This window comes from Micromonospora sp. NPDC049836 (assembly GCF_044465125.1).
Classification (GTDB): domain Bacteria; phylum Actinomycetota; class Actinomycetes; order Mycobacteriales; family Micromonosporaceae; genus Micromonospora.
Genome location: NZ_JBITLH010000001.1, coordinates 1 through 55554 on the forward strand (window position 1 = coordinate 1; position 55554 = coordinate 55554).

Here is a 55554-nt window from a genome sequence, read left to right on the forward strand (position 1 = left end):
GGGGGTGCGTTGCGGGGGCGGCGCCCGCCGGTGGGGGCCCCCTCCCGGGCCCACCCCCCCCCCCCCCCCGGGGGGGGGGGGGGCCGGGGCCGGGGGGGGGGGCCCCCCCCCCGGGGGCCCCCCCCACGGCCGGGTGGATCAGAGGTTGGGCTGTTCCTTGACGGTGAGGTTCAACCGCTGGAGCAGGTTCTTGTCGGCGACACCGCGGTAGACGCGGACGTCATCGACGGCACCCGAAAGGTGCTCCCGGAACTGGTCGCCGATGAAGGCTCGGCCCAGCTGAAGCCCCCCGGTGGCATTGAACGGCTCGGTGAGCTGCACCGCGCCGATCACCTCGGCGTTCACGTAGAGCAGGAACTCGTGCGTGTAGCCGTTGTAGACCAGGGCGACGAGGTCGCCCTTGGTGATGGTCTTCGGTGCCAGGTCCACGGGCGGCGTCAACTCGACCGCCGCGCCCACCGCGTCGGTGGCCGGCACCGCCAGCTCGTACCGGCCGTCGTTGTTGCACCGCACGATGACCGAGCTGTTGTGCACGCCCTTCTGGGAGAAGAACGTCATCGGGGTTCCCGCGCAGCTACTGGTGAGCTTGACCCGGGCGGTGAGGGTGAAGCTGCTCGCCATGTTGGCGTTGAGCGTGGTGCTCGCGTAACTGGTCGACTTGCCGATCACCTTGAGCTGGCCCGCGCCCAGCATCGGCGCGGTGGGCGGGAAGGTGCTCCGGTAGATCGACGCTTCCGGCCCGAGGACCATCGCCGCCTTGGCACCGAACTCCGGACTGTCCGTGCCGGTAACAGTGTTGAACTGCCAGTACGCCGCTCGGTCGAGAGCCGTCTCCTTCAGCCCATTGGCCTCGGAAGAGAGGATCGGCCGGTCGAAGAGCGCGACATCAGCCAGCTCACCGACCCAGCTGTCGGCGTAGCCACCCTTGACCATACGCCGCCCGAACTGCACGGCACCCCGGGACTTGGTCTGCGACCGCCGATCGGCGGTGTACAGGTTGGTCCCGTTCACCAGAAGCGAGATCTTCTTGATGGACTCGTCGTACGAGGCGGTCAGGTGGGTCCACGCGGTGGTGACCGGCGTCGGCGTGGTGCCGGTCGAAAAGACCCGCCACTCGCCCAACGAGATCACGTCGTTGGCCGGAATCCGGAACACCCAGGAGCCCCCCTCCGTGCCGAGGCTGAACCCGGGTTCGCCCGTGCCGTCCTGGCTCACGATGGTCTGCCGACGGGCGGGGTCCGAGGTACGGACCCACGCGCTCACCGTGAAGCTCCGCGAGGTGTCCACGACCTGGGTGTCGGTGGTCTTCAGGTAGCCGTTGCCGGTGCCGTCGAGCTTCACCGCCGTGTCGAATTGTCCACCAGGCCCGGGGACGCCGAAGGTCACCCCGCTGCCGGCCACGGCGTCGTGATCACCGAGCGAATCCTCTGCCTTCTTCGATCCGGCGACCTCGGAGTAGGACCACTGGGCCACGGGCGGCCGCTTGCCGACGCGGAAGGTGCAGGAGGCGAGGGAACTGCCCAGGCCGGCCTTGTCGACCGCCATGACGTTGAGCGTCCAGGGTCCTTCCTTGGTCGGCGTCCACTTGATGGTTGCCGGCCCACCGGCGGTCGCCGGCTTGGCGCTGTTGGCCGACGACGGGTTGGCGTTGAAGCCCCACCGGTACTCGACCACGTCGGGAGCTGCGGAGTCGAAGGTGAAGCTGGTCAGTACGCCGAGCTTCTCGTGCCACTCCTCGTCGGTCGCGCAGTCGGGCGAGCCGTTGTCGTCGGCGTCCTTCGGAAGGAAGTCCGGCGAGTCGACGTCCGGCGGGGCGGGAACGCTCGCGTCATAGATGAACTGACACGGTTCGCGGGTGCCGTCGGAACTCCACGGACCCCAGCTGGTGTTGTCCGAGGCGCGGACGTCCCAGGAGACGACGACATTCTGCGGGATGTCCGAGGGGGCGGTGAGCGTGAAGATAGACCCACTAGCCTTGAGTAACGTCGTCGGGTACGTCCGCACCGTGTCGCTCGTGGCGTCCTTGGCACGCCAGGTCAACCGCCACTCGGCCTTGAGCTGCTCGGTGTGGGCAGAGGAGTGGTCCGGGTCGCGGAGCACGGCGGAGAGCTTCGGGATCTTCCACACGTACGGGGCGCCGGAGCCGTTGACGCAGGCACCACCCGGGTCCGAGCTGAGTTCCGACTGGGCCGGGATCAGCGGAGCCCGGTTGTACTTCACCGACAGCACGGCGTTGTCGCAGAAGCGCTTGCTGTGCTGGTAGTTGCCCTCGTTTTCCGCCTTCAGGCCGAGGGTCACGCTGCTCCAGCCGTTCGCCGCCGCGAGCTGCACGGCCTCCTTGGCGTTCCAGCTGGCGTTCTGGTTGGTGGCGGTGCAGGTCGACTGCGTGCTGGTCGGCGCCTTGGTGTCCAGCCAGTTGGCACCGCTGCCCCAGCTCGACCCGCCCGGCTGGTTGCTCCAGTTCGTCGAGGAGCTGATCCCCTTCGGCAGCAGGTAGAGCTGCGCGTTGTGCGCGGTCGAGTTCCAGGCGTGCTGCATGGTCACTCGAAATTCGGCGCTGAGGATCGTCTTGCCCGAGTAGGGCGTGGACAGCGTGTAGATGACTCGCTTGACCTTGGAGCTGTTGCACAGCTCCGGGCAGAGCCCGATCCGCTCATGCCGCTTGCCGTCGAACTTCCAGTACTCCTCGTTCGGATAGCCACTGTCCACCATGGCCCACGAGCTGTTGGTCGTAGCCTGCCAAACCGGGTCCAGGTAGACCGGCCAGTTGGTGTCCGGATCGGCGAGCATCGCGGCGTCCGGAGTGAGGGTCAGCGAGCCGTTGGCGTAGCTCAGGTCCATCGTTGCGACCGTCGAGCTGTCCTCCGGGCCACGCGCCGTCTCCAGGTCGGTCTCGCCGGCGACTGTGGCATCGGTCGTCGACTCCGCCGCCAGCGTGCCGGAGGTCGTCTTCCGGGCGCTGGTCGTCGTGGTGGTGTTCCCGTCACCGGTCGGGGTGCCGTTGTCCCACATCGTCGGCTGGTCGGCCTCCAGCACCGGGTTCCCGGTGGCCGGGTCCAGCGCGACGACGCCACCCTCGGGCGTCTCCTGGATGGTCAGGTTCTCGCCGGTGACGCCCAGCTTGAGCCCCTGGAGTTCCGGCGTGTTCGCCGCCTCGGGGGTCTTCAGGACGATCACGTGGGAGAAGCCCTCGACAGTCATGTTGACCACGAGGTCGACGTCCGGAAAGACCTCCGCGTAGACGGCCTGGTCGCCGTTGAGTACCGGCGGCGGCAGGGTGTACGGCCAGGTGAGGGTCATCACCTGGTCGTCCTTCCGAACCACCAGCAGCGGGTCCGTCCCGCCGGTGGAGATCCGCATGTCGATGAGGGCGGCCTTGGGGGTGATCGTACCGTCGGCGTTCTGGACCAGCGTGGCGTCGGTGGGAACCCAGGCGTCACCCTGGACCACCCGCACCGGCTGGTTGTGCTCGTTCGCGATCAGGTTGCCGTCCGGCTGCGCGAAGACGTCCCGGTACTCGGTGCGGAAGGCGAGCACCTCGACCGGCTGGCCGAGCGACTCGGCGGCGAGCAGGGCTTCGGCCTCGGTCTCCCGGACCGGGCTCTCCTCCACCGCCGCCACCGGCGAGGTGGCCGGCGACGGGTCCGGGTTGTCGGCGTAGACCGTGCTGGAGAGCAGGCCGGCGAGGCCCACCATGAGGCCGAGCGTGACGAGCCGACCCCGCTTCCTGCTATGACGGGCCACCCTCAGGTCCTCCCCCGTTGAGCTGCGCCATTCGTTGTGTGCCATCAGTTGATCCCCGCCCCGAAGAGGCCCTTGGCGGTAGGGAGTCCGTTCTGGCCGGGTTGCCAGGTCTGGGCGGGCGTGGTCGACCCGCCGGCCAGACTCGACCAGGTGAAGGCATAGACCGCGTCGTCGCCGTACGGCGTGCCGACGAGAAGCTGCGTCGAGCTCGCGGCCAGCGAGGTGCCGACGAGTTCCTGGTCCCGGAAACTGCCGGGCAGGCTGGTGCCGTTGCGCTCCAACGTCACCGGCGTGCCGATCGGGTTGGCCAGGGCAGGGAACACGCGAACCCGGCCGGAGTCGACAGTTGAAGTGCCGGCATCCTCACCGGGCACGCCGATCGCGATGAACATGGTCGAGTTGGTGCCCTCGGCGGCCGGTGCCGCGTTGGCCACCACAACCTTTTCGCCGAGGTAGTCGCCGTCCTCAGAGGCGTAGGTGATCGGCGCGAGCTCGTTGAAGGTGTTGGACGCGGTGACGTGGAAGCGGTGCACCAGACCGGCGTCCGTCATGTTCGTCCCCGAGACCGAGATGTCCTCACCGGGAACACCGACGACCACCAGGGAGTCCTGCTGTCCCGCCGGCGCGCCCACCGGGCGGTACGGTGCGACGGAAATCGACTTGCCGAAGTTGTCGTTGGCCTGGGAAACGTTTGAGACCTCGACATTCGAGGCGTTCACCGCGTCCTGGGTGAGACCGGCGGCGAGCGTGGGCAACCCGTTCGAGAGATTGTTGCTGAAGACGTTCACCGCCCCGGCGAATGCCTCGGCGCCGATCGCCTCACCCGGCGAGCTGACCGCCCAGTGGTACTTCGACGCCGCCACCGCGTAGCCGGTGCGATCGTCGATCTCCGCGGCACCGGGGATGCCACCAGGGATGCCGGTGCCGCTGCCCTGGCTGAGCGCCACGTTCACGTTGCCGCGCAGATAGTGCACGATGCCGGTCAGGGCACCGCTCGAGAGGCTCTCCCAGGGGACCCCGATGACCAGGTAGGGCTCCCCGCTCGCGGTTCGGCTCCCAGCCACCGAGTAGCCGAAGAGGTCCCAGGCCTCGGCGGCGTCCGGAACGTTGGTGACGTCCTGGTGGTAGACGAGCGAAGCCGGGCCCTGTGCGAGCCCGGCCGGGGAGCCGAGCAGCACGTAGACGGCGCCGGCCGCGTCCTGGCCGCTGACGTCCTGATAGGGGACGCCGACCGCGAGGTCGGTGCAGCCGTCGTTGTTGGCGTCGTACGCGGAGATCGACGAGCCGAACCGGTCACTTGACTCCGGCACGCCGGGCACCTTCGCCACTCCCTCCTGCAGGGTGTGGACGGTGGTGCTGCCGCCGTAGGTGACGTGCACCTGGCCGGCACCCCAGAAGCCGTTGACGGTCACTTCCGGATCGGCGATGGCGACATCCGTGACGCCGTCGCCGTTGAAGTCGTTCTCAGCCGTGCCGGCACAGCCGGTGACCGGCGAGGCGGTGCTGTAGACCTGCATTTCGCAGAAGGACGACCAGCTCGCCGGTGCGACGCCATCGGACGTCCTGACCCGCCAGCGGTAGATCCCGCCGTCGACGAAGGCACCGGCCGGCACGGTGGCGCTCGCGGTGGCGCCGGACGCCACGTTGCTGAAGCTCGCGGAGCCGATCGCGGTCTCGGCGTCCATCGCCCACCACTCGAAGGTCACCGTCATGGTGTTGCCGTCGGCATCGGAGACGGTCGCCTTGAGCTGCGGGGTGACCGAGTTGACCTGGGGCCGGGACGGCCCGGTCGCGCAGGTGGAGGCGGGCACGGTGGAGCGGGCGGTCACCGTCGGGTAGGTGTTGTAGGTGACGCTGGCCTTCGGCAGCTTGGCGGTGTCGTCCTCGTTGCGGGACCGAAACTGCTTGAAGTAGCTGGAGTCGGTCTCGCTGGTCGCCCGGAGCCCCATGTCGGCCCGGGTGTCGGCGGCGTCGGCGGCCCGCTGGAAGAACTTGCTGCCGCTGATGCCGACCCAGCTGTCGTCACAGCTGGTGTCGTAGCCGGCGGTGGCCGTCGTCGACGATTCCTGGTATTTCCAGGTCGGCTGGTTGCTCCAGACCATCCCGTCGGCGATCGTCGACACGGTCCAGAGTTCCCACGACCTCGCGGAGCAGGTCGCCGACCACCAGTTCCAGAACGACACCGTGGCCGCGGTGATCTGCTTGCCGACGAGGGCGGTGGTGTCCCAGCGGGCCAGCGAGCGGGTGATCGGCCCGGTCGAGCCGAGTCGGCCGAGCTGAAGGTCGTTGGTGCCGCCGTTGTCGGTGGTGTCGCCCTCCTTGATGTACGTGTCGAAGGTGGTGGAGACCGGGTTGATCGTCGGGTCGATGGTGACCGGGTACTGCCGCGCCGGATCGGTGAGCCAGCGCATGTCCGGCGTCAAGGTCAGGTCGAGGCCGGCTTCGGCCCGGCTGATGGTGGACGCGACGCGGACCGGGGCGAACGCCGGGTCCAGCCGGTCTGCCCTGGCATCCCACATCTCCAGAGCCGGGGTACGGGCGAGGGTACGCCCCTGGGCGTCCTGGATCTCGGTGTTCCCGCCGGCGTCGCGGCGGAAGCCCGCCGCGTTGCGGCCGGTGATCGGCAGCGACAGCTTGGCCACCCGGACCGCCGCGGCGCGGGTTTTGACTACGAAGAGCGTCTCCATGCCGGAGCGGGTGGCGTCGACGACGAGGTCCACCCCCGGCAGAGCGTCCGCATAGGTGGCCCGTGCGCCGTTGAGCCGCGGCTCCGGCAGCGGCCCGGCCCAGCCGATGGCGAGCCGGTCATCGCCCCTGCCGACGGCGGCGAGCTCATGCGCCCCGCCTGGCTGACGGCCGGTGGCGACCATCTCGAAGGGGTGCGCGACGGGCGCGACCCCGCCTTCGGCGGTCCGCTTCATGGTCAAGTCGATCGGCACCCAGTCTGCCCCCCGCCGCATCCGCGCGGCGCCGAGGGAGAGCTCGGCACGGAACTGACCGTCGGGCAGGGCCCAGACCTCGGTCGTCTCCGTGGTGAGCGACTTGACCTGCACCGGTTTCCCGCTCTCGCGGGCGGCCCGCGAGGAGACCGCCTCGTCGGACCGACTTTCCACGCCACCCGTCACGCCGTCCGGACCTGCGGCGAGATACGCCGCCGGTTCCCCGGCCATGCCGAACAATGCGACTGCCGTCAGCACGGCAGTACCTGCCGCTAGGCATGAACGGACAGTGGCAGTCAGACGACTTGCCACAGAACCCTCCCCCGTGCGTCTTCACTTGATTGATCGGGGACTCTAAGGAGGAGGCAGCCACGAGCACAAGCACGATCACAAGCTGTGAGGATGGAAGCCTTTAAATGGACATTTCCCCCGCCCTCCGTCACGGCCGGAGGTCATCGCGGACCCGTCGCCGACGCCGTACGTCGATGCGTCGACCAAGAACGCGCCGCCCCGCACCCCCAGGAGAGCGCCCGTGGTGCCCCGGGACTTCGCAGGCCAGAGTGGCTAGCATGCGGGTAACATATCGATACATTGCCTGGTGTCGATGCAATTTCCGATGACGCGGTGGAGTGTTGGGCCCTTCTTCGCCGAATTTGACGCTCGCTCGCCAGGGGCGGCCGGGGTGACCCGAAATCCGGTCACCAATAGCTGCGGAGATGTACGCCCTGGGTAATCACCGGAGCACATCCGCCTCAATCCAGAGTGCCACCGGTCAGGCACTCTCCGGATGGTTAGCCGGCGCGTCGTAATCGATAGCGACTGGGCGGAGCCCCGCGGTCGGGCCGAACGAGGAGGCGACGGGCAACGGCGTCAATCAGCGAACACCCGGTCGCAACCGCCCGCTGGGCCCTCGCTCCGATAACGTTTGACACCCGACGCGACAACGGTCGGACGGCAGTTATGGCGCTGGCGTGGTGCCCCTACGTAGGCCGCCAGAATTACCACCGACGTCTCCGGGCGAGTCGGTACGGGCCGCGTCGCCGGGAAGGGCCGGCAGCGGAGAATCAGCCGCCGAGGGCGTCGATGTCGCGCATCTCCTCGGCGGTGAGCGAGAAACCGAAGACGTCGGCGTTGGCCCGGATCCGTTCCGGGGTGACCGACTTGGGGATCACCACGATCTCGTGGTCGATGTGCCAGCGGAGCACCACCTGCGCCGGGGATACGTCGTGCGCCTGGGCGATCCGGACCAGCACCGGATCCGACAGGTCGCTGGTCTTGAACGGGCTGTAGCCCTCCAGCACCACCCCCCGGTCCCGGTGCGCGGCGTGCACCTGGCGGTCGTACAGCGACGGGCTCCAGCGGATCTGGTTGACCGCCGGGGTCTCCTCGGTCGACTGGATCAACTCGTCGATCTGGGGGATCGAGTAGTTGCTCACCCCGACGGCCCGGGTCAGGTTCTCGTCGCGGGCGGCGAGCAGTTCCCGCCAGGCCGGGATGCTGTCCCCCGGCGCCGACGGCGGCCAGTGGATCAGCCACAGGTCGACGTAGTCGATGTCCAGGGCGGTCAGGCTGGCCTCGATGGTCTCCCGCTCCCGGCCCACCCGTTCGGGCGGCAGCTTGGTGGTGATGAAGACGTCCTCGCGGCGCAGGCCGCTCTCCTTGACCGCCCGGCCGACCTCCTTCTCGTTGCCGTACATGGTGGCGGTGTCGATGTGCCGGTAGCCGGCGTCCAGGGCGGCGAGCACGGCGTCGTACCCGGCCTCGCCGGTGGCCTGCCAGGTGCCGAAGCCGAGCAGCGGCATCCGGACGTCGCCGGTGAGCAGGACGGTGGGCTGGTCGAGGTCCATACCGACGCTTCTACCCCGGTTCGCGGCGGCCATGCCGGCCGCCCGCCCCGGCCCGAACGGGACAGAAAGGGCGGGAACCGGGCGATCCGGCGCGTCCTGCCGGAGAATACGGCCGTGGGCGACCGGCTGGAGGAGTACCGGCGGAAGCGGGACGCCGCGCGTACCCCGGAGCCGGTGCCGGCAGCGACGGCGGAGCGGAAGCGGGGCGCGCGGCGCCGGCCCCGGTTCGTGATCCAGCAGCACCACGCCCGGAGCCTGCACTGGGACCTGCGACTGGAGCACGACGGCGTGCTGGCCTCCTGGGCGGTGCCGCGCGGGCTGCCCCGCGACCCCGGGCGCAACCACCTCGCCGTGCACACCGAGGACCACCCGATGGAATACCTGACCTTCCACGGCGAGATCCCGGCCGGCGAGTACGGCGGCGGAAAGATGATCGTCCACGACACCGGGACGTACCGCGCGGAGAAGTGGCGCGACGACGAGGTGATCGTGGTGCTGGACGGGCAGCGGACGAAGGGCCGGTACGTGCTCTTCGCCACCGGCGGCCGGGGCCGGGACTGGATGGTCCGCCGCACCGACCCCGCGCCGGAGGGCTGGACGCCGATGCCGGAACTGGTCCGCCCGATGCACACCACCGCCGCGAAAAGGCTGCCGAAGGACGACGCCGCCTGGGGGTACGAGCTGCGCTGGGATGGCGTGCGGGCGATGGCGTACGTCTCCGGCGGGCGGCTGCGGCTGCTCGGCGACACCGACGAGGAGATCACCGGGGAGTACCCGTGGCTGCGCGCGATGGCCGAGGAACTGGCGCCGGTCGAGGCGGTGCTGGACGGCGTGCTGGTCCGGATCGACCCGGGTGGCCGGGTGAAGGCGCCCACCAAGCGGGACGGCCAGTTCCTCGCCGTGGACCTGCTCTGGCTGGAGGGCGCGACCAGCCTCGACCTGCCGTACGCGCAACGCCGGGAACTGCTCGACGGCCTGGCGTTGACCGGCCCGCACTGGCAGACTCCGCCGTGGTTCCCGGGCGTCGGCGGGGACGCCCTGCGAACCGCCCGTGACCAGGGACTTCCGGGGGTGGTGGCGAAGCGCCTCGACGCCCCGTACGAGCCGGGTCGGCGCAGCCGGCACTGGCTGAGCATCGACCAGAGCTGAGGAGCACCGTGCACCTGACGCACCTGGAATGCCCGCGTTGCGGTCGGGAGCATCCGGCGGACGAGCCGCAGAACCTCTGCGGGTGCGGCTCGCCGCTGCTGGCCCGCTACGACCTGGCGGCGGTGGCCGCGTCGGTGACCCCCGAGCAGTTCGGGCTGCGCCCGGCCGACCTGTGGCGCTACCGGGAGGTGCTGCCGGTGGCCGATCCACGCTTCGTCACCACGCTGGGCGAGGGCTGGACGCCGCTGCTGCGCGCCCCCGGCTACGGCCAGGAGATCGGCATCCCCGACCTGATCGTGAAGGACGAGGGGTTGACCCCGACCGGGTCGTTCAAGGCCCGCGGCGCGGCGGTGGGCGTGAGCCGCGCCCGGGAGCTGGGCGTCGAGCGGATCGCCATGCCGACCAACGGCAACGCCGGCGCGGCCTGGGCGACGTACGCGGCCCGGGCCGGGCTGGGCGCGACCATCGCCATGCCGCTGTCCGCGCCGACCATCTGCCGCCGGGAGTGCGTCGCGGCCGGGGCGGACCTGCGGCTGGTGGACGGGCTGATCAGCGACGCCGGCCGGTGGGTGGCCCGGCTGGTCGCCGAGTCGGCCGGGCGGGTCTTCGACGCCGGCACGCTGCGCGAGCCGTACCGCCTGGAGGGCAAGAAGACCATGGGGTACGAGATCGTCGAGCAGCTCGGCTGGCAGGTGCCCGAGGTGATCATCAATCCCACCGGGGGCGGGGTGGGGCTGATCGGCATCCACAAGGCGATCCACGAGCTGCGCGAGCTGGGCTGGGTGGAGGACCGGCTGCCCCGGCTCGTAGCGGTGCAGTCGACCGGCTGCGCGCCGATCGTGCGGGCGTTCGCGGCCGGCGAGCCGCGGGCCACGCCGTGGGCGGACGCCAGCACCGTGGCGTACGGCATCACGGTGCCGGCCCCGCTCGGCGACGAGCTGATCCTGGCGGCGCTGCGGGAGAGCGGCGGCACCGCGATCGCGGTGGATGATGCCGAGATCCTCGCCGACCTGCGGGACTTCGCCGCCCGGGAGGGGTTGCTGCTCTGCCCGGAGGGGGCGGCCTGCCTGACCGCCGCCCGGCACCTGCGCGCGGGCGGCTGGATCCGGGCCGGCGAGCGGGTCGTGGTGTTGAACACCGGCGCCGGCCTCAAGTACCCGGAGACGGTGGACGTGACCGGGGTGCCGATGGCGTGACGCGGGCCCCCGGCAGTCGGCGGCCCGCGTCGGAGCGGCCTATCGCCAGGTGATGTCGGACGCGGAGTAGATGCAGTTCACCCCGTCGGCGCCCTCGCCGATCTCGGTGGGTTCGCTGCCCTTCGGCACTCCCTTGTACTTCACGCAGATCCGGGTGCTGTGGCTCGGGTCGTTGAGGATGGTGATCCGGGTGAGCCGGGCGGTGTCCCCCCAGTTGGTGTTGATGCCGGCCAGCACCTTCGTGCCGGTGGCGGTGACGTTGTCCAGCACCACGTGCCGCTGGTAGGAGGAGGAGCAGTTGCCGCAGGCCCGGTAGAGCTTGCCGGCGCTCTCCACCCGGAAGTTGCGGATGTAGACGGTGCCCGGCCCGTTGTGCTGGAACACCTTGTCGCTGGCGGAGCGGGCCCCGCCACCGTCCACCGTGTACGTGGTGCCGCCGAGGAAGGTGGCCGCGTCCTCGCCGACGTCCTCCCACCAGACGTTGACCAGGGTGCAGTTGCCGAGGCAGTGCACGCCGTCACCGGCCGGCGCGCCGATGATGACGTTACGCAGGGTGGCGCCGGCGGCCAGTTCGAACATCGGGTCCTGGCTCTCCGACTGCCCGCCGTCGCCGATGCCGTAGTAGCGCCGCAGGCCGCCGTCGAAGCCGCTGGCCGGGACGGCGATGGTGGCGTCCACCTTGACGCTGCCGGTGGGTGTGGGCCAGGACGTCGACGGCGGGGTGCTGGCGGTCGCCGTCGGGGTGGGGCTGGCCGGCGGGGTGCCGGTCGACGGCGGCGTGGTCGGCGTGCTGACCGACGAGTCCACGGTCACGTCGTCGAAGCTGCCGCTGGCGTACGCGGTGACCAGGGCGATCCGGCCGGCGCTCACCATGGTGCTGGTGCCGGCGGCGATCTGGGTGCCGTTGACGTAGCCCCGGATGGTGCTGCCGCTGGCCTCGATCCGCAGGGTGTACCAGGTGCCGGTGCTCGCCCCGATCGAGGCGGAGCCGAGCGAGGCGATCTGGCTGCCGTTGACCGCCTGGAGTTCGGCCCGCCCGGAGCCCAACAGGGCCAGCCGGTACATCTTGGTGCTGCTGCTGGCCCGGGCCGCGAGGCCGACCAGCGCCGTGGCGGAGCCGAATCCGGTGGGCCGGACCCGGGCCTGCACCTGGTAGTCGGTCCAGCTCGTCTGGCCGGCGAACTGGCGGGCGAGTTCACTGCTCGTGCTGGACTGGTTGAGGGCGCCGTCGGTGACCGCCCAGGTGCCGCCGGACTTCGACCAGCCGGCGGCGTCGCCGTCGGAGAAGGTGTCGGAGAAGACGGTGGCGGCGAAGGCCGAGGTCCCCATCCCGGCGGCGAGCGCCGCCACGGTGGCGCCGGCGCCCACCGCGAGCAGCAGTGACCGTCGCCGTCTGGCACGTGTGATCTGCACGGTTGTCCTCCTTGAAGCGCGTGGTGGTGGACCGCCGCGGCGGCGGGTCGACGCCTGGCCACGGGTCGCGACGGTCGGTGCGCCCCGGCCGGAGGCCCGGTCTCCGGGAGCGGGGGTGGTGTGGGCGGGAGCCGCAGGAAAGGGCTTTCCCAACCCGACACCAGCAGGCTAGGCCGGCCGAGAGATCGAGGTCAATGGTTGCGATGTGCAGGAATGTTGCAGGTCAGCCGCTGGCCGGGTCGGTCAACCGCCAGGCCGCGTTGATCAGGCCGATGTGCGACAGCGCCTGCGGCAGGTTGCCCAGCTGGGCCCCACTGGTCAGGTCGATCTGCTCGGCGAACAGGCCCACGTCGTTGGCCCGCCCGAGGGCCTGCTCGAACAGTGTTCGGGCCCGCTCCGGCTCCCCCGCCATCACCAGGCACTCCACCAGCCAGAACGAGCAGAGCAGGAAGCCGGCCGGGTCGGTGTCCCAGCGGCGGACCAGGCCGTCGTCGGTGCCCAGGTCGCGTTCCACCATCGCGATGGTGGAACGCATCCGCGGGTGGGTGGCCGGCAGGAAGCCCACCACCGGCAGGAACAGCACCGACGCGTCCAGCTCCGCCGAGCCGAACGCGCCGGTGTACGCGCCCAGCCGCTCGTGCCACCCGTCGCGCAGCACGGTCGCCCGGATCTCGTCCCGGACGGCCGCCCACCGGCGCGGGTCGGCCCGCTCCCCGAGCCGCGGCGCCAGCCGCACCGCCTTGTCCAGCGCCACCCAGCAGAGCACCTTGGACGAGACGTAGCGCCGCTCGGCATCCCGGGTCTCCCACATGCCACAGTCCGGCAGCCGCCAGGTCGACGCGACCTGTCCGGCCAGCCCGACGACCATCTCCCGCACCTCCTCGGCGAAGGTCTCGCCGAGCTGGTCGTGCAGCCGCCACACCGCCGCGATCACCTCGCCGGGCACGTCGAGCTGCCGCTGCCGCCAGGCGTCGTTGCCGATCCGCACCGGCCGGCTGCCGGCGAAGCCGGACAGGTGCCCGGCGTCGTGCTCGGCGAGATCCCGCTCCCCCTCCAACCCGAAGAGCACCGGCACCGGCTCGTCGCCGATCCGGCCGATCGAGCGCGCCGCCCAGGCGAACAGCCGGGACGCCTCGGTCGGGCAGGCCGCCACCCAGAGGGCCCGCATGGTCATCGAGAAGTCGCGCAGCCAGGAGAAGCGGTAGTCGTAGTTCCGGTCGCCGCCGATCAGCTCCGGCAGGGAGGTGGTCGCCGCGGCGGCCACCGCGCCGCTGCGGGCGTACGTGAGGCCGGTGAGCACCGTGGCGCTCGCCCGGACCTGCGGGGTGTAGTTCCCCCGGTACCGGTGCGACTCGCGGAACGCCTCCCACGCCTGGACCGTCTCGGCCAGCGCCCGGAGCGGGTCGAGCCGGGCCGGCGGGTCCCGGTGCACCGCCGCGTACGCCAGGTCGAAGCCGACCGTCTGGCCGGCGGTCACCTCGAAGGTGTGGCTGACCCGGTCCCCGTCGTGGCGCAGCTCCTGACCCGTGCCGCGCAGCACCAGCGCCACCGGCCCGGCGGTGGCCAGCACCCCGCCGCCCGGCTGCCGGTGCAGGTACGGGGTGAGCATCCCGTACTCCGGCCGGGGCACGAAGTCGAGCCGCATCGGGACCCGCCCGGAGAGCCCCTCGACCACCCGGACCAGCACGGCGGGCGAGTTCTGCCCCAGCTCGTGTCCCCGGGCGCCCGGCTCGGCGGCGAGCGCGTCGGTGACCGCGACGCTCCCCTCCGGCGTGTGGTGGACCGTCCGCAGCACCAGGGTGTCCGGCCGGTACGCCCGCTCGACCCGGCTCGCCGCGAGCGGGGCGATCCGCCAGTGCCCGCCGGCCGGGTCGAGCAGGCGGGCGAAGACCGAGGGCGCGTCGAACCGGTCCGGGCACCACCAGTCGACCGACCCGTCCCGCCCGACCAGGGCCCCGGAGCGGCAGTCGGAGAGAAATCCGTAGTCGGAGATCGCCGGCTGGTGCACCCGCCCCGGGTACCCGGACCGGTCGCGTTCAGGCGGGTGTGCTCAGGCGGTGGGCGGCTCGTCCTCCCCGGCCTCCTCGGCCGCGTCGGCCTCCTCCTTGGTCTTGTGCACCGCCCCGTCGGCGTGCTCGGGGGGACCGTAGACGGTGTAGAGGACCAGCGGGTTGGGGCCGGTGTTGACGAAGTTGTGCTTCGTCCCGGCGGGCACCACCACCAGGTCGCCGGCGACGACCTCCTGCTTCTCCCCGGCCACCCGGGCCTCGCCGGTGCCGCTGACGAAGGTGAGGATCTGGTCGATGTCCTCGTGGACCTCCTCGCCGATCTCGCCACCCGGCGGGATGGTCATGATCACCAGCTGGGTGTGCTGCCCGGTCCACAGCACCCGGCGGAAGTCCGGGCTCTTCTCGGCGACGGTCGCGATCGTGAAATGCTCCATGACGCGCACATACCCGGTGCGCCGTCGGCTCACGCCGGGACTCGCAAATGGTGGAATTCGCCACGCACTCGGGGTTTGGATCCCGTCTGGACGGGCATCCGGTGGCCCAGGACCGGTGTACGCCTGTGCCGGTCGAGCCAAGTCCCCGCTGGCGTACCGCCGTACGGCTGCGACGGTGGGAGACGGCCAGAGCGCGGCGACGTTACGGCCTCGGCCGGACGGCGCCGTGCGCTCGTGTGCGCGTCCGCCCGCCCCGCCGGTCAGGTGAGGACGGCCAGGTGGAACGGGCGGTCCAGATGCCCCCCGCTGGCGTACGTCTCGACGAAGACCGCGTTGGGGATGCCGCTGCGCGGCGCCACCGTGATGGCGCCCTGGGGCGTGAGCCCGCCGCCGGCCGCGATGCCGACGGTGCCGACGTAGCCGGCCGCCGTGACGTCCTGGTCGAAGGCGACCTGGTACATGCCGGCGGCCAGCCGGGTGGCCGAGGTGACGCCGAGCCCGCGGACCAGGGTGCCGTTCGCGTCTACCACGGCGAAGAGCACCCGGGCGCTGGGCGGCAGCCCGACCGGGGGGCAACTGGCGATCTCGGCGTCCGCGCGGGCGAGCTCCGCCGACCTGGGCGCGGGCTGATCGCCGGATCCCCGTCTGGATCTCGTGCTGGACATGAGGTCTCCCGAGCACCGGCTCCCGCCGGCGCCAAAGCGCAGATGTCGTGACAAGGGGGATCGGCGGTGATCGCCCCGTTGTCATCGAAGTTATGCGGTCCCGTACCCCCGCAGCCACCCGCAGAGCCGTCAGATCATGGACTCACGCACTTCTTCACACCCCACCTGACCTGCGGATATGTCAGTCATGCCGGGTCGCGGCCGGCCGCCCGTCGACGCATCGCAGGCGCAGCTCGTACTCACCCTCCGCGCCGACGAAGCGGACCTCGACGTGCTCGTCCGGCCCCCGGTCGGCGTCCTTGGCCCGGTAGCCGGGCGCGGGCGACCAGGAGATCAGGCGGATCCCGGCCGGGCCGCACTCGGCCACCGCCGTACCGCCCGCGGTGGCGAAACTCCGCCGGCCGGCGGCGGGCGGCCCGCCGCTCGGCGTGCGGGTGGGGCTCGCCGCAACGGTTGTCGGCGTGGCCGCCCCGGTCGCGCCGCCGGTCGGTGCGGCCGCCAGCGCCCGCTCGACGTCGCCCTGGTCGAGTACGCCGCCCGGCGTGCCGGTGATGCCGTCGCCGACCAGCTGGATCGCGCCCAGCCCGACGAGGGTGGCGAGCACCGTGGCGGCCAGCCAACCGGTGGCGGCGACGAGGATCGGACGACGGCCCATGCGTCGAGTCTGACCGAGGCGAGGTTGGGCCCGGCACCGGGGAACGCTAAGCGAGGGTTAACGGGGGAAGCCACCGGCGGTTGCCGGGGCTAACCTGCCAACCGTGGCCCGGCTGCTGCTCATCGAGGACGACCTGACGATCCGTACCCCCCTGCTCCGGGCACTGCGCGAGCGCGGCCACGCGGTCGCCGCGGCCTCGACCGCGCTGGCCGGGCTGCGCGACGCGCTGGACGACCGGCCCGATCTGGTCGTGCTCGACCTCGGACTGCCCGATCTGGACGGCCGGGAGCTGCTGCGGATGCTGCGGGCGGTCAGCTCGGTGCCGGTCATCGTGGCCACCGCCCGCGACGACGAGACGGAGATCGTCCGGATGCTCGACGCCGGCGCGGACGACTACCTCGTCAAACCGTTCACCGCCGCCCAGCTCGACGCCCGGGCCCGGGCCGTGCTGCGCCGCACCGCCGGCGACGCCACGGCGGCCGACCCCACCCTGGTGGTCGGCGGGCTGCGGATCGACCCGCGCTCCCGGCAGGTGAGCCTGGACGGCGTACCGGTCGAGCTGACCCCGCGGGAGTTCGACCTGCTGCACCACCTGGCCGGCCGGGCCGGGCAGGTGGTCACCAAGCGGGAACTGCTCACCGAGGTCTGGCGGATCCCGTATGGCGGCGCCGACAAGACCGTCGACGTGCACCTGTCCTGGCTGCGGCGCAAGCTGGGCGAGCGCGCCCAGGAGCCGCGCTACCTGCACACCGTGCGCGGGGTCGGGGTGCGGCTGGCGGCTCCGGGGGACGACCGGTGAGGGGCCGGCTGGCGCTGCTCGTCGCCGCGGTCAGCGTGCTGGTCCTGACCGCCTTCCTGGTCCCGCTGGCGCTGCTGGTGCGGACCGTCGCGGCGGACCGGGCGACCGTGCGCGCCACCGCCGACGCGCAGAGCCTGGCCCCGGTGGTCGGCACGGCCGACCCGGACACCGTGCGGCTGACCGTCGAGCAGCTCACCGCGGCCTCCGGCCGGCAGGTCAGCGTCTACCTGCCGGACGGCACGGTGCTCGGCACGCCCGCGCCGCGTACGCCGGCGGTGGCCCTCGCCGCCCGGGGGCAGAGCCTGACCGCCGAGTCGGCCGGCGGGCGGGAGGTGGTCATCGCGGTGCAGGGCCGCCCGGACGGGACCGGGGTGATCCGCACCGTGGTGCCCCGGTCGGAACTGACCGCCGGGGTGGCCCGGGCGTGGCTGGTGCTGGCGCTGCTCGGTGTGCTGCTCGTGCTGGTCGGGTTGGTCGTCGCCGACCGGCTGGCCGCCACCCTGGTCCGGCCGATCGCCGCGCTCTCCGCGGTCTCCCACCGACTCGCCAACGCCGAACTGGACGCCCGGGTGGAGCCGGCCGGCCCGGCCGAGCTGCGCGAGGTGGCGGGCGCCCTGAACCACCTGGCCGGGCGGATCCAGGTGCTGCTGCGCGAGGAGCGCGAGCAGGTGGCCGACCTGTCGCACCGGCTGCGTACCCCGCTGACCGTGCTGCGACTGGAGGCCGAGTCGCTGCGCGACCCGGCCGACGCGGCCCGGGTGACCACCGCGGTCGACGGGCTCGAACGGGCGGTCACCGGGGTGATCCGGCAGGCCCGCTGGCGCACCGGACCGCCCGGCGGCGGCACCGGCTGCGACGCGGCGGCGGTGGTCGGCGAGCGGGTGGCGTTCTGGTCGGTGCTCGCCGAGGACACCGGGCGGACGGTCACCCTCGACCTCGCGCCCGGCCCGCTGCCGGTCGGGGTGGCCGGCGAAGAGTTGGCGGCCGCGGTGGACGCGGTGCTGGGCAACGTCTTCGCGCACACCCCGGACGGCACGCCCTTCACCGTACGGCTCGCGCCGGATCCCGCCGGGGTGGTGCTGACCGTCGCGGACGCCGGGCCGGGCCTGCCGGCCGGCGCGGTCCGCCGGGGCGTCAGCCGGGCCGGGTCGACCGGGCTGGGGCTGGACATCGCCGACCGGGCCGCCCGGGCCGGCGGCGGCCGGCTGGAGCTGGGCAGCGGGCCGGACGGCGGCGCGCTGGTGCTGCTCCGGCTCGGGCCGCCGCGGTCTTAACCCGGGCTTAGAACCGGGGTAGCGCGGGACTATCCGGCCCGGACCGATCCTCGATGACACAACCGAGGAGAGGTGGAGATCATGCGACGTACTTCCCTGGTGCTGGCGGCGGCCGGCGGGGCCGCGGTGCTGGCCGTCACCGGCGCCGCGCTCGGCGGACAGGTGGCCGACCGCACCGGCCCGGCCGCCGTGGCGACGAGCCGGACCGCCGGCGCCGGTCCGACGAGCACGACCGGCGACGACGGCCCCACCGCGGCCGCCGACCGCGATCCGACCGCCGCCACCGCCGCGCCCGGCGCCGCCGGCGTGGACTCCCGGCGGGCCGGGGCGGTGGCGCTGGCCCGGACCGGCGGCGGGCGGATCATCGAGGTCGAGGCCGAGACGGAACACGGGCGCGCGGTGTGGAGCGTCAAGGTGAGCCGGGACGGGGTGACCTACGAGGTCAAGGTCGACCGGCGGGACGGCGCCGTGGTCGAGGTCGAGCGGAAGCGGCTCGACGACCGGGACGGCCGGGTCGCCCCGGCGGGCGACGACCGGGGCACCGACGACCGGTACGACGACCACGGCGGCCGGCGGTCCGGCGGCGACGACCGGGGCACCGACGACCGCAACGATGACCACGGTGGCCACGATCGCGCCGACGACCACGGTGGCGACGACGACTGACCACCGGCGAGCGGGCCCGGGCGCGTGGCGTCCGGGCCCGTCGCCGTTCCCGCCGGTGCTGGACGGCGCGATCACCAGCCATGCCGGGCGGCGCGACCACCGGCCGTGGCGGGCGGCGCGACCAGCGGCCGTGCCGGGCGGCCCAGCACGCCGGCCACGGGCGACGGCCGTGGTGCGGGGCAGCGGGTCAGCGCGCGGTGCAGGCCAGGCCGGTGGGTGTCGCGGCGTCGCCGGTGGCCACCAGCCCCCAGCTGGTGGTGCCGCCGGCCGGGAGGGCGCCGTTCCAACTCGCGTTGGTCGCGGTCACCTCGCTGCCGGACTGGCCGGCGGTGGCGTTCCAGGAGCTGGCCAGCCGCTGACCGGCCGGGAAGCCGAAGCTGGTGGTCCAGCCGGCGATCGGGGCCGCGCCGGTGTTGCGGACGGTCACCTCGGCCTGGAACCCGCCGCTCCACGTCCCGGTCACCCGCCAGCTCGCCGCGCATCCGGCCGACGGCGACGACGGACCGCCCGTCGGGCTCGGCGATACCGACACGCTCGGGGACGCCGACGCGCTCGGCGACACCGACGCGCTCGGCGAAGCCGTCGCGCCGGTGCCGTCCGAGGTGGTGTAGCTGACCGGGGTGTACGCGGCTGAACACGTGCCGCCGCACCCGGCGGGCAGGCCGAACCGGTAGACCCGGCCGCCGTTGACCAGCGTGCCGGCGGCGTCCCGGACCCGGATCTGGAAGTCGGTGCCGCCGGACGTGCTGGCCCCGATCACGTACGACTGGCCCATGTCGCTGTTCATGGTGGCGGCCCGCCACGCCCCGTCGGACAGGTACTCGACGCCGTGGATGCCGTTGGGCAGGTGGGAGACCGCGATGGCCGGCCAGTACCGCTGCGCGCCCTGGAGGAAGCCGATCCGCAGGTCCCCGCTGTAGTTCGGCGCGGGGACGAACGACCAGGAGACGTGCCGGTTGTTCCAGTGGTTCGGGTACAGGTCACCGACCGGGACCCCGTCGCGGGCGAACCGGTTCAGCGACCCGGTGGCCAGGTCCAGGTGGTACGGGTCGTCGCGGCACCAGGCGTTGCCGTCGCCGCAGGAGTCCGCCACCACCATGGTGAGGGTGGCGCCGTTGTAGCCGTCCGCGACCCAGGAACCGTTGCGGCAGAACGGCTGGCCGGGAGCACCGTCGTTGATCCCGGTGCACCGGTCGCCGATGGTCACCGTGACGAACCGGCCGCAGTTGAGGCCGTTGTTCCACAACCCGATCCGGTCCGCCTCGGACGGGGGCAGCGGCCGGGTCGGGAACGACGAGTAGTCGCCGGGCAGGTTGTACACGTTCAGCGCGACGAAGTCCTGGCTGTCCAGTTCGGACTGCGGCAGGCCGCAGCCGCCGTACGGGGCGCCGAGGCCGTCGAAGTGGGTGGCGTTGCCGGTCACCGGCGCGGGCGGGTCGTCGACCGCGAGCGCGGGCAGTTGTCCGGCGGCGAGCAGCGCGGCCGCGGCGGCGGCCAGGGCGGCCACGAGCCGCAGGCGGGTAGGCAAGGTCATGGGGAAAGGCCTTCCGGGCGGGCCGACCCACGCGGGATCGGCTCGAAGAGGGGTCATGGCTGCCCGTCCATGCCCGGCGTGTGCCCGCGCGCTCATGTCACCACCCGGAGGGAGGACATGTCAACGGCGTCCGGGAAGCCGGTGGCGCAACGCGATCGGGCCGATACATTGAAGTATGGTGCCCGCCCACGGAGGGCGGGCGGCGGAACCGGTCTACCGCCCGGTGCTGGCCGGTCGGCGGGGTGAGCTGGAGGCGCTGGCCCATCTCGACGACGCCCTCGCCCCGCTGCTCGCCCCGGTCATCGACGTCCACGCGGTCGACGCGTGCACCGTGGACCTGCTCGGCCGGCTGCCGGCGGGGCTGCTGCCCGCCGTTGACGTCTCGGCCCTGCCGGATTGTCCGGAGAGCGAGCCGGCCCGCTGGGGCGTACCGCTGGTGCCGGTGATCGGGCTCGCGGACAGCGACCGGCGGTTGGTGGCGCACGGGATGGCGGCGCGGGCGCAGGCCCGGGCGGTGGTGCGGTTGCGGACCGGCCGGGACCGGGCCGGCCCGGACGCGACGACCGGGGCGGTGGAACGGGTGTGGCGGCTGACCCGCCTCGTGCCCGAGCAGTGCGACCTGCTCATCGACGCGGGAGACGTGTGCTGCCCGGCCGACGTCCGGCTGGCCGAGCCCCGGGTCCGGCGGCTGGCCGGCTGGGCCCGCCGGCACGCCTGGCGTTCGGTCACGGTGGCCGCCGGCGGGATGCCGCCGGCCGTGGCCCGCCTGCCCGCCGACGAGCCGGTCCGGCTGGAGCGCTTCGACTGGCAGCTCTGGCGCGGCCTGGCCGACCTCGACGTCGGGTACGGCGACTACGGGGTGGGCTGCGCGGCGCCGGGAGCGGGCGACGTCCCGGGCGACCGGCTGCCGACGCTGCGCTACACCACGGACGGCGGGTGGTGGATCTACCGCTGGTCCCGGCGGGGCGGCCGGGGCGACGAGCGCTTCGCCGACCTGTGCCGGACGCTGGTCGCGGCGCCGTGGTGGCCGGCCGCCGGGGCCGGCTTCTCCTGGGGCGACCACGAGATCCTGCGGCGGGCGCGGCGGGGCGCGGGCGCCGGCTCGCCGGCGAACTGGGCGGCCTGGAGCACCTCGCACCATCTGGCGCACGTGCTGGCCGCGCTGCTCCGCCCCGACCGGGAGCAGCGCGGCGGCCCGTGGCGGGCCGGTCCGGACGGGCCGGAGCGGCGCGCCGGCCGGGCCCCGCGCGGCGAGTCCCGCCGCGCGGGGTGAGTCACTCCTGCCCGGTGAAGCCGAACTGGACCACGCCCTCGTCGTCGACGACCGCGTCGACGGAGGTGTCGTTGAGCAGTTCGGCGGCGTCCTGGTCGAGGAAGATCCGGGCGCCCTGGTTGTCGACCACCTGGTCGCCCTGGGTGGGCTCGGGAACCAGCTCGATGGAGAGCGAACCGGCGTCGGTGTCGGCGGCGATCCGCAGCCCGCCCGCCTCGCCGACGTCCTCCTGGTTGGCGAGGTCGCGGATCACCAGAATCGCGTTCTCGGTCATGGTCAGCATGGCGGAACTCCTCGTGGCTGGGTCGGGATCGCGGCCGGTTCGTCGCCGCGCGGCCGGGTACGTGCCCGGGAAGGCGAATGGGTCTTCGCCGTGCAAACCAGGGCAGTCGAAAGCCCGTCACGGCCTACGTTGCCCCCTGCCCGGGCATCCGTCAAATAGAGCCGGATCAGTCGACACCGTGGCCGGCGTGGCCGGCCACGAATGGCTGACCAGCGGTTTGCCGGGCTCCGAAGCGGGTAATCGGAGCGGTTCGGAAATAAGTTTTCATCGTTGGCTCTTCTCCGGCAGAAAGCGCCGTGGCAGCATCGACGCATGCATCGTCGTCTCTCCATCGGGGCACTGACGGTGCTGGCCCTGGTCGCCACCGCGACCACCGCCGGCGCCAGCACCGCCACCGCCGAAGCGCCCACCCCCGCGCAGACCCGGCTGCACGCGACCATCGACGCCGTCCTGGCCGACTCCCGGCTCGCCGGGGCCCAGGCGGGCGTGGTGGTCGTGGACACCCGCACCGGACAGACCCTCTACGACCGCAACGGCGACCGGCGGCTCGTCCCCGCCTCGAACACCAAGCTGCTCACCTCGACCGCGGCGATGGAGTTGCTCGGCCCCGGCCACCGCTTCACCACCGACGTCGCCAGCGACGGCGTACGCCGGGCCGGGCTGCTCGCCGGCAACCTGTACCTGCGCGGCGGCGGAGACCCGACGATGCTCGCCGAGGACTACGACCGGCTGGCCGCCCAGGTCGCCGCCGAGGGCGTCCGGGTGGTGACCGGCAACCTGGTCGCCGACGACACCCGCTACGACCGGACCCGGCTGGGCTCCGACTGGACCTGGGACGACGAGTCCTACTACTACGCGGCGCAGGTGTCCGCGCTGACCGTCGCCCCGGACACCGATTACGACGCCGGCACGGTGATCGTGCACGCCGCGCCGGCCGGCCAGGCCGGCGCCCGGCCCGCGGTCACCATGACCCCGGCCAACGGCTGGCTGCGCATCGACAACCGGGCCGAGACCGTCGCCACCGGCGAGACAACCATCTCCTTCGAACGCGAGCACGGCGGCAACACCATCGTGGTGACCGGGCAGATCGCCGTCGGCGAGGACCCGACCAGCGACTGGATGACGGTGTGGGAGCCGACCGGGTACGCCGCTGACATCTTCCGGGCGGCGCTGCAACGGCACGGCGTACGGGTCCTCGGCCGGACCGTGCTCGGCCGGTCCACCCCCGACGCCGCGAAGATCGTCACCCGGCACGACTCGATGCCGCTCTCCGAACTGATGGTGCCCTTCCTGAAGCTCTCCAACAACGGCCACGCCGAGGTGCTCACCAAGGAACTCGGCCGGGTGCTCTCCGGCTCCGGCACCTGGGACGCCGGGCTCACCGCGATCGGCGAGTACGTCGGTGACTCCGGAATGGACACCGGCACGCTGCGCCAGCGCGACGGCTCGGGGCTGTCCCGGCGCAACATGATCCCGCCGGCCCAGTTCGTCAGGCTGCTGTCGGCCGTCCGCGCCGAACCCTGGTTCGACACCTGGTACGCCGCGCTGCCGGTGGCCGGCAACCCGGAACGCTTCGTCGGCGGGACGTTGCGCAGCCGGATGCGGGGCACCCCGGCGGCGGACAACGTGCACGCCAAGACCGGCAGCCTGACCGGCGCGTCCAGCCTCTCCGGCTACGTCACCGACACCGACGGGCACCTGCTGGCCTTCTCCGTCGTGCTCAACAACTACCTGACCTCGTCGGTCAAGGGCCTGGAGGATCAGATCGCCATCGCGCTGGCGTCGTACAGCGAGAAGGGGACGAGCACGGCGCGGCTGGCCGTGCCGGCGGCGCCGGAGTCGCCCCGGGTCCCCGAGGGCGTGGAGTGCGCGTGGGTGAAGCCGATCCTCTGCTGAGCGGCGGCGGGCCCCGGTCGGGAGGGGGGATCGGGGCCCGGCGAGCCGCGCCGGCTCAGGCGATCGGCCGGGGCCGGCTCGGCACGGCGGCCGGGTCGCCCCGCTCGATCAGCGCGTCGATCTCGGCCGGCGGCAGGCCACGCAACGCCAGCACCCGGCGGCCCCAGCGGTGCAGCCGGCACGGGTGCGGGCTGGCGTCGTTGCGGCAGATCGTCCCGCCGGACCAGCGGCGCGGCGCGTGCACCACCACCGCGCGCACCGCGAACTGGGCGTCCTCGCCGGTCACGTACGGCGGCAGCGGGATCTCCCGCAGCACGTCGCCGGAGGGGTCACCCACGCCGGACGGGGCGACGGGACGGGCGACGGGCGCACTGCTGCTCATCGGTCGAGCCTCCACAGGGGATGGTCGGACGGAACATCGGAACCGTAGAACGCCCCGCGGCGGCCGCGACGGACAAACTGTCCCGACGGCTCAGACCCGGTCCAGCACCACCACCGGGATCTCCCGGTCGGTCTTCGTCTGGTACTCGTCGTACGCCGGCCAGACCGCGGTCATGGTCCGCCACATCCGGGGCTTCTCCTCCGGGGTCGCGGTGCGGGCCCGGACGGCGAACGTCTCGGCGCCGACCTGCACCTGAGCCAGCGGATCGGCGAGCAGGTTCAGATACCAGGCGGGGTGTTGCGGCGCGCCGCCCTGGGAGGCCACCACCAGGTAGGCGGCACCGTCCCGGCCGTAGATCAGCGCGGTGCGCCGCAGCTTGCCGGAGCGCCGGCCCCGGGTGGTCAGCAGCAGCGTGAAGACGCCGGGCCGCCACTCGTGGCCCTCGGCGCCGCCGGTCGCGACGTACCGCCGGATGTGGTCGGCGACCCAACCCTGCGGGCTGTCCAGCACCTGTTCGCTCGCCGTCATCGGCACTCCCCTCCGGATCCTCCGATCCTGGCCACGCTACCTCCGGGTCGGCCAGCGCACCGGGCGAACCTCGGCTCAGCGCAGCGCCACCGCCTGGAGGCTGACGTTGCCGCAGTCCCCCAGCGCCCGCTCCACCGTCCAGCTGAGCAGCAGCTTCGCGCCCCGCGCGGCACGGAACCGGACGGTGAACTCGGCGGTGCGGGCGGTGTGCGGGTCCTCCAACCGCAGCGTCCTGGTCGGGCCGCCGGAGGAGAGCCGCACGTCGAGGCGGGCCCGGGCCATCCAGAGCCCGGCGAAGAGGCGTACGGTCCGCTGCCGCCCGTCACCGGCCACGGAGAGGCTGAAGCCGTTGCCCGCGCCGCAGGTGTAGACCCCGGCCTGGGTGCCACGCGCCGCGCCGACCGGGTTGCCGTCCTGCCAGGCGTACTCCTCCGGGTTGTTGCGGTAGGCGACCCGCCGGCCCCGGCCGCCCTCGTCGCGGATCTCGCGGGAGCCCCGGCGCTTGTGCACCGGCGCGCCGGAGTCGAGCAGCCCCCAGTGGACCCAGTCGGTCGGGCCGGCCGCGGTCAGGTCGACCAGGGCCGGCACGTCGGCCTGGCTGACCGCCAGGCTCGGCGCGGGGGGTGCCGTGGACGGTGCCGGGTCGGGCGTGGGTGCCGGCGACGGGGTGCGCTGCCGGGGGTGCAGCCCGGGGGTCACCGCCGCGCCCTGGACCCCGGGCCCGCCCGGGGACGGCAGGACCGGCCGGCCACTGGGCGCGGCGGGCAGCACGCTCTGCTCCCGCCGTGGCGTGGGGTGCTGCTCGGTGCCGAGGTAGCTGGCCACGGCGGCGAGGCAGGCGACGGCGACCGCCGCCTCCAGCAGCCAGCGGCGGCGCCGCCGGCTCCGGATGACGCGGCGCAGCGCCGATCGCGTCTGCGCATACCGGTACGACGCCCGGCCGCCCGCCGGACCGTGGTCTTCCGGACCCACGTGACCTCCCGCTCCCGCCCGGCCCCGACCGCCGGGACGAGCAGGGCGCGACCGCGCCTCACATTTCCACGATGGCCCACGGTGCGCCATATGTCGGCGGAAGGAAGTTTCGCCCTTCGTGGCGACACCGTACCGTCGCGCTCAGCTGACGGCCAACGCCTCCATGGTCACCCCGTCGTTCTCGCCACCGAGCACCGTCAACGCCCGCCAGGTGACCAGCAGTTCGGCCCCGCGCGGGGCGCGGAACTGGATGACGTACTGGAAGAACCGGTCCCCGGCGGCCAGCGGCACCTCGCGGACGGCGGGGTCGCCGCCGATGGAGAGCCGGACGTCGAGGCGGGCGGACGCCGAGAAGGCGCCGACGAAGAGCCGGACCGTCCGCAGGTCGTTGCTGCCGGCCACGGCCACCGCGAAGCTCTTCCCGGCGCCGCGCTGGAAGACTCCCGACCGGGTCCCGTCCTGCCGGGCCGCCGGGGTGCCGTCGGTCCAGGCGAATCCGGAACCGCTGGCGGCGTGCTCCAGCCGCGCCCCACCCGGGTCGCGGACCTCCCCGGTGCCGACCTGCTTGCGCTGCACGCTGTCGCCGCCGCTGCCACCCCAGTGGATCCAGTCCCGCGCCCCGAGCACGGTCAGGTCCACCAGCGTGGGGACCCGTTCCTGGTCGACGCTGAGCAGGGGCCCGCCGGGCAGGGCGGGATTCCCGGTGACCGCCACGACGGTGGGCGGTGGCGCGACCGGGTCGGACGCCGGCGCGCCGCCGCCCGGCAGCACCGCCGACACCGCGGGCGCGCGGCCCCCGCCCTGCTCCCGCACGACGTACCCGGTGGCCAGCACCAGCACGGCCAGCACGGCGCCGCCGAGCAGCACCCGGCGGCGCCGGCGCCGGGCCCGACCCACGCCGACGCGGGTGACCGGGCCGTCCGGTGCGGCCCCGACGGCCACCCGGACCTTGCTGGCGGCCGGGGCGACCAGCTCGGCGAACCGGCCCGTGGCGCTCTCCCGGGAGGAGCGCCGGACCGGCGCGACCCGGCGCGGCCCGGCGGGCGCGGCGGCGTCCGGCTCCGGCCCGGCCGTCGGGCCCGGTCGCGGCGCGCGGGCCGGGGTCGGGGCCGGCCCGGTCCCCGACCGCGACGCGGGTTCGGCGGCGGACGCCGGCTCGGCGGACGCCGGCCCGGGCGCGGGCACCGGCTCGCCGGCGGACGCGGCCCCGGGGGCGTGCGGCGGCGGGACCGGGGCGTGCGGCAGCGGCGGGACCGGATCGTCCGGAGCGCCGGGCAGCCGGCGTGGCCCGCCGGCCGCACCGGGTCGCGGCTCGGCCGGCACGGCCGGCAACCACCGCCCGACCCGGATACCGGTCTGCGTGAGTTCGTCCTCAGCCACCGACCCCTCCCTCGGCCACCGGCGTCGCGGTCGCGCCGGGGACCGCCGCAGGGAGGATGACACACGTGCCGATCTCCGAGAAGCCGTCGACGCGAGGCATTTTCCCGACAGCCGCGACGGGCTCACCGCCGCTCGCGCCGCACCAACCCCCGGTCGGGATGCCAGCTCTCGATCACCAGATGGTCCGGCGGATCACCGACCCGGGTCAGCACCACCTCGGTCAACTCGATCCGGAACCGGTGCGAGCCGTCCTCCCCCGGCGGCTCCTCGTGCGCCCGCCCGGCGATCTTCGCGTCACCGTCCCAGGCCGCCGGATCCGCCTCGGGGGCGTCCTCGGTCGGGCAGTGCAGCGCCACCCGGGGGTCACGGAGCAGGTCGAGGGCCTTGCGGGCGCCGGCCATGCTGCCCAGCCGGAGCTGCCCGTCGTCGCCGAAATCGAACTCGGTGCCGCTGATCCGGGGCGAGCCGTCCCGCCGCAGGGTCGCCATCGTGCCGTGCTTGCGCACGGCGAAACGGGCGCGGACGCGCGCCGCGAAGTCGGGCTCGGACGCCACCAGGTCGGACCACCATGCCATGCCGGCCAGCCTGGCAGGAAAACCTGACACGGTACGTCGTCTTTTCCGGACCGGGTCAGCGGATCTCGAAGCCCAGCGCCTGGGCCAGCACGATCGCCTGCTCCGCGTCGATGATCGCGCCGGCCCGCTGCACCGCCGTCGGGTCGAGCGCGGTCAGGTCGCTGCCGCGCAGGTCGGCCCGGACCAGCTTGGCCGCGTGCAGCTGGGCGCCGGAGAGGTCGACGCCGGTGACGGTCGCCCCGGTCAGGTCCGCCCCGGTCAGGTCGACCTCGCGCATGCGTACGTCGGTGAGCCGCACCCCGCGCAGGTCGGCGCCGGGCAGGCCGACGAAGGACCAGTCGCCGCCGTCGATCCGCAGCGGGCGCAGGTCGCACTGGTCGAAACTGCTGCCCACCAGCTTGCAGCCGGTGAACTCGGCCTCGAACAGGTTGCACCGCTTGAAGGTGCAGCGGGTGAAGGCCGAGTCGGTGTGCCGGGAGGCGTTGAAGGCCACGTTGCCGAAGACGCAGTCGGTGAAGACCGCCCCCTGGCTGACCGCCTCGGTGAGGTCGACGTGGAAGAACTCGCAGCGCACGAAGTGCCGGTCGGCCAGCTCCTCGGCGTACCAGTCCTGCTGGCGGTAGGTGACGTCCTCGACGGGCTCCGGCATGCGGCCCAGACTAGTCGGGGCCGCCGACCCTTCCCGGTACGCCTACCGGGCGGTAGGTTCGGCGGCGTGAGCGTGGCCGTGAGCACCGACCCGGACCGTATCGGCTTCGACCCCGCGCGACTGGCGCGGATCGACCAGCACTTCGCCCGGTACGTCGACGACGACCGGCTGGCCGGCTGGCAGATCGTGGTGACCCGGCGGGGCGAGATCGCCCACTCCTCGACGTACGGGCTGCGGGACCGGGAGGCCGGGGCGCCGGTCGAGGCGGACACCCTCTGGCGGATCTACTCGATGACCAAGCCGATCACCTCGGTCGCCGCCATGATGCTCTGGGAGGAGGGCCGGTTCGAGCTGACCGACCCGATCAGCCGCTGGCTGCCGGAGTTCGCCGACGTGCGGGTCTACGACCGGGGCTCGGTGCTCAAGCCGTACACGGTGCCGGCGGTCGAGCCGATCCGGGTCTGGCACCTGCTCACCCACACCGCCGGCCTGACGTACGGCTTCGCCCAGGTCTCGGTGGTCGACGGCCTCTACCGCAAGGCGGGCTTCGACCTCGGCGTACCGCCGGGCGCCGACCTGGCCGCGGCCTCGGCGAGGCTGGCCGGGCTGCCGCTGCTCTTCCAGCCCGGCACCAGCTGGAACTACGGCGTCTCCACCGACCTGCTCGGCCGGCTCGTGGAGGTCGTCTCCGGGCAGTCGCTGGACGCCTTCCTCGCCGAGCGGATCCTGCGCCCGCTCGGCATGACCGACACCCGCTGGTGGGTCGACGAGCCGGACGCCAAGCGGCTGGCCGCCCTCTACGCCCCGCACCCGGCCACCGGCCGGGCGATGCGCGCCGACGCGATCGGCCGGGCCGCGCTGGCCGAGCCGGGCTGGTTCTCCGGCGGCGGCGGGCTGGTCTCCACGGCCGCCGACTACCACCGGTTCACCCAGTTCCTGCTGCGCGGCGGCGAGCTCGACGGGGTGCGCCTGCTCGGCCCACGGACGGTGCGCTTCATGGCCCGCAACCACCTGCCCGGCGACCGGGACCTGGCGTCCTTCTCCCCGGAGGGCTTCGCCGAGACGGTCCTCGACGGCATCGGCTTCGGCCTCGGCTTCGCCGTGGTGCTCGACCCGGTGCCGGCCCGGGTGCCCAGCAGCGTGGGCGAGTACTACTGGGGCGGCATGGCCAGCACCGCGTTCTGGGTGGACCCGGTGGAGGAGGTCACCGCGCTGCTCTTCACCCAGCTGATGCCCTCCAGCACGTACCCGCTCCGCTCCCAGCTGCGCCAGCTGGTCTACTCCGCGCTGGTCGACTGAGCCGGGCCCGGGATCGCCGTTACGGCACCGGGCGGGCGGCCCGCTCCCTAGCCTGAGGGGCGAGGCACGTCGGGCGGGGGGTGGTCAGCCATGAGCAACATCGTCGTGTTCGGCGCCGGCGGCACCGCGGGGTCGCGGATCGCCGCCGAGGCGGTCCAGCGGGGGCACCGGGTCACCGCGGCGGTCCGCCGCCCGGAGGCGACCAGCTACCTGCCGGCCGGGGTGCGGACGGTGACCGGCGACGCCACCTCGGAGCGCAGCGTGCGGGAGCTGGCCGGGGAGGCCGACGTGTTCGTGGTGGCCATCGGCGGCGGCGAGCGGGAGCTGTGGCGCGACGCCGCCCGTACGCTCGTCGAGACGCTGCGCGAGCTGCCCGACCCGCCCCGGGTGATCCACGTGGGCGGCGGGGCGACCCTGCTGACCCCGCGGGGCACCCGCTACCTGGACGAGCCGGACTTCCCTCCGGAATACCGGGACTCGGCCGAGGGGCAGGCCGACGCGCTGGAGTTCTACCGCTCCGCCGCCGACGGGGTGACCTGGACCTACGTCTCCCCGCCACCGCTGGAGTTCCACCCCGGCGAGCGCACCGGCCACTACCGCACCGGCACCGACCAGCCGGTGACGGACGCGCAGGGCCGGTCGGTGCTCACCTACGAGGACCTGGCGGTGGCGATCGTCGACGAGATCGAGGAGCCGCGGTTCCGTGACGCGCGGTTCACCGCGGCGTACTGACGTCAGTCGGCCAGCCGGGCGGGGAAGCCGCCGGTGGCGATCGGTCCCCAGCCGTCGACGGTGACCCGGATCAGCGACTTGCCCTGCCGCACCATGGCCGCCCGGTAGTCGTCCCAGTCCGGGTGCTCGCCGGAGATGCTGCGGAAGTAGTCCACCAGCGGCTCCAGCGCCTCCGGCAGGTCGAGCACCTCGGCGGTGCCGTCCACCTGCACCCAGGGCCCGTTCCAGTCGTCGGAGAGCACGCAGGCGGAGACCCGGGGGTCGCGGCGGATGTCGGTCACCTTGGCCCGCTCCGGATAGGTGGAGATGACCAGGCGGCCCTCGGCGTCGACGCCGCAGGAGACCGGGGAGGACTGTGGCCGGCCGTCGGACCGGGTGGTGATCAGGATGACCTTGTGCCGGGGGCGGAGGAAGTCGACCAGGGCGGCCCGGTCGACCCGGGTGTTGGTCGCGATGCTGCGTGCCATGCCCTCGGTTCTACCAGCATCCGGTGCCGGCGGCCGGGCCGGTGTCAGCGGGGGCGCTCGGCGACCCGGCGGGCGGTGGGCTGGGCGGGCACCCGGGCCGGCACGGCGGGCCGCCAGGCGCGGCCGTTGGCGTAGATCACCCGGAAGCCCAGGTACGCGGCGAGCGGCGCCCAGTGCGCCGAGCCCATCCGCAGCTCGGCGGCGTTGTGCCGCTGGCCGTTGGCCAGCACGTCGAGCAGCACCGTCTCGAACGCGGCCGACTCGACCCAGTCCACGTCCCGGGTGAAACCGCAGATCAGCGCCGCGCCGGTGACGTCGAGGAAGTCCCGCAGCGCGGCGTCGGAGGCGCGCAGCACCGAGCAGCTGCCGAAGTAGAGCCGGCGCCCCTCGCAGCGCCCGGCCATCCGTTCGGCGACGTCCGCCAGCTCGACGGAGTCCCAGTCGGTGAGGCAGAGCCGGCTCGGCTCGCCGTGCATGGCGAAGAAGCCGACCCGGTAGTCGGCGTACTGCTTGAGCAGCCAGCGGTCCAGGAAGTAGAACAGCTCGTCGCGGGTGGCCGCGTCCTTGTGGATGAAGCGGATCTTGCCCAGCCGTTCGAGCAGTTCGAGGGTGGGCAGGACGGAGCCGCGCTCATTGAGGTCCCGGTGCCACTGCCCCTCGACGCAGAACACGCCACCACGCGCCAACGCCCACCTCCCCGCCCGCGAAGGTCGCCCGGGAGCCCGTACCGGCCCCGGGGGCAGACGTTACCGGGCGGGTGCGGCGAGGCGACTTGACCCTCCGTGTGGCCATCGGCCGGGTTCCGTCACGGTTGCGTGGTTACGGGGGCGGTCGTGGCGGGCGCGGACCGGCTGGGCGTTTCGCAATCGCGGCAATTCCCAGCTAATGCTCAGCCAACGGTGAATGTGAGAACAATTTGCGCTATTGCCCGCGAAGCATCCCGAAGGCTGTCACGGTGGATGGGACGGGACTGCCCGCACGAAGTCCCGCCGTCAACCCCAATTCGCTCCGACCAGGAGGACTTCTGTGCGCGTCAACACCCTGAAGCGGGCGGCCGTCGCGTTCGCGCTGGCCCTGCCCGGGGCCGCGATCGCTACCGTCGTCGCCGCGCCGGCCGCGCAGGCCGACGGCTGCTACACCTGGACCCGCAACCTCTACCAGGGGCGCTCCGGCGAGGACGTCCGGCAACTCCAGATCCGGGTGGCCGGCTGGGCCGCCTACGGGGCCATCGTCCGGATCGACGGCCGGTACGGCCCCGAGACGGCGGGTGCGGTCAAACGCTTCCAGTCCGCGTACGGGCTGCGCGCCGACGGCATCGCCGGCCCGCAGACCTTCGCCAAGATCTACAACCTGCAGGACAGCGACTGCACGCCCAAGCACTTCAGCTACACCGAGCTGGACAACGGCTGCGGCAAGGGCGGGTGGAGCGGGGGCCCGCTCTCGTCCAGCGCCACCCGGGAGAACGCGCTGCGCACCATGTGGAAGCTGGAGGCGCTGCGCCGCGGCCTCGGCGACAAGCCGCTCTACGTCACCAGCGGCTTCCGCAACATCGCCTGCAACAGCCAGGTCGGCGGCGCGTCGGACAGCCAGCACCTCTACGGCACCGCGGCCGACGTGAAGTCCGGCACCTCGTCCCTGTGCCGGGTCGCCCGGACCGCCCGCACCCACGGCTTCAGCGGGATCTTCGGCCCCGGCTACCCGGACCACGACGACCACGTCCACGTGGACTCCCGGCGGGAGAACAACAGCGACCGGACCAGCAACTCGAAGAGCTGGTCCGCCCCGGACTGCGAGATCGGCTGACCGGAGGCCGACGGCGGCCCGGCGCAGGGGGTGGGGGCTCCCTGCCGCCGGGCCGCCGCCGGTGCACCCCGGGCGTACCGCCCGCGACCCGTGGTCCGCCGCGGCCGGGGCCGCGCCGCGACCGCGGTCGTCAGCTCGCCCGGGGCCAGCGCGGCCGGGTGGCGGGGGGTGCCACCGACCGACCGGCACCGCCGGGCCGCAGAGCGGGCCGCACCGGAGGCGCGGTGACCCGGCCGGCCGGGCCGCGCGGGGCCTGCGGAGCCGGTGCCGCCGGGCGCGCAGCCGACGGCCCGGTCAGCACGAACGGGAAGGGCACGTGCACGAACGGGTTGCCGTGCCGCACCAGCGCGTCGATCTGCCGCTCGTTGAGGCCGTGCGCCGCCAGCACCCGCCGTCCCCAGCGGTGCAGCCGACAGGGGTACGCCGCCCCGTCGTTACGGCACTTCGGCCCGGCGGGCCACTCCTCGGCGGCGTGCACCACCACCGCCCGGACCGCGAGGCGGACATCCTCCGGGGTCAGCTGGGCCGGCACCGGCACCTCACCCAGGATCTGATCGATGGGATCCGTCGACTGCTCACCAACTCGCACGGCAGGCCTCCCGCAGCTCGGCAGCGGCGCGGCGGACCCGCCGCGCCACATCCTCGACCACTGGTACGGCCCCCGGGCGGCAGGAGTTCAATCCCGCCGGCGCACGGTCAGACCAGACCGGCGTCGTGCACCAGGAGCGCCACCTGCACCCGGTTGTTCAGCTCCAGCCGGGCCAGCAGCCGGGAGACGTACGCCTTCACGGTCGGCACGCTCATGAACAGCTCCGCCGAGATCTCCGCGTTGGTCCGGCCCTGGCCGAGCGCCACGGCCACCTCCCGCTCGCGCGGCGTCAGCCCGCCCAGCAGCCGCAACGCCCGCTCCCGCCGGGGGTCCGGGCCGGCGGTCGCGGCCGGCGCGGTCACGTGCGTGATCAGCTTGCGGGTCACGGCCGGGCTGAGCGTCGCCTCCCCCGCCGCCACCCGGCGCACCGCCGCCACGATCTCGGCCGGCGGGGTGTCCTTGAGCAGGAACCCGCCGGCCCCGGCGCGCAGCGCCCGCAGCACCTGCTCGTCGGCGTCGAAGGTGGTGAGCACCAGCACCTCGGGCGGCTCCGGCCCGGCCCGCAGCGCCTCGGTGGCGGTCAGCCCGTCGACCCGGGGCATCCGGATGTCCATCAGCACCACGTCCGGGGCGTACGCGGCGACCGCCGCCGGCACCTCGGCCCCGTCGGTGACCTCGCCCACCACCCGGATGTCGGGCGCCCCGCCGAGGATCATCGACAGCGCGGCCCGCACCAACGCGTCGTCGTCGACGATCAGCACCCCGACCGGTGGCCGCTCCGCGCCGTTCACGACGCCGGCCAGGGCAGCCAGGCGGCCAGCCGGAAGTCGCCGTCCGGGTCCCGCCCGTGGGTCAGCCGGCCGCCGGCCAGGTTGACCCGCTCCGCGACCCCCACCAGTCCGGTCCCGGTGCCCGGGATCGCGCTGGCCGGCGCCCCGAGCGGCCAGGGGTTACGGATCTCCACGGTGAGGCCGTCGCCCGGCCCGCCGGCCAGCCGGACCACCACCACCGCGCCCGGCGCGTGCTTGCGGGCGTTGGTGAGCCCCTCCTGCACGATCCGGTACGCGCTGCGCCCGACCGCCGCCGGCACGGCCGCCGGATCGGCCACCTCGTCGAGCACGCTGACCCGCGCGCCGGCGGCCCGGGACTCGGCGACCAGCACGGGCACGTCGGCCAGGGTGGGCTGCGGCGGCTCCGGCGTCCCCGCGCCGCCCGGCTCGGCGCGGAGCACCCCGATCACCTCCCGCAGGTCCTGCAACGCCGCGTGGGCGCTGGCCCGGATCACCCCGGCGGCCCGGGCCACCTCCTCGGGCGGGGCGTCCGGGCGGAACTCCAGGGCGCCGGCGTGCAGGCTGAGCAGGGAGATCCGGTGCGCGAGCACGTCGTGCATCTCCCGGGCGATCCGGGTCCGTTCGAGCTGCCGCGCCTGGCCCACCCGGAGCTGCTGCTCCGCCTCGGCCCGCTCGGCGCGGTCGCGCAGCGACAGCACCAGTTGGCGCCGGGCCCGGACGAACAGCGCCCAGGCCACCGTCCCGCCGATGAAGAGCAGGCTCCAGGCCATGGTGGCCCAGAACGGCAGCACCGGATCGGGCCGGACCGCGAGGAAGACGGGCAGGGTCACCACGTTCCAGCCGACCGCCACCAGGGCCACCGCCAGCCGCCGGTGCACGACGAGCGTGAACAGGATGATCAGCAGGGCGACACCCGAGGTGACCGAGCAGAGGGCCAGCGGCGCGGTGGCCACGGCCAGCCCGACCGGCCAGCGGCGGCGTAGCAGGAGGGCGGCGCTGACCAGCAGCCCGAGGAAGAAGTCGACGTCGGGGAGCCAGGACGGCCCGACGTTCAGCGCCAACTCCGGCCGCGCGCTCAGCGCATCCTCGTGGGCCACCAGCACCCAGGCCACCGAGCTCAGCAGGGCCAGGCCGTCGACCACCCAGTCCCGGGGCGTCCGGCGGGCGGTCCGGGCGGTGGGAACCAGGGCGCCCGGCAGCAGCCAGGGATGGTCCGGTACGGCGGCGCTGCTCATCCGTCCATGCTAGGAACGCGCCGCGGCGGGTCACCAGCTACCAAAGTCGGTACCTGACCTGGTCCGAGGTCGGGCCGGTCGCCGACCATCGCCGGCAGCGCACGGCCGGGTGGCGCCGGCAGGCTGGACGCCATGATCACAGTCGAACACCTCACCAAGCGGTACGGCCCGCACGCCGCCGTCGAGGACGTCAGCTTCCGCTGCGAACCGGGCACGGTCACCGGCTTTCTCGGGCCGAACGGGGCCGGCAAGTCCACCACCCTGCGGATGATCTGCGGGCTGACCCCGCCCACCGCCGGGCGCGCCACGGTCATCGGGCGGGCGTACCGCGAGCTGCCGAGCCCGGGGCGGGAGATCGGCGTGCTGCTCGACGCGTCCGCGCAGCACAGCGGGCGGACCGGCCGGGAGGCGCTGGCCCTGGCCGCCGGGACGATGGGCGTGGACCGGGCGCAGGTCGGCGCGAAGCTCGACCTGGTCGGGCTGAACGCGACGGCGGCGCGGCGCCGGGTCGGCGCGTACTCCCTCGGGATGCGGCAGCGGCTCGGCCTGGCGCTGGCGCTGCTGGGCGACCCCCGGGTGCTCATCCTCGACGAGCCGGCCAACGGCCTGGACCCGGAGGGCATCTTCTGGATGCGCGGGCTGCTGCGTGACTTCGCCGACCGGGGCGGCACCGTGCTGCTCTCCTCCCACCTGCTGCGCGAGGTCGAGGCGGTGGCCGACCGGCTCGTGGTGATCGGCGGCGGCCGGGTGGTCGCCCAGGGCGGCAAGGACGAGCTGCTGGCCGGTGCGGGCACCCTGGTCCGGGCCCGCGACGAGCACGCCCTGCGGCTCGGCCTGGAGCGCGCCGGGCTGCCCGCGACGAACGGCGCCGACGGCGGCTTCGTCGTCCGGGCCGAGCCGGAGGCCGTCGGCCAGGCCGCCGCCGACGCCGGCCTGGTCCTCACCGAGCTGCGCCCGGCCGGCGCCGGCGGCCTCGAACAGCTCTTCCTCACCCTCACCGCCGGCGCGTCGACCAGGGAGGCCGTCCGATGACCACGCTCACCCCACCGGTCGCACCGCCGCGCCAGTCGGCCCTGGCCACCCCCTCGCTGGCCCGGCTCACCGGCGTGGAGCTGCGCAAGCTCGTCGACACCCGGGCCGGGCGCTGGCTGCTGATCACCATCGGGCTGGTCGCCGCGATCATCGTCACGGTGCAGCTGTTCGTGCTCGACGACGCCGAGCAGACCTTCACCGCCTTCTTCACCCCGTCGCTGTTCCCCACCGGGCTGCTGCTGCCGGTGCTCGGCATCCTCTCCATCACCGGGGAGTGGTCGCAGCGCACCGCGCTGACCACCTTCGCCCTGGTGCCCCGCCGGCAGCGGGTGATCGCCGCGAAGCTGGCCGCGGTGGTGCTGGCGGCGCTGGCCGCGGTGCTGGTCAGCCTCGCCGTCGCCGCCACCGGCACGCTCGCCGCCCGGGCCACCGGCGGCGCGGGCAGCTGGGTCTTCGACTGGCGCCTGCTGCCGTACGCGGCCGTGTTCCAGGTGCTGAACGTGCTGATGGGCGCGGGGTTCGGCCTGCTGCTGCTGAACACCCCGCTGGCGATCGTGACCTATCTGCTGCTGCCCACCGTGTGGAGCGTGCTCGCCGCGATGATCCAGGCGTTGCACCGCCCCGCGCAGTGGCTGGACACCTCGGTGACCATGGAGCCGCTGCTCGGCCCGCAGGTCACCGCCGGCCAGTGGGCCCGGCTCGCGGTGTCGCTGCTGGTCTGGCTGGTGCTGCCGCTGGCCGGCGGGCTGGTCCGGACGGTACGCCGGGAGGTGTCCTGAGGTGGCCGGGCCGGCGGCCGGCGAGACCACCGTGGTCGGCGGCGGGGCGGGCGAGCTGGTGCTCATGTGGGTCGGGTTCCCGCTGCTCGGCGCCGGCCTGGGCGCGGCCCTCACCGCCGGCTCGGGTTGGGTGGCCGACCTGCCCTGGTTCCCGTTCCAGGGCTGGTTCGCGCTGCTGGCCCGGCTGCCCGGGGACCGGTCGTACCCGGTCGGGGCGGGGGTGGCGGCGCTGGCCGGCCTGGCGGTGGCGTTCGTGGGCACCCGGGAGCGGCTGACCGTGACGGTGGGCCGGGCCGGCGCGCGGCTGCACCGCGACGGCCACCGGCGGGACGTCCCCCGGGCCGCGGTGGCGGGCGTCTTCCTCGACGGCAAGGCGCTGGTGCTGCTCGACGACGCGGGCCGCGAGCTGGCCCGCGAGCCGGCGGACCTGAGCGAGGCGCGGCTGCGTGCCGCGTTCACCGGGCAGGGCTGGCCGTGGCTCGCCGGGGACCCGCACCGCGACGCGTACCGGCGCTGGGTGGCCGGGCTGCCGGGCCTGCCCGCCGGGGCGGACGCGCTGCTGTCGGCCCGGCAGCGGGCCCTCGACGCCGACCGTGGCGGCGAGGTCCGGGAGCTGCGCGCGGAGCTGGCCCGGCTCGGTGTGGTGCTGCGGGACGAGGGAAAACGCCAGTACTGGCGGCTGGTCCCGGGTCCGGCGGACCGGGACGGCCCCGGACGGTAGCGTTCCCGGTGGGAGCACCGGAGGGCTTGGGGGCGGCGGATGACCGAGCGGCAGCCGTACCGGGTGCTGGCTCGCCATCCGGGCTTCGAGCTGCGCCGCTACCCCGCCCACCTGGTCGCCGAGGTCCGCGTCGACGGCTCCTTCACGGCCGCCGGCAACGCGGCGTTCCGGCCGCTGGCCCGGTATCTCGGCGGCGCCAACCGGTCCCGGGGGGAGCTGTCGGTGACCGCGCCGGGCGGGCCGGCGCCGGCCGGGTCGGAACGGATCGCGATGACCGCGCCGGTGGTGCAGGAGGAGGGCGACCGGCCCGACTGCTGGCTGGTGCGGTTCGTGATGCCGGCCGGTTTCACCCCGGCGACGCTGCCCGAGCCGGTGGACCCACGGATCACCATCCGGGAGCTACCCGAGGAGCTGGCGGCGGCGATGCGGTTCTCCGGGCGGTGGACCGACCGGACGTTCGCCCGGCGGGCGACCGCGCTGGGCCGGGCGGTCATCGCGGCCGGCCTGCGCCCCACCGGCGCCGTCCGGTACGCCCGCTTCGACCCGCCGTGGACGCCCTGGTTCCTGCGCCGTAACGAGGTCGTGCTGCCGGTCGCCGATTAGTCGGCGGCCGGCACGGTCGCCCGGGTCGCCCCTACACTGCCCGGTGACCCGCCCCCGACCGGAGGGACGTCCCGTGCGCCGCCGCACCCCCGCCGCCCTGGCCCTGGCCCTGGTCCTGCTGCTCGCCGGCTGCGGGGGCGCCGAGCCCACCCGGTTCCCGGCGACCTGGCAGACCCCCTCGCCGACCGCTCCGACCACGCTGACCCTCAAGGAGGCGAAGGGCCGCTACCTGTCGATCGTGGCGCCCTACAACACGGCGCTGGACGAGCTGGAGGCGGCGCTGCGGGCCCGCCGGCCGTGGCGGACCGTGCGCGGCCTGGCCCGTACGGTCGCCGACACCAACGCCACGCACGCCGAGCAGCTGCGGACCACGCTCTGGCCGGAGCCGGTCCGGACGCCGATCGCCGCGCTGCTCAAGGAGAACGACGTGGCGCTGCGGCACTGGCGGCTCGCCGCGGCGGCGACCAGTGACACCGTCCTGACCCGGGAGATCCGCGCCGCCGCCGCGCACGACGGCGGCGCGCAGGCCAACCGGGTCCGCACCACCCTGGGCCTGCCGGTCTACCGGGACTCCTGAGCGCGGCCGGAATGCCGACGGGCCCGCGCCGACGTGCGGCGCGGGCCCGAACGGGTCAGGAAACTACTTGGCGTTGCCGGTGTTCTTCACCCGGAACGTGTAGTCCGCGTCCAGGTAGGTGAGGTCACCGGTCGGCAGGTTGTTGATGATGACGGCGAAGTCGTCCTGGTTGCCGTTGGCGCACTTGGTCTTCAGGCCGCTGGCGGTGAACTGATCGCCGGTGGAGCGGTAGACCCAGTTGCCCGCGCCGTCGGTGGTCTCACCCGGCGAAGTGACACCCGGCGTCAGGTCGCAGTGGCTGACCACCTGGACGGTCCAGTTGTTGTTCTGCACGCCGTCGGTGGCGAACCAGTTGCCCGCCGCCGAGCCGAGGCTCGCCTCGGCGCCGTTGACCCGGACGTCGTCGACGAACCAGCCGGTGTCCATGTACGCGGCGTCGGTGGAGTACCGGAACCGCACGTCCGTGGTGCCGGCCGGCAGGTCGGCGGTGAGGTGCTGGTAGACCGGGTCGTCGACGAAGTACTCGCCGCCGGAGGTGCCGGTCAGGCCGTTGCCCTCGGTGTTGTTGCCGTGCGGGTCGTCGTTGGTGGTGACGACCTGGCCGGCGTCCGTGCGCAGCGGCACGGTCACCCAGGTGCCGCCGACGAGCGCCTCGACGAAGCCGTAGTCCCAGCCCTCCTCGATGAAGTACCAGCTCCAGAAGTCCAGCGAGGTGACCGCGCCGGAGGCGCTGACGTCGAGGATGTTGTCGTCCTGGCTCTCGTAGCCGGCGTACCAGTGGGTGGTGCCGGTGTGCGGCGGGACCACCGTCTCGTCGTCGCCGTCGAAGGCCAGCGACACGGTCGGGCCGGGGTTGCGGAACCGCTCGACCGACATGCCGAACGGCACGGCGGTGGTGTCGGGCCGGTTCTTCAGCCGGGCCCACTTGGCCTCGGGGGTGGCGCCGTGGTAGCTGCCCCGGCCGCCCCAGAAGACGTCGTCGGCGATGTCCATGGTCCACGAGGTGTCGGCCGGGTCGCCGAAGTTGAACGCCTTGATGTCGTAGATCGGCGAGTCCTCGTCGTCCAGGTAGACCGCCACCGACCAGTCGCGGAACAGGTCGGCCGCGCTGCGCAGGTTGGCGCCGGTCGCCGCGTTGAAGTCGTCGATGGCGTTCTGCACGCCGGTCATGCCGTCCGCCTGCTCCTCGAAGATCGTCTTGATGAGCAGGTCACCGGCCTTGCCGTCGTACTGCTTGTCCGGGGTCCAGGTGCCGTCGCCGTTGCCGCCGGCCTGCTCCCACAGGTACTGGAAGTAGGTGAACGCCGCGCCGTAGTTGGCCAGGCTGCCGCCCCACCGGGTCAGCGACGTCTCCTCGTACAGCACCTGGTGGTTGGTCAGGTGCGAGCCGCCGGCGTCGAGGCCGTTGAGGAAGATGGCGAAGTCGGCCAGGCCCTCGTCGACCCAGGACAGCTCGCCCGGGTCGCTGTAGTTGTGCAGCAGGTGCTCGAGCTCGTGCGCGACCGTGCCCTCGTACAGCTCCGGGCGGTCGTTGGCCGGGTCGGCGTCGCGCCACGGCGAGTCGTTCGGGCCGACCCGGTTGGCCCAGTCGAGGGCGTCGACCGAGATGACGTTCATCCCGACGCTGTCGATGAAGTCGGGCGCGAAGTAGCCGGCGGTGTACGAGGTGACCGCGCAGTCGTAGTACGCGTCGTCCTGGATGTTGTAGACCAGCATGACCAGCGAGTCGCTGGCCGGCTCGGCCGGGTCGGCCGCGTCCATCGGACCGAAGTGTTCCTCGTCCACGGCGACGATCTGGTTGGCGAGCTTGTCACCGACGTACGTGATCTCCGCCTGGGTCAGCGTGAACTGGCTCGCGCCGGCCGTGGCGCACGGCGTGAACTCGTCACCCGGGTTGTGGTCGAACTGCGGGTCCAGGCTCGCCACCCCGGTCGGCGCGGTGCCGTTGAGCGGGGTCCCCTTCGGTACGTAGATGTAGACCGGCGTGCCGTCCGGGGTGGTGTTGGCGTACACCCGGGTGAAGTCCTGGTTGTAGGTGCCGCCGGCCGCGCTGTCGTTGATCGGCACCGTGATGGTCGGCTCGCCGGGAAGGTTCTCGTGATCGTTGGCCTGGGCCGGGGCCGAGACCGTGAAGGCGAGCGCCGTCACGCCCGTCACCACGGCCGCGATCCGGCTCGGTCGTCTCATTCGCACGCGGAATGCCTCCTGCCGATGAGGCGGTGATCAGCTCCGGCCACCGCCGTCGGGTTACCCGTCCGTCCCCGCCGGATCCTGCCAGGGGCAGCATCTGACCAGGGGATTGTTGACCCTAGGCAACCACTTGCGACAGGACGTTGCGAAGCGGCGGCAGGTCACACCTGCGGTACGAACGGCTCTCACCTGCCGCCGTACGGTCGACTGCGCGCGACGTCCGGCGGGTCCCGGGCGGCCCACCCGGCGGGGTTACCGCTACCGTTCCCGGTCGGGGAGGTGCCGGTGTACGTCGTATCGGTAATCAACTACAAGGGCGGGGTCGGCAAGACCACCATGACCGCCAACCTCGGGGCCGAGCTGGCCAACCGGGGCATGAAGGTGCTGCTGATCGACCTCGATCCGCAGGCCAGCCTCACGTTCAGCTTCTACGAGCCGGACGACTGGCGGGACCGGCTGCGCGACACCCGGACCGTCAAGCGCTGGTACGACGGGCGGCGCGGGGACGGCGCGGCGGTCGCCCTGGGCGAGCTGGTGCTCTCCCCCGGGCCGGCGAACGCCCAGCTCAAGGGGGCCGGGCGGCTCGACCTGATCGCGTCCCACCTCCAGCTCGTCGACATCGACCTGGCGCTGGCCCGGGGCGTGGCCGACGGCGACGAGTACGACGCCGAGCTGTTCCGGGTGCGCGGCTCGCTCGACGAGGGGTTGCACGATCCGGCCCTCGACCCGTACGACCTGGTGCTCATCGACTGCCCGCCGAACTTCAACGTGGTCACCCAGTCGGCGATCATCGCGAGCGACCACCTGCTCATTCCGGCCCGGGCCGACTACCTCTCCACCCTCGGCATCGACTACCTGCACGGCAACGTGCGGGAGCTGGTCGACCGGTACAACGCCGACTCCCGCCGGTTCGCCACGATCCGCCGGCACCACAAGGTGGCCCCGGGCATCGCCGGCGTGGTGTTCACCATGGTCCAGCTGATGGCGCAGCGACCGGTCGCCGCCCAGCAGGGCTACATGGACCAGGTGCGGGCGCTGGGCCTGCCGGTGCTGCCGACCGCGCTGCGGGAGAACGTGACCCTCTTCGCCACCAACACGCCCCGCGGGGTGCCGGTGGTGCTGCGGGACCGGGTCACCGTCCCGCCGGTCCGCGAGGAGCTGCGGCAGATCACCACCGAGTTCCTCGCCGCGCTCCAGCCGGACCCCGCGCCGGCCCCGCCCGCACCGGCCTCACCCGCACCGGTCGCCGCCGGGGCGGCCGAGGAGGCGCCGGCGTGACCGGCCCGACGCGCGCGGTGCGGGCCCGGGTGGCCGAGTTCCTGGCCGGCCTCTCCGCCGCCGACCTGGCCGCCCTGGAGGACGGGCGGGCCCGGCTGGCCGTCGTCCCCGTCGCGGAGGCCCCACCGCCGGCCCGCGCCGCGTCCCCCGGCCGGCCCGGCACCTCGCCCGCGGACGAGCCGGCCGGCGGCGCCCCGGCCCGGCGCGCCGCCGTCGCACCGTCCGGGGCGGACACCGAGCGGGCGTACGCCGCGCTGGCCGCCATGTCCCGGCGCGACGACGGCGCGGCGTACCTGTCGTCGTGGACCACCCGGGAGTTGCGGGCCCTGGCCGCCCGGGCGGGGCTGCGCGGGGTGTCCGGGCTACGCAAGACGGACCTGGTCGAACGGATCGTGGACCGCACCATCGGCTTCCGGCTCGACTCCACCGCCATCCGCCGGCGCTGAACGCGCCGCGCCGACGTCCCACCCGCGTCCTCGGCCGGCCGAGCAGCGCCGCGCGCTCTAGGCTGGGTGGCCGAGGACGCGGAGTCGAGGAGGACGCGGATGGCGCGCTACGCCGCCCTGCTGCGCGGGGTCAACGTCGGCACCGCCCGGCTCGCCATGGCCGACCTGCGGCGCCTCGTCGCCGACCTCGGCCACGAGGACGTCAAGACCTACCTGCAGAGCGGCAACGTGGTGTTCACCAGCCCGCCGACGAAGGCCGCGACCCTCGCCGAGGGCATCGAGCGGCGGCTCGCCGACGAGCTGGGTCTGCGGGTGCCGGTGCTGGTCCGCGACGGCGGCGAGCTGGCCGCGATCGTCGACGCCAGCCCGTACGCGGCACGGCAGGACGATCCGACCCGGGTGCTGGTGGCCTTCCTGTCGGCGGCGCCCGGCGCGGCCCGGCGGAAGGAGCTGACCGTGCCGGCCGGCGAGCACCTCGAGTACGCGATCACCGGCCGGGAGATCCACCTGCACTTCCCCGACGGCGGCTACGGGCGGACGAAGTTCACCAACGCGTACCTGGAGAAGAAGCTGGGTGTGGTGGCGACCACCCGGAACTGGAAGTCGGTGCTGGCGCTGCGCGACCTGACCGGCGGCTGACCCGCCGCGGCGGCCCGCACCAGGGCCGGGAGGTCGGCCAGATCACGGCGCCGGGCGTCGTGATGACGCGGGTCGAGCGGGTAGGACAGGTTGGTGGCACGGCCCGGACGGCGCGCGTGGTAGCGCTCCCGGGCAACCCCCGACGATGGGAGATGAGGCTTTCATGGCCCAGCACAACGTTCCGGACATCTCGCTCAACGACGGCAACACCATCCCGCAGCTCGGCTTCGGGGTCTTCCAGATCGACCCGAAGGACACCGCGCGGGCCGTCGGCACGGCGCTGGAGGTCGGCTACCGGCACATCGACACCGCCCAGATGTACGGCAACGAGGCCGAGGTCGGCCAGGCGATCCGGGCCGCCGGGCTGGACCGGCGGGACGTCTTCGTCACCAGCAAGCTCAACAACGGCTTCCACCGCCCGGAGGACGCCCGCAAGGCGTTCGAGCAGACCCTGCGGGAGCTGCGGTTCGACTACCTCGACCTGTTCCTGATCCACTGGCCGCTGCCGACCCGCTACGACGGCGACTTCGTCGCCACCTGGCGGGCGTTGGAGGAGTTCCAGCGCGACGGGCGGGCGAGGTCCATCGGGGTGTCGAACTTCCAGGTGGCGCACCTGGAGCGGCTGGCCGCCGAGGCGGAGGTGACCCCGGCGGTGAACCAGGTCGAGGCGCACCCGTACTTCGGCAACGACGAGGTGCGCGCGTACGGCCGGACGCACAACATCCTCACCGAGGCGTGGGCGCCGATCGCCCAGGGCAAGGTGCTGGACGACCCGACCCTGGTGGACCTCGCCGAGGAGCTGGGCCGCACGGTGGCGCAGGTGGTGCTGCGCTGGCACGTACAGCGCGGCGACATCGTCTTCCCGAAGTCGACCACCCCGGCGCGGATCGCGGAGAACTTCCAGATCTTCGACTTCTCGCTGGACGACGCCGCGATGGAACGGATCGACAGCCTGAACAAGGGCGAGGCCGGCCGGAACGGCCCGAACCCGGACACCTTCGACTACGTGCCGGACTGAGGTGACGGCCGCTCCGGGTGACGCGGACGAGCAGGGGCCCCCGGGCCCCTGCTCGCGTCCCGACTGGCGAGCGGGACCACGCGACCAGGGCCGGCACGGCACACTCGTCGGGTGACCGACGACACTCTCGCACACTATGGACAGTTCCTCGACCGTCATCAGGGTTTCGCCCAGGCGGCGTGCGTCACCTACGCGCAGGGCGTGGACGAGGACGCGTTCATCCGGGCCTTCGGTGGTGATCCGGCCGACACGGCGAGCCGCAGCCTCCGGGAGCTCGACGCGGAGCTGGCGCCCTACCACTACAACCAGATCCCGTGCGCGCTCCTGGTGACCAGGGTCGGCGACTGGCTGGTCGGCATCGAGGAGAACGGTTTCCAGGGTTCCCGGCCCGAGGTGCTGCGGGGTGCGTCGGCCGGCGGCGCGGCGGTCAGCGTCTACTGGAACGTCAACGGCACCAACCGGTTCGCGTACCACGTAGCGGGGCGCCGAGCGGTCGGCTTCGACATGTACCACCCGGAGGAGCGCTGGGGCGGCGACCCGGACGCGCTGCTCGACGACATGGCGGACCTGACGTTCGACGCCCCGTGGGCGAGCGGCCTGGTCCTCGCCGAGCGGGTCAGCGGCGTACGGCTGGACGACGCGACGCTGGCCGGCGTGTTCCGCCGGGTGTTCCTCACCCCGGTCCCCGAGGACCTGGTCCCGGAGGGCGTCGAGGACCGTGCGGCGCTGGACGACCCGTTCGTCCGGTCGGTGCTCGCCGAGCCGACCGTCGAGCGCCTGCCGGAGATCACCCGCTTCCTGGCACACCTGGTGGCCCGGGACACCGGCGTCCAGGAGGACCCGCTGGCCCGCGCGGCGCTGGCGGTGCTCGACGCGCGGGCGCATGGACGGACGGTGGCGGTGGACGGGCTGCTGGCGCAGCGGCTCACGACGCGCGCGGACGACCTGCTCGCGGAGTCGCGACGCGAGCGGGACCGGAACGCGTTCCGCCGGATGCACGCGATGCTCGGGCTGCGGGACGCGCTGCACGACGACCTGGCCGAGGCGGCGTTCCGGATCTACTGGTCGGGCGGGTACGCGCTGGGCGACGCCGACGCGTCACTGGTCAACAGCGTGCTCGGACGCTGCCGCGACCGCGCCCTCCGCGACGCGGCGAAACGCGGCGCGGGCCGGTGAGCCCGGCGCGGCGACGTAGCCGATCAGCCAGCCGGGTACGGCGTGCTGTCCCGGCGAGGGTTTGACTTCGCGCGCGCTCGAAGGTGGAAGGTGGTGGCGTCGTCTCGACGGGGAGGAACTCCATGCGTTACCGCACCATCGGCACCGATCCGGCCACCCGGCGCGAGGTCAGCGTGCTCAGCCTCGGCGCGATGCTCTTCGGCACCGCCACCGACGAGGCCACCTCGTACGCCATCCTGGACCGCTACGTCGAGGCCGGCGGCACCTTCATCGACACCTCGGACAACTACGCCTTCTGGCAGAACGGGGGCCAGGGTGGGGAGAGCGAGGAGCTGCTCGGCCGGTGGCGGCGCAGCCGGGGCGTCGGCCCCGAGGTGCTGGTCGCCACCAAGCTCGGGGCCCGCCCGCTGGCCCCGGGGACCAGCTATCTGGACAACCCCGAGGGCCTGTCGGCGAAGGTGATCCGCGAGTCGGCCGAGCGCAGCCGGGAACGGCTCGGCGTGGAGCGGATCGACCTGCTCTACGCGCACATCGAGGACCGGACGGTGCCGCTGGAGGAGACCGTGGCGGGCTTCGCCGAGCTGGTCGCCGAGGGCACCGTCGGGCTGCTCGGCGCGAGCAACCACCGGGCCTGGCGGGTGGAGCGGGCGCGGGCGATCGCGGCGGCGGCCGGCCTGCCCGGGTACGAGGTGCTCCAGTACCACCGCAGCTACCTGCCGCCCCGGCTGGACCTGCCCAGCGAGCTGGACCCGGACGGCGACGTGGGTTACGTCGGCCCGGACCTGGCCAGCTACCTGCGGGCGGAGCCGCAGCTCACCCTGGTCGCCTACTCGCCGCTGCTCAAGGGCGCGTACGCGAAGCCGGAGCGGCTGGGCGCCGGGTACGACGGGCCGGGCACGGCAGCCCGGCTGGCCGCGCTGCACGCGGTGGCCGCGGAGACCGGCGCGACGCCGAACCAGGTGGTGCTCGCCTGGCTGCTGGGCGGGGAGGTGCCGGCGATCCCGCTGGTCGGGTTCTCCTCGGTGGCCCAGCTCGAGGAGAGCCTGGCGGCGGTGGAGCTGGAGCTGACCGGGGAGCAGCGGGCCCGGCTGGACGCGGCCCACTGATCCCGGCCGGGTCCCGGCCGGCCGGCCGGGGCAGCCCGGCTCCGGCCGGGGCGGCTCGGCTCCGGCCGGGGCAGCTCGGCTCCGGCCGGGGCAGCTGAGCTCCGGCCGGGCGGCTCGCCGGTGGCTCCGGCGCGGCCCCCGGTCAGCGGGCGTCGGTGACGACGTGCGAGCAGGCCGGGCAGGCCGCCGGGCCCTGCTCGGCGAACCATCGGCAGGTACGCCGGATCGCGCACTTGGGCAGCTCCGGCTCGGCCGGGCCGGCCGTCTCGGCGTACGACGCGGCCATCCGGGCCCCGAGGCCACAGTGCTCGCCGGTCCAGAAGCCGCAGGACGTGGTGACGCAGGGGCCGGCCAGCCGGAAGCGGGACTCGACCGGGGTGCCGGAGTCGCCGGCCGTGGCCAGGGCGACCTCGGCCGGCATCGCCGGCGTGACGTAGGCGACCCGGCCCGCCGGAGTGATCATGCCGAGGAAGACCGTGGCGTTGGCCGCGGGCGTACTCGGGCACATCCGCTCCGGCGGGTCGACCGCTCGGGCGGCGTCGGTCACCGCTGCATCCAGAAGCCGATGTCGTTGATCTTCTGGCCGAGCTCCTGGGCGAACGGGCCGTCGAGCACCCAGAGGCCGTACCACTCGGGACGCAGCTTGAGGTTGCCGTGGCCCAGGGTGAGCGGGTTGGTCAGCTTGGCGTTGGCGGTGCCGAGGGCGGCCAGGCCGGCCTGCTGGATCTCCTTGGCGATGAGGGACTGCTGCTCGGCGGTCAGGTCGACGCCGTCGACCACGAACCGGAACTCGTTGCGGGCCATGTGTTACCTCCGGTCATGCGTACGATTCGGTGCCCAGCCCGCGGCGCAGGCTGAGCCGGGTGAAGGTCGCCCAGCCGGCGCGGGAGGCGACGTCGCCCCGCTGGCCGGCCCGGGCGAGCGGACGTGCGGCGTACTCCTGCCAGCGGGACGCGCCGGCCCCGGCCTCGCCCCACAGCTCGCGGCAGGCGCCGACCGCGAAGTCGACCTGCGCGGCCGAGCCGGTGAAGCCGGCGGGCCCGTCGGCGACCCGGACGGCCCCGCCGGGCAGCACGGCGACGGTCGGGAAGTGGTGGTGCAGGCTGGCGAGGGTCGCCCACCGGGTGCCGTCGGCCCGGGCGGCGGCGAAGCCGTCGTGCAGTTCGTCGTCGCGCCGGTAGCGGACGGCGTGCAGCACGAAGGCGTCGCCGGCCGCGTCGACCGTGCCGAGCACCTGGGCCGGCGCGCTCCAGGCGCGGGGTGAGTTCGCCGACCAGAACGCGAGCCAGGCGGTGAGCCGGTCGTGGAAGTCGGCCTGGAAGCGGCCCCGGCTGGCGGTGCCGTCCGGGGCGTGCAGCGCGGCGGAGCCGATCCGGTCCCGGGTGACCAGCGGGGTGCTGAAGCGGTGGGTGGGCGCCGCGCCGGCGGCGGTCGGTGCGGTGGCCACGCCGGTCACGGTGACCGCCGAGGCCGCCGCCGCGCCGGCGAGGAGCCGCCGCCGCGAGAGCGGGTGTCCGTTGTGGTTCATCGTCGGCCTTTCGTCGACGGCCAGTGCCCCGACGCTATCGACCGGAACTGATCAGATAAACACGCTGCGTGACGGGAGATTGACAGAAAGGGCGGGAATCCCCGGCGGCGTGAATCCCCATTCCTGTGCCTCATTCACGTGCACATTGACATCAATCATTTCGCCGTGGCTCTTGATATCGATGCATGTCAATCAATAGGCTGGCTGCACTCCATCCCCGCCTCTCGAGGAGAGTGAGCCATGCGCCTACCCAAGCTGTCCCGCGTCCTCGCCACGCTCGCGGCAACCGCGCTGACCGCGCTGGGCGTCGTCGCCGTGGACACCGCGCCGGCCTCCGCCGCGCTCCGCAACGTCTGCTACAACACCAGCCAGGCCGGGCCGTTCGCCAGCTACGCCAACCAGGCCGCCTCGATCTGGAACAGCCGCACCAACAACATCAACATGGCCCAGTGCGGCTCGAACCTGATGATCTACTACACCTACGGCGGCGGCTCGTACGCCCAGCGCACCAGCCTCGGCAACGGCCGCGTGGTCATCGACTACTACCAGGCCCAGCAGTACTCGCCGCTGCGGATCATGACCCACGAGATCGGGCACATCCTCGGCCTGCCCGACAACTACAACGGCAACTGCGCCATCCTGATGTCCGGCGGCAGCGCCGGCACCAGCTGCACCAACCCGTACCCGAGCAGCACCGAGGCCGCCCGGGTCGACTCGCTCTTCGGCTTCGCCGCCCGCAGCGCGACGACCCCGCAGATCTTCACCGACAGCTGGCCGGCCGCGCCGGCCGGCGCGCTGCGCTGAGCCCGGCCGCCGGGGCCGGCGGCGACCCGCCGGCCCCGGCGGCTGCTCCCGCTCGACCGGACCACTCCGGACGGTGCGGCGCGCGCCGCCCCGGCGGCCCGACCGCGCCGCCCCGACCGCGCCGCCCCGACCGCCCCACCGCGCCGCCTCGACCGCGCCGCTCGGCGGCGCCACCACCCGCGCCGGGCGCCGTGGCGGCCGGGCGCGTTCGCCGCCCGCCGCTACCCTGACGCCGTGGCTCGGCAGAAGCGCAACGGACCGGTTCCCCGCCGCGGGCCCGTGCTGCCCGCGGCCCGGCAGCCACGACCGGCGCCGCCCCCGCCGGCCGGGCCCGCCAACCGCTTCCCGACCAACCCGGCGGCGCTCGTCATGGCCGTCCTGATGGGACTGGTGATCCTCGGCGGGCACCTGGCCGCCAGGTACGTCGACGACCCGGCGCTGATCCCCCGCCCGTGGCGCACCGTCACCGCCGTGGTCGCGGCCGTGGTGGTGTTCCTGGCGGTCTCCACGCTGACCCAGCTCGTCACGGTCCTCATGCTCCCCGTGACGGTGCCGTCGGCCCGCGCCTTCCTCACCCACGTCGGCGAGTTCTCGGCGGTCGGGGCGATCCTGGGCACCGCCCTCGGCTTCCGGATGGGCGAGCACCTGTTCGTCGCGGCCGGCCGCGACCCGGCCCGCTACGGCTTCCCCGACCTGCTGGCCACCATCAGCGACGCGATCACCCTGATGACGCTGCTGATGATCGCCCTGTGCTGGGTGCGGGCCGCCGCCCTCGGCCGGGACCTGGTCCGGGCGGTACGCGAGTCGGGCCGGCTACCCGGGCCCGCCGCGTACGCGCCGCTGCTGCTGATCGCCGCCGGCAACTACATCGGCCTGCAGGCCGGCGCCTTCGTCTACCAACTGCTGGCGACCTGACCCGTCGCGTCGCGCCGCCCCGGGCCGCGCCCTCACCGGACGCCCCGCCGCCGCCCGGAACCGGACGCTCCGGCGCCCCGACCCGACGCCCCGCCCGGGCCCCGACCGGACGCCGCGTCGTCCGCCAGGTCCGCCGCCCGCCCGCTCAGCTCCTCGACCCGCTCGCGCAGCCGGCCCACCGGGTCCCCGGCGTCCGGGTCGGACACCTCGTCCAGCAGCCCGACGTAGTCGCCGGCCAACCGCCGGTACGCCGGCCCGCCGGCCCGGTCCAGGTCGATGATCTGCTGGGCCAGGACGGCGGTGGCGGCGCCCAACGCGGCCCGCTCGTCGGCGCGCGCGTCCCGCACGGCTCGCCGCGCGTCGGCCAGCCGGCCGGCCCGCCGGCCGCCCAGCCAGAGCGCCGCCGCGCCGGCCACCACCCCGACGACCGCGCCGCCGGCCAGCAGATAGCGGGGCAGCGACGGGTTGATGGTCCGCGCACCGTCGGGCAGCAGGCCGGTCCGGACCAGCCGGTCGTAGTTGAGCACGATCACCTTCAGCGCCTCGATCGGGCGGTCCACGAACGCGTCCGCGCCCTGGCTGATCACGGTCTCCGCGACCAGCGACCGGCCGATGTCGCGCGGGCTGTCGCCACCGACGCGGGAGCAGCCGTAGGTGTCCCAGTCCTCGCCGTCCCGGCTCATCGCCAGCACCAGCGTGCCCTGGGTGGTGCGTTCGGTGTCGGCGCACGCCTCGCGCAGGTCAGCCCCGGGCGCCATGAGCAGGACCACCAGCCGGCGGTTGCCGACGACCCGCTCGGCCGCGGCCCGGTCCAGGTCGACGCCCGGTGCCGCGTAGACCGACGAGACCCGCACGTGCCGGGCCACCGGGCCGTCGAGCAGGCCGCCGGACCACAGCGCCCAGCCGGCCAGCGCCAGGCAGGCCAGCACCGCCCGGCCGAACGCGGTGCCGACCAGCCGGCCGAGCAGCCGGCGCGCGGTGGCGATCACGAGAGCGTCCCCCGCAGGTAGACATCCGGCCGGTAGCCGGGCATCCGCACGTCCCGGGCCGCCTGGTCCAGCTCGGCCGCCGCGTCGGCCAGCAGCCCGCGTACGTGCCGGTCGGGCAGGCCGTCGTCGAGCGCGGAGCGGGCCGCGCGGAGCCGGGCGACGCCCCGCACCAGCGCCCGGTCGCTCCGCGCGTCGGTGAGCAGGGACAGCTCCACGGCCAGCGCGGACAGCCCGGCCAGCCGGGCCGGCACGGCAGGCGACCCGACCTCGCCCGGCCGGCCCCGACCGGCGCCGCGCACGGTACGGATCGACAACACCACGAACCCGGCCACGCAGCCGGCGAAGAGCCAGGGCAGCGCCGGCAGCGCCACCCGCAGCGGGTCGAACGGCCGGTACGGCAGCGGTCGGTCGAACAGCCCCGCGTACCGCACGTCGGTCACCCGGGCCAGGTACGCGCCGAGCACGTTGAGTTGGGGATAGGCGTAGCGGCTGAGCCGGCCGCCGTACTGGGCGTAGAAGCTGGCCCCGGCCACCTCGGCGAAGTCCGCCGCGCCGGGACCGTGGTACTCGATCCAGCCGCCGTACATCACCACCACCGGCCGCTCCGGGGCGAGCCGGTGCAGCGCCGGGCCGTACGCGGGCAGCGGCTTCCCGTACGGCTGGGCCGGCAGCACCACGAACCAGGCCCCGCCCGGGAACGCGTCCCGGGCGGCCTCCTGCGGCAGCCGGGGCAGCGTGGCGCCCGGCCCGACGTACCGGCCGGTGGCGCCCAGCGCGGCGGTGACCGGGGCCAGCTCCGCGGCGGTCGGCTCCCGCCACCGCAGGTCGTCGCGGTCCGGTGGGGACGGTTGCTCGCGGAGCCCGGCGAGCAGGGTGAGCACCGGCCCGGTCACGTCGCCGGTGGCGAACTGCGCCCGCCAGCCCGGCAGGTCGTCCGGCGTGGCCACGTAGATGCCGCCGCTGACCTCGGTGCCGATGATCCGGACGGTGGCGTTCTCCACGTCCTTCACCCGCCGGCGTTCCGCTTCGTCCAGGCCGGGCGGCGCGACCAGGATCCGGGTGTCGCCACCGCCGACGGCGGCGCGGACCCGGGCCTCGTCCCAGCGCGCGACCGCCCCGGGCAGCCGGACCACCGGGTCGGCCGCGACCAGCGCGGTCATCTCCGCCACCGACGGAACGGTGGCGTCGCTCAGCTCACCGGCGGAGCCCTCCCCGGGCAGCGTGGCCGACGACGGTGAGCGCCCGTAGCTGACCGCCACGCTCTGCCGCTGCGCCGCCAGGAACACCGCCAGCACGGCCACCGCGACCCCCAGCAGCGACCAGCGCAGGACTTCCCGCCGCGCCCTCACCGGCCGCGCCGCCACATCTGGTCGGCGCGGCGGGCGTGGTCGGCGGCCTCCCGGGCCGCGTCCGCGCCGCCGCGTGCGGCCGCGAGCAGCTCGGCGCGGGCCAGCAGCCGGTCCGCCTCGGGCACCGGTGTCCGGGTGGCGTCCCGGCTGACGGCGGCGTCGTGGATCGCCGCCCGGGCCGACGACCAGGCCACCCGCCGGTCCTCGGCGCGGGCGCGGCGCCGGGGCAGCAGCGCGGCGGTGAAGCCGGCGGTCAGCGCCACGACACCCCCGCCCAGCCAGAGCAGCACGCTCAAGGTCATGATCTCTGTCTAACGCACCGCCGCCAGCCGGTGCGCGGCGAGGTGGGCGAGCACCCGTTGGTGCGCCTCCCAGCCGTCCGGGAACTTCACCGGCACGTCCAGGTGCACCCGCTCGGTCGACGGGTGCGCGTCCAGCAGTTCCGGGATCCCCGCCCGCGCCACCACCACGCACGCGTGCCGGTGCCGGGACGCCAGCACGCACAGCCGCCCGGTCTCCAGGTGGAACGCGGTCGCGTCCCGCCGCCCCGACAGCGGGTGCAGCACGATCGTCAGGTCGTACTCCCGACCCTGGAGGCGGTTGGCGGTGTCCACGGTGACGCCCGCGCCCGCCGCGCCGAGCCGGGCGCGGATGGCCGCCGCCTGGTCGCGGTGCGCGGTGCCGACGGCGATCCGGCCGGCCGTCACCGGCGCGCCGCCGGGAGCCTGCTCGGAGACCGCGACCGCGCCCCGGCGCAGCGCCCGCAGCGCGAGGTCCGCGCAGGCCGCGACGGCCTCCGCATCGGTACGCGGGGTGTGCCGCTCGGGCAGTTCGTAGAGCGCCCAGCCCGACGCGGCGGCCAGCTCCAGGGCGGCGTCCGGCGGGTCGCCCGGGCCCGGCTCGGTGAGGGTCAGCGCCCGCTCGGTCGGGCCGGTGCCGGCGCGGAACCCGGTGAACGGGTAGAAGGCGGCGGCCACCAGCGGCGCGGCCGTGGCGGGCAGCCGCCAGGAGATCGGCAGCCGGTGCACCGGCAGGTCCGGGTTGTGCCGCAGCAGGGTGGCCACCGCCGACTGCATCGGGTCCCAGGTGAGGCCGGTCCAGCGGGCCGTCTCGACCGTGGAGAACGGGTCGAGCTGGCCCGGGTCACCGACGAACAGCGCCCGCTCGAAGCGTCCGGCCACCCGCAGCAGGGCGTCGGAGCGCATCTGGTACGCCTCGTCGACGATCGCCCACGGCCAGCGGCCCTCGGTGACGGTGGCCCACTTGGCGGCCGTACCGATGGTCACGGCCGGACCGCCGAGGTCGGCGACCTTCGCGGCGACCCGGACCCCGGCGTGTTCCCGGACCCGCGCCGACGGCCGGTAGTCGGCGGCGGAGAGCCGGCCGATCCGCAGCTCGGGTGCCTTGCCGGCCAGGCGGTCGACGAGGTCGTCGACCTGCTCGTTGGTCTGCGCCACGATGATCAGCGGGTCGCCGGTGGCGGCGAGTTCGGCGGCGGCGCGGACCACCAGGGTGGACTTGCCGGCGCCCGGCGGGGAGTCGACCACCACGCCCCGGTGGCCGCCGGAGCGCAGGTCGGCCAGGACGGCGGTGATCACGCGTTCCGCCTCGACGGCGGGCGGGACCGTCACCTCGGCGCGCATCTGTTCCCTCCCCGGACCCGGCTGCTGCCCCGCCACCCTACGAGGCCCGCACCGGCCGGCGGTCACCTCGGTCGGCGCGTCACCGCCGGGGCAGCCGGCGCAGGAGCGTCCGGACCGCGGTGCCGGCACCGCGGGCCGCCCGGCCGAGCTGGGTCCGGTTCTGCTCGACGTAGGTGAAGAGCAGCGCGCCGAGGAAGAACAGTCCGGCCAGCCAGGCCAGCCAGTCGCCGAACCAGTCCAGCAGCGGCAGGGTGGCGATCAGGGCGGCGGCCGCGGAGAGCGGGAAGACCAGCTGCAGCCCGAACTCGTACCGCAGGGACCGCTCGTCCCGGTGCCGGGCGTAGAAGTCCTCCCAGGTGAGGATGCGTTCGTCGCCGGAGCACTCGACGGCGATCGGCCGCAGCACGTCGAGGATGTAGCGGTTGGCCGCCTCCCGGTCGCGGCGGCGGCGCAGGATGGTGATCCCGGAGCCGGCGGCCAGGATGGGCACGGTGACCAGCAGGCGCGGGTCGGCGCGGTTCGCCACCACGAAGCCCAGGATCACCGCCACCACGGTCAGGTACGCGCCGACGAGCGCGTGCGACGCCGACGACTTCTGCGCCACCACGGACCGGATCGCGTTGTACTCGGCGATGAGCAGGTTGGCGCGGGTGTCCAGCCGGCCGCCTCGGGCGGCGTGGTCCGGATGAGGGGTTCCGCTGCCGTGATCGATCACGTCGTTCCACACCACCGCCCAATGATGGCAGTGGATGGCAACGGTAGGCCGGCCCGTGCTACCCCAGTGCCGGGTCGGCGGGGAACCGCTCGTGGCCCAGCACGGCGAGCAGCCGGAGCTTCTCGTCGCCCTCGCTGCGCGGCGGGGCGGTGAGCACGAGCAGCGCCTGGGACTGGTCCTCGGTGAAGAGCACCTGGCAGTCCAGCTCGATCGGGCCCAGCTCGGGGTGGATGAGCGTCTTGTGGTCGGCGAACCGGGTGGCCACCTCGTGCCGGTCCCACAGCTCGGCGAACTCCGGGCTCGCCTGTTGCAGCGCCCGCACCAGCTCACCGGCCCGCGATCGGGGACCCATCGACCCGTACGCGGCGCGCAGGTTGGCGACCTGGGCGCGGCTCTGCCGGCCGCGGTCGTCCTCCGGGTAGCGCAGCCGCTCGGCGGGCTCGGTGAACCACCGGTAGATCTCGCTGCGAGCCAGGCCCGTATAGCCTGATTTGTCCCCTAGCAGGGCGGCCGCCATCCGGTTCTGCACGAGCGTCTCCCCCAGACTGGAGAGGATCAGCGCCGGGGTGTCATCGAGTCGGTCCAGCACCCGCAGCAGCGCCGGGGCGACGTGCGTCGCCGTCGCCACCGATGTCGGGGCGTTCTGCCCGGCCACCCGGAACAGGTAGTCGCGCTCCTGGCCGGTCAGCCGCAGCGCCCGGGCCAGGGAGGCGAGCATCTGGGCGCTCGGCTGCGGGCCGCGCTGCTGCTCCAGCCGGGTGTAGTAGTCGGTCGACATGGCGGCCAGGGCGGCGACCTCCTCCCGCCGCAGGCCGGGCGCGCGGCGGCGGGCGCCGGCCGGTAACCCGACGTCCGCGGGCCGCAACGC

General features: G+C 74.0%; 54 protein-coding genes (1 of these 54 only partly in view). 23 read left to right on the forward strand and 31 right to left on the reverse strand.

The window, feature by feature from the left end:
* Positions 1-138: 138 nt before the first annotated feature.
* The 3 genes from ACIBPB_RS00005 to ACIBPB_RS00015 form a co-directional block, all read right to left on the reverse strand.
* Positions 139-3696, reverse strand: a complete 3558-nt coding sequence (locus ACIBPB_RS00005) for a LamG-like jellyroll fold domain-containing protein (protein WP_396837429.1) — start codon at positions 3694-3696, stop codon at positions 139-141.
* Positions 3697-3788: 92 nt separating this feature from the next.
* A complete protein-coding gene (locus ACIBPB_RS00010) occupies positions 3789-6914 on the reverse strand; it encodes a hypothetical protein (protein WP_396838142.1) in 3126 nt (1041 codons plus the stop codon).
* An 833-nt stretch (positions 6915-7747) separates the two neighbouring features.
* A complete protein-coding gene (locus ACIBPB_RS00015) occupies positions 7748-8530 on the reverse strand; it encodes an aldo/keto reductase (protein WP_396837430.1) in 783 nt (260 codons plus the stop codon).
* Between the two features lie 114 nt (positions 8531-8644).
* Between ACIBPB_RS00015 and ACIBPB_RS00020 the strand changes: the two genes are divergently transcribed.
* Both ACIBPB_RS00020 and ACIBPB_RS00025 read left to right on the forward strand, forming a co-directional pair.
* Complete coding sequence (locus tag ACIBPB_RS00020) at positions 8645-9679, forward strand: DNA polymerase ligase N-terminal domain-containing protein (RefSeq protein WP_396837431.1); 1035 nt, start codon at positions 8645-8647, stop codon at positions 9677-9679.
* An 8-nt stretch (positions 9680-9687) separates the two neighbouring features.
* Positions 9688-10875, forward strand: a complete 1188-nt coding sequence (locus ACIBPB_RS00025) for a threonine synthase (protein ID WP_396837433.1) — start codon at positions 9688-9690, stop codon at positions 10873-10875.
* Between the two features lie 39 nt (positions 10876-10914).
* On the opposite strand, the gene ACIBPB_RS00030 is transcribed toward ACIBPB_RS00025, so the two are convergent.
* The 5 genes from ACIBPB_RS00030 to ACIBPB_RS00050 all read right to left on the reverse strand — a co-directional run bounded on the left by ACIBPB_RS00030 (position 10915) and on the right by ACIBPB_RS00050 (position 16051).
* Positions 10915-12288, reverse strand: a complete 1374-nt coding sequence (locus ACIBPB_RS00030; protein WP_396837434.1) for a pectate lyase — start codon at positions 12286-12288, stop codon at positions 10915-10917.
* Positions 12289-12511: 223 nt separating this feature from the next.
* Positions 12512-14296, reverse strand: a complete 1785-nt coding sequence (locus ACIBPB_RS00035; RefSeq protein WP_396837435.1) for a glycoside hydrolase family 15 protein — start codon at positions 14294-14296, stop codon at positions 12512-12514.
* A 42-nt stretch (positions 14297-14338) separates the two neighbouring features.
* Entirely contained in the window at positions 14339-14731 is a 393-nt protein-coding gene (locus ACIBPB_RS00040; protein WP_396837436.1) for a cupin domain-containing protein, read from the reverse strand.
* Positions 14732-14991: 260 nt separating this feature from the next.
* Positions 14992-15396, reverse strand: a complete 405-nt coding sequence (locus ACIBPB_RS00045) for a hypothetical protein (protein WP_396837437.1) — start codon at positions 15394-15396, stop codon at positions 14992-14994.
* A 181-nt stretch (positions 15397-15577) separates the two neighbouring features.
* The gene (locus ACIBPB_RS00050) at positions 15578-16051 is read right to left on the reverse strand and encodes a septum formation initiator (RefSeq protein WP_396837438.1); all 474 of its coding nucleotides are present in this window, start codon (positions 16049-16051) and stop codon (positions 15578-15580) included.
* A 103-nt stretch (positions 16052-16154) separates the two neighbouring features.
* On the opposite strand from ACIBPB_RS00050, the gene ACIBPB_RS00055 reads away from it, so the two are divergent.
* The 3 genes from ACIBPB_RS00055 (at position 16155) to ACIBPB_RS00065 (ending at position 18790) form a co-directional block, all read left to right on the forward strand.
* The gene (locus tag ACIBPB_RS00055) at positions 16155-16850 is read left to right on the forward strand and encodes a response regulator transcription factor (protein WP_396837439.1); all 696 of its coding nucleotides are present in this window, start codon (positions 16155-16157) and stop codon (positions 16848-16850) included.
* The gene (locus ACIBPB_RS00060) at positions 16847-18124 is read left to right on the forward strand and encodes an ATP-binding protein (RefSeq protein WP_396837440.1); all 1278 of its coding nucleotides are present in this window, start codon (positions 16847-16849) and stop codon (positions 18122-18124) included. The genes ACIBPB_RS00055 and ACIBPB_RS00060 overlap by 4 nt, the downstream gene beginning before the upstream one ends.
* An 81-nt stretch (positions 18125-18205) precedes the next feature.
* Positions 18206-18790: a PepSY domain-containing protein gene (locus ACIBPB_RS00065; RefSeq protein ID WP_396837441.1), complete on the forward strand. Its 585-nt coding sequence runs from the start codon at positions 18206-18208 to the stop codon at positions 18788-18790.
* A 187-nt stretch (positions 18791-18977) separates the two neighbouring features.
* Here the strand turns inward: ACIBPB_RS00065 and ACIBPB_RS00070 are convergent, their stop codons facing one another.
* A complete protein-coding gene (locus tag ACIBPB_RS00070) occupies positions 18978-20324 on the reverse strand; it encodes a cellulose binding domain-containing protein (protein WP_396837442.1) in 1347 nt (448 codons plus the stop codon).
* 175 nt (positions 20325-20499) lie between these two features.
* On the opposite strand from ACIBPB_RS00070, the gene ACIBPB_RS00075 reads away from it, so the two are divergent.
* Positions 20500-21597: a hypothetical protein gene (locus tag ACIBPB_RS00075; RefSeq protein WP_396837443.1), complete on the forward strand. Its 1098-nt coding sequence runs from the start codon at positions 20500-20502 to the stop codon at positions 21595-21597.
* 1 nt (position 21598) lies between these two features.
* Here the strand turns inward: ACIBPB_RS00075 and ACIBPB_RS00080 are convergent, their stop codons facing one another.
* Positions 21599-21880 (reverse strand): iron-sulfur cluster biosynthesis family protein, encoded by a 282-nt coding sequence (locus ACIBPB_RS00080; RefSeq protein ID WP_357329182.1) that lies wholly within the window; start codon positions 21878-21880, stop codon positions 21599-21601.
* Between the two features lie 312 nt (positions 21881-22192).
* On the opposite strand from ACIBPB_RS00080, the gene dacB reads away from it, so the two are divergent.
* On the forward strand, positions 22193-23776 hold the full coding sequence (gene dacB / locus ACIBPB_RS00085; protein WP_396837444.1) for a D-alanyl-D-alanine carboxypeptidase/D-alanyl-D-alanine-endopeptidase: 1584 nt from the start codon (positions 22193-22195) through the stop codon (positions 23774-23776).
* Between the two features lie 55 nt (positions 23777-23831).
* Here dacB and ACIBPB_RS00090 read toward each other — a convergent pair whose 3' ends face one another.
* The 6 genes from ACIBPB_RS00090 to ACIBPB_RS00115 form a co-directional block, all read right to left on the reverse strand.
* On the reverse strand, positions 23832-24158 hold the full coding sequence (locus ACIBPB_RS00090; RefSeq protein ID WP_396837445.1) for a hypothetical protein: 327 nt from the start codon (positions 24156-24158) through the stop codon (positions 23832-23834).
* 90 nt (positions 24159-24248) lie between these two features.
* Positions 24249-24686, reverse strand: coding sequence for a nitroreductase family deazaflavin-dependent oxidoreductase (locus tag ACIBPB_RS00095; protein WP_396837446.1), 438 nt, complete (start codon positions 24684-24686; stop codon positions 24249-24251).
* Between the two features lie 75 nt (positions 24687-24761).
* Positions 24762-25658, reverse strand: coding sequence for a hypothetical protein (locus ACIBPB_RS00100; RefSeq protein ID WP_396837447.1), 897 nt, complete (start codon positions 25656-25658; stop codon positions 24762-24764).
* A 141-nt stretch (positions 25659-25799) separates the two neighbouring features.
* Entirely contained in the window at positions 25800-27038 is a 1239-nt protein-coding gene (locus ACIBPB_RS00105; protein ID WP_396837448.1) for a hypothetical protein, read from the reverse strand.
* A gap of 122 nt (positions 27039-27160) precedes the next feature.
* Complete coding sequence (locus ACIBPB_RS00110; RefSeq protein ID WP_396837449.1) at positions 27161-27613, reverse strand: pyridoxamine 5'-phosphate oxidase family protein; 453 nt, start codon at positions 27611-27613, stop codon at positions 27161-27163.
* A 55-nt stretch (positions 27614-27668) separates the two neighbouring features.
* Entirely contained in the window at positions 27669-28262 is a 594-nt protein-coding gene (locus tag ACIBPB_RS00115) for a pentapeptide repeat-containing protein (RefSeq protein ID WP_396837450.1), read from the reverse strand.
* A gap of 66 nt (positions 28263-28328) precedes the next feature.
* Here ACIBPB_RS00115 and ACIBPB_RS00120 point away from each other — a divergent pair, with 66 nt between their 5' ends.
* A complete protein-coding gene (locus ACIBPB_RS00120; RefSeq protein ID WP_396837451.1) occupies positions 28329-29561 on the forward strand; it encodes a serine hydrolase domain-containing protein in 1233 nt (410 codons plus the stop codon).
* Positions 29562-29651: 90 nt separating this feature from the next.
* Positions 29652-30293, forward strand: coding sequence for an NAD(P)-dependent oxidoreductase (locus ACIBPB_RS00125; protein ID WP_396837452.1), 642 nt, complete (start codon positions 29652-29654; stop codon positions 30291-30293).
* A 2-nt stretch (positions 30294-30295) separates the two neighbouring features.
* Here the strand turns inward: ACIBPB_RS00125 and ACIBPB_RS00130 are convergent, their stop codons facing one another.
* Together ACIBPB_RS00130 and ACIBPB_RS00135 are read right to left on the reverse strand one after the other, a co-directional pair.
* Positions 30296-30760: a PPOX class F420-dependent oxidoreductase gene (locus tag ACIBPB_RS00130; RefSeq protein ID WP_396837453.1), complete on the reverse strand. Its 465-nt coding sequence runs from the start codon at positions 30758-30760 to the stop codon at positions 30296-30298.
* A gap of 44 nt (positions 30761-30804) precedes the next feature.
* Positions 30805-31446, reverse strand: a complete 642-nt coding sequence (locus ACIBPB_RS00135) for a DUF6642 family protein (protein WP_396837454.1) — start codon at positions 31444-31446, stop codon at positions 30805-30807.
* A gap of 340 nt (positions 31447-31786) precedes the next feature.
* Here ACIBPB_RS00135 and ACIBPB_RS00140 point away from each other — a divergent pair, with 340 nt between their 5' ends.
* Complete coding sequence (locus ACIBPB_RS00140; protein WP_396837455.1) at positions 31787-32563, forward strand: D-Ala-D-Ala carboxypeptidase family metallohydrolase; 777 nt, start codon at positions 31787-31789, stop codon at positions 32561-32563.
* 130 nt (positions 32564-32693) lie between these two features.
* Here ACIBPB_RS00140 and ACIBPB_RS00145 read toward each other — a convergent pair whose 3' ends face one another.
* The 3 genes from ACIBPB_RS00145 to ACIBPB_RS00155 all read right to left on the reverse strand — a co-directional run bounded on the left by ACIBPB_RS00145 (position 32694) and on the right by ACIBPB_RS00155 (position 35178).
* Entirely contained in the window at positions 32694-33152 is a 459-nt protein-coding gene (locus tag ACIBPB_RS00145) for a hypothetical protein (RefSeq protein ID WP_396837456.1), read from the reverse strand.
* 107 nt (positions 33153-33259) lie between these two features.
* The gene (locus ACIBPB_RS00150; RefSeq protein WP_396837457.1) at positions 33260-33943 is read right to left on the reverse strand and encodes a response regulator; all 684 of its coding nucleotides are present in this window, start codon (positions 33941-33943) and stop codon (positions 33260-33262) included.
* The gene (locus ACIBPB_RS00155; protein ID WP_396837458.1) at positions 33940-35178 is read right to left on the reverse strand and encodes a sensor histidine kinase; all 1239 of its coding nucleotides are present in this window, start codon (positions 35176-35178) and stop codon (positions 33940-33942) included. Before ACIBPB_RS00155 ends, ACIBPB_RS00150 begins: the two co-directional genes overlap by 4 nt.
* A gap of 132 nt (positions 35179-35310) precedes the next feature.
* Between ACIBPB_RS00155 and ACIBPB_RS00160 the strand changes: the two genes are divergently transcribed.
* Genes ACIBPB_RS00160 through ACIBPB_RS00180 form a run of 5 tightly spaced genes read left to right on the forward strand, consistent with a single transcriptional unit; the run spans position 35311 to position 38890 of the window.
* Positions 35311-36210 carry an ABC transporter ATP-binding protein gene (locus tag ACIBPB_RS00160; RefSeq protein WP_396837459.1) on the forward strand — a complete coding sequence of 300 codons (900 nt, stop codon included), beginning with the start codon at positions 35311-35313 and terminating at the stop codon, positions 36208-36210.
* Entirely contained in the window at positions 36207-36989 is a 783-nt protein-coding gene (locus ACIBPB_RS00165; protein ID WP_396837460.1) for an ABC transporter permease, read from the forward strand. Before ACIBPB_RS00160 ends, ACIBPB_RS00165 begins: the two co-directional genes overlap by 4 nt.
* Before the next feature lies 1 nt (position 36990).
* Entirely contained in the window at positions 36991-37710 is a 720-nt protein-coding gene (locus ACIBPB_RS00170) for a hypothetical protein (RefSeq protein WP_396837461.1), read from the forward strand.
* A gap of 39 nt (positions 37711-37749) precedes the next feature.
* The gene (locus ACIBPB_RS00175) at positions 37750-38313 is read left to right on the forward strand and encodes a heme-binding protein (RefSeq protein WP_357329360.1); all 564 of its coding nucleotides are present in this window, start codon (positions 37750-37752) and stop codon (positions 38311-38313) included.
* Between the two features lie 43 nt (positions 38314-38356).
* Positions 38357-38890, forward strand: a complete 534-nt coding sequence (locus ACIBPB_RS00180) for a hypothetical protein (protein ID WP_396837462.1) — start codon at positions 38357-38359, stop codon at positions 38888-38890.
* A gap of 63 nt (positions 38891-38953) precedes the next feature.
* Here the strand turns inward: ACIBPB_RS00180 and ACIBPB_RS00185 are convergent, their stop codons facing one another.
* Positions 38954-41077 carry a hypothetical protein gene (locus ACIBPB_RS00185; RefSeq protein ID WP_396838143.1) on the reverse strand — a complete coding sequence of 708 codons (2124 nt, stop codon included), beginning with the start codon at positions 41075-41077 and terminating at the stop codon, positions 38954-38956.
* Between the two features lie 288 nt (positions 41078-41365).
* On the opposite strand from ACIBPB_RS00185, the gene ACIBPB_RS00190 reads away from it, so the two are divergent.
* From ACIBPB_RS00190 to ACIBPB_RS00215, 6 genes are all read left to right on the forward strand, one after another.
* Positions 41366-42358 (forward strand): ParA family protein, encoded by a 993-nt coding sequence (locus tag ACIBPB_RS00190; protein ID WP_396837463.1) that lies wholly within the window; start codon positions 41366-41368, stop codon positions 42356-42358.
* Entirely contained in the window at positions 42355-42804 is a 450-nt protein-coding gene (locus ACIBPB_RS00195) for a Rho termination factor N-terminal domain-containing protein (protein WP_396837464.1), read from the forward strand. Before ACIBPB_RS00190 ends, ACIBPB_RS00195 begins: the two co-directional genes overlap by 4 nt.
* Positions 42805-42903: 99 nt before the next feature.
* Complete coding sequence (locus tag ACIBPB_RS00200) at positions 42904-43443, forward strand: DUF1697 domain-containing protein (RefSeq protein ID WP_396837465.1); 540 nt, start codon at positions 42904-42906, stop codon at positions 43441-43443.
* Between the two features lie 163 nt (positions 43444-43606).
* On the forward strand, positions 43607-44461 hold the full coding sequence (locus ACIBPB_RS00205; RefSeq protein ID WP_396837466.1) for an aldo/keto reductase: 855 nt from the start codon (positions 43607-43609) through the stop codon (positions 44459-44461).
* Between the two features lie 111 nt (positions 44462-44572).
* A complete protein-coding gene (locus ACIBPB_RS00210) occupies positions 44573-45637 on the forward strand; it encodes a DUF6461 domain-containing protein (protein ID WP_396837467.1) in 1065 nt (354 codons plus the stop codon).
* A gap of 122 nt (positions 45638-45759) precedes the next feature.
* Positions 45760-46743, forward strand: coding sequence for an aldo/keto reductase (locus ACIBPB_RS00215; protein WP_396837468.1), 984 nt, complete (start codon positions 45760-45762; stop codon positions 46741-46743).
* Positions 46744-46885: 142 nt separating this feature from the next.
* Here the strand turns inward: ACIBPB_RS00215 and ACIBPB_RS00220 are convergent, their stop codons facing one another.
* From ACIBPB_RS00220 to ACIBPB_RS00230, 3 genes are read right to left on the reverse strand one after another with little or no spacing between them, the layout of a single operon-like run.
* Complete coding sequence (locus tag ACIBPB_RS00220) at positions 46886-47290, reverse strand: hypothetical protein (protein ID WP_396837469.1); 405 nt, start codon at positions 47288-47290, stop codon at positions 46886-46888.
* Complete coding sequence (locus tag ACIBPB_RS00225; RefSeq protein WP_396837470.1) at positions 47287-47547, reverse strand: hypothetical protein; 261 nt, start codon at positions 47545-47547, stop codon at positions 47287-47289. The genes ACIBPB_RS00220 and ACIBPB_RS00225 overlap by 4 nt, the downstream gene beginning before the upstream one ends.
* A 13-nt stretch (positions 47548-47560) precedes the next feature.
* The gene (locus ACIBPB_RS00230; RefSeq protein WP_396837471.1) at positions 47561-48271 is read right to left on the reverse strand and encodes a hypothetical protein; all 711 of its coding nucleotides are present in this window, start codon (positions 48269-48271) and stop codon (positions 47561-47563) included.
* A gap of 240 nt (positions 48272-48511) precedes the next feature.
* On the opposite strand from ACIBPB_RS00230, the gene ACIBPB_RS00235 reads away from it, so the two are divergent.
* Positions 48512-49075, forward strand: a complete 564-nt coding sequence (locus ACIBPB_RS00235; RefSeq protein ID WP_357329336.1) for a snapalysin family zinc-dependent metalloprotease — start codon at positions 48512-48514, stop codon at positions 49073-49075.
* A 234-nt stretch (positions 49076-49309) separates the two neighbouring features.
* On the forward strand, positions 49310-49990 hold the full coding sequence (locus tag ACIBPB_RS00240; RefSeq protein WP_396837472.1) for a hypothetical protein: 681 nt from the start codon (positions 49310-49312) through the stop codon (positions 49988-49990).
* A gap of 32 nt (positions 49991-50022) precedes the next feature.
* Here the strand turns inward: ACIBPB_RS00240 and ACIBPB_RS00245 are convergent, their stop codons facing one another.
* The 6 genes from ACIBPB_RS00245 to ACIBPB_RS00270 form a co-directional block, all read right to left on the reverse strand.
* A complete protein-coding gene (locus ACIBPB_RS00245) occupies positions 50023-50979 on the reverse strand; it encodes a hypothetical protein (RefSeq protein ID WP_396837473.1) in 957 nt (318 codons plus the stop codon).
* Complete coding sequence (locus ACIBPB_RS00250) at positions 50976-52328, reverse strand: hypothetical protein (RefSeq protein ID WP_396837474.1); 1353 nt, start codon at positions 52326-52328, stop codon at positions 50976-50978. The genes ACIBPB_RS00245 and ACIBPB_RS00250 overlap by 4 nt, the downstream gene beginning before the upstream one ends.
* Positions 52325-52630: a DUF6403 family protein gene (locus ACIBPB_RS00255; RefSeq protein ID WP_396837475.1), complete on the reverse strand. Its 306-nt coding sequence runs from the start codon at positions 52628-52630 to the stop codon at positions 52325-52327. Before ACIBPB_RS00255 ends, ACIBPB_RS00250 begins: the two co-directional genes overlap by 4 nt.
* 9 nt (positions 52631-52639) lie before the next feature.
* Positions 52640-53971: an AAA family ATPase gene (locus ACIBPB_RS00260; protein WP_396837476.1), complete on the reverse strand. Its 1332-nt coding sequence runs from the start codon at positions 53969-53971 to the stop codon at positions 52640-52642.
* Positions 53972-54050: 79 nt separating this feature from the next.
* The gene (locus ACIBPB_RS00265; RefSeq protein ID WP_396837477.1) at positions 54051-54701 is read right to left on the reverse strand and encodes a hypothetical protein; all 651 of its coding nucleotides are present in this window, start codon (positions 54699-54701) and stop codon (positions 54051-54053) included.
* Between the two features lie 43 nt (positions 54702-54744).
* Positions 54745-55554 carry the 3' portion of a helix-turn-helix transcriptional regulator gene (locus tag ACIBPB_RS00270; protein ID WP_396837478.1) on the reverse strand. 45 nt of this gene lie beyond the right edge of the window, so 810 of the gene's 855 nt are visible here — the last part of the coding sequence; the start codon falls outside the window, past its right edge; the stop codon is at positions 54745-54747.

Bases quoted from the DNA above. Each gene is read 5' to 3' on its own strand.
- ACIBPB_RS00005 (WP_396837429.1), bottom strand. From the start codon at position 3,696: ATGGTGGGCCTCGCCGGCCTGCTCTCCAGCACGGTCTACGCCGACAAC.
- ACIBPB_RS00010 (WP_396838142.1), bottom strand. From the start codon at position 6,914: ATGGCCGGGGAACCGGCGGCGTATCTCGCCGCAGGTCCGGACGGCGTG.
- ACIBPB_RS00015 (WP_396837430.1), bottom strand. From the start codon at position 8,530: ATGGACCTCGACCAGCCCACCGTCCTGCTCACCGGCGACGTCCGGATG.
- ACIBPB_RS00040 (WP_396837436.1), bottom strand. From the start codon at position 14,731: ATGGAGCATTTCACGATCGCGACCGTCGCCGAGAAGAGCCCGGACTTC.
- ACIBPB_RS00045 (WP_396837437.1), bottom strand. From the start codon at position 15,396: ATGTCCAGCACGAGATCCAGACGGGGATCCGGCGATCAGCCCGCGCCC.
- ACIBPB_RS00050 (WP_396837438.1), bottom strand. From the start codon at position 16,051: ATGGGCCGTCGTCCGATCCTCGTCGCCGCCACCGGTTGGCTGGCCGCC.
- ACIBPB_RS00065 (WP_396837441.1), top strand. From the start codon at position 18,206: ATGCGACGTACTTCCCTGGTGCTGGCGGCGGCCGGCGGGGCCGCGGTG.
- ACIBPB_RS00070 (WP_396837442.1), bottom strand. From the start codon at position 20,324: ATGACCTTGCCTACCCGCCTGCGGCTCGTGGCCGCCCTGGCCGCCGCC.
- ACIBPB_RS00075 (WP_396837443.1), top strand. From the start codon at position 20,500: ATGGTGCCCGCCCACGGAGGGCGGGCGGCGGAACCGGTCTACCGCCCG.
- ACIBPB_RS00080 (WP_357329182.1), bottom strand. From the start codon at position 21,880: ATGCTGACCATGACCGAGAACGCGATTCTGGTGATCCGCGACCTCGCC.
- dacB (WP_396837444.1), top strand. From the start codon at position 22,193: ATGCATCGTCGTCTCTCCATCGGGGCACTGACGGTGCTGGCCCTGGTC.
- ACIBPB_RS00090 (WP_396837445.1), bottom strand. From the start codon at position 24,158: ATGAGCAGCAGTGCGCCCGTCGCCCGTCCCGTCGCCCCGTCCGGCGTG.
- ACIBPB_RS00095 (WP_396837446.1), bottom strand. From the start codon at position 24,686: ATGACGGCGAGCGAACAGGTGCTGGACAGCCCGCAGGGTTGGGTCGCC.
- ACIBPB_RS00110 (WP_396837449.1), bottom strand. From the start codon at position 27,613: ATGGCATGGTGGTCCGACCTGGTGGCGTCCGAGCCCGACTTCGCGGCG.
- ACIBPB_RS00115 (WP_396837450.1), bottom strand. From the start codon at position 28,262: ATGCCGGAGCCCGTCGAGGACGTCACCTACCGCCAGCAGGACTGGTAC.
- ACIBPB_RS00125 (WP_396837452.1), top strand. From the start codon at position 29,652: ATGAGCAACATCGTCGTGTTCGGCGCCGGCGGCACCGCGGGGTCGCGG.
- ACIBPB_RS00130 (WP_396837453.1), bottom strand. From the start codon at position 30,760: ATGGCACGCAGCATCGCGACCAACACCCGGGTCGACCGGGCCGCCCTG.
- ACIBPB_RS00155 (WP_396837458.1), bottom strand. From the start codon at position 35,178: ATGAGCAGCGCCGCCGTACCGGACCATCCCTGGCTGCTGCCGGGCGCC.
- ACIBPB_RS00160 (WP_396837459.1), top strand. From the start codon at position 35,311: ATGATCACAGTCGAACACCTCACCAAGCGGTACGGCCCGCACGCCGCC.
- ACIBPB_RS00165 (WP_396837460.1), top strand. From the start codon at position 36,207: ATGACCACGCTCACCCCACCGGTCGCACCGCCGCGCCAGTCGGCCCTG.
- ACIBPB_RS00175 (WP_357329360.1), top strand. From the start codon at position 37,750: ATGACCGAGCGGCAGCCGTACCGGGTGCTGGCTCGCCATCCGGGCTTC.
- ACIBPB_RS00185 (WP_396838143.1), bottom strand. From the start codon at position 41,077: ATGAGACGACCGAGCCGGATCGCGGCCGTGGTGACGGGCGTGACGGCG.
- ACIBPB_RS00200 (WP_396837465.1), top strand. From the start codon at position 42,904: ATGGCGCGCTACGCCGCCCTGCTGCGCGGGGTCAACGTCGGCACCGCC.
- ACIBPB_RS00205 (WP_396837466.1), top strand. From the start codon at position 43,607: ATGGCCCAGCACAACGTTCCGGACATCTCGCTCAACGACGGCAACACC.
- ACIBPB_RS00215 (WP_396837468.1), top strand. From the start codon at position 45,760: ATGCGTTACCGCACCATCGGCACCGATCCGGCCACCCGGCGCGAGGTC.
- ACIBPB_RS00225 (WP_396837470.1), bottom strand. From the start codon at position 47,547: ATGGCCCGCAACGAGTTCCGGTTCGTGGTCGACGGCGTCGACCTGACC.
- ACIBPB_RS00230 (WP_396837471.1), bottom strand. From the start codon at position 48,271: ATGAACCACAACGGACACCCGCTCTCGCGGCGGCGGCTCCTCGCCGGC.
- ACIBPB_RS00235 (WP_357329336.1), top strand. From the start codon at position 48,512: ATGCGCCTACCCAAGCTGTCCCGCGTCCTCGCCACGCTCGCGGCAACC.
- ACIBPB_RS00255 (WP_396837475.1), bottom strand. From the start codon at position 52,630: ATGACCTTGAGCGTGCTGCTCTGGCTGGGCGGGGGTGTCGTGGCGCTG.
- ACIBPB_RS00260 (WP_396837476.1), bottom strand. From the start codon at position 53,971: ATGCGCGCCGAGGTGACGGTCCCGCCCGCCGTCGAGGCGGAACGCGTG.